This window comes from Streptomyces sp. NPDC001493 (assembly GCF_053597235.1).
The window spans coordinates 343,367-401,037 of sequence record NZ_JBSFHV010000004.1 but is presented as its reverse complement, the minus strand read 5'-3'; the positions used below and the strand labels follow the sequence as shown (position 1 = coordinate 401,037).

45 protein-coding genes (2 of these 45 running past the window's edge) are annotated in these 57,671 nt (G+C 72.1%); 26 read left to right on the top strand and 19 right to left on the bottom strand.

Translation table 11 applies throughout. The annotated features are described in order from the left end of the window. Window positions 1-1,148, top strand: the 3' portion of a protein-coding gene (locus ACWCWD_RS09405; RefSeq protein WP_450771446.1) for an AAA family ATPase. Its footprint begins 283 nt before the window's first position; 1,148 of the gene's 1,431 nt are visible here — the last part of the coding sequence; its start codon lies beyond the left edge, outside the window; it ends in the stop codon at window positions 1,146-1,148. Between the two features lie 5 nt (window positions 1,149-1,153). Further along, window positions 1,154-1,903 (top strand): HNH endonuclease, encoded by a 750-nt coding sequence (locus tag ACWCWD_RS09400; protein ID WP_450771445.1) that lies wholly within the window; start codon window positions 1,154-1,156, stop codon window positions 1,901-1,903. 22 nt (window positions 1,904-1,925) lie between these two features. Here ACWCWD_RS09400 and ACWCWD_RS09395 read toward each other — a convergent pair whose 3' ends face one another. Together ACWCWD_RS09395 and ACWCWD_RS09390 are read right to left on the bottom strand one after the other, a co-directional pair. Then, window positions 1,926-2,150, bottom strand: coding sequence for a DUF397 domain-containing protein (locus tag ACWCWD_RS09395; protein ID WP_450771444.1), 225 nt, complete (start codon window positions 2,148-2,150; stop codon window positions 1,926-1,928). Then, entirely contained in the window at window positions 2,137-2,961 is an 825-nt protein-coding gene (locus tag ACWCWD_RS09390; protein ID WP_450771443.1) for a helix-turn-helix domain-containing protein, read from the bottom strand. The genes ACWCWD_RS09395 and ACWCWD_RS09390 overlap by 14 nt, the downstream gene beginning before the upstream one ends. Before the next feature lie 146 nt (window positions 2,962-3,107). Here ACWCWD_RS09390 and ACWCWD_RS09385 point away from each other — a divergent pair, with 146 nt between their 5' ends. Further along, on the top strand, window positions 3,108-3,353 hold the full coding sequence (locus ACWCWD_RS09385; RefSeq protein WP_450771442.1) for a hypothetical protein: 246 nt from the start codon (window positions 3,108-3,110) through the stop codon (window positions 3,351-3,353). Beyond that, entirely contained in the window at window positions 3,350-3,736 is a 387-nt protein-coding gene (locus ACWCWD_RS09380) for a hypothetical protein (protein WP_450771440.1), read from the top strand. Before ACWCWD_RS09385 ends, ACWCWD_RS09380 begins: the two co-directional genes overlap by 4 nt. A gap of 84 nt (window positions 3,737-3,820) precedes the next feature. Here the strand turns inward: ACWCWD_RS09380 and ACWCWD_RS09375 are convergent, their stop codons facing one another. Together ACWCWD_RS09375 and ACWCWD_RS09370 are read right to left on the bottom strand one after the other, a co-directional pair. Next, window positions 3,821-4,510, bottom strand: a complete 690-nt coding sequence (locus tag ACWCWD_RS09375) for a hypothetical protein (protein WP_450771439.1) — start codon at window positions 4,508-4,510, stop codon at window positions 3,821-3,823. A gap of 209 nt (window positions 4,511-4,719) precedes the next feature. Beyond that, complete coding sequence (locus ACWCWD_RS09370) at window positions 4,720-5,112, bottom strand: DUF6281 family protein (RefSeq protein WP_450771437.1); 393 nt, start codon at window positions 5,110-5,112, stop codon at window positions 4,720-4,722. Between the two features lie 321 nt (window positions 5,113-5,433). Here ACWCWD_RS09370 and ACWCWD_RS09365 point away from each other — a divergent pair, with 321 nt between their 5' ends. Then, window positions 5,434-5,769: a hypothetical protein gene (locus ACWCWD_RS09365; protein ID WP_450771435.1), complete on the top strand. Its 336-nt coding sequence runs from the start codon at window positions 5,434-5,436 to the stop codon at window positions 5,767-5,769. Window positions 5,770-5,935: 166 nt separating this feature from the next. Here the strand turns inward: ACWCWD_RS09365 and ACWCWD_RS09360 are convergent, their stop codons facing one another. Next, window positions 5,936-6,289: a hypothetical protein gene (locus ACWCWD_RS09360; protein WP_450771434.1), complete on the bottom strand. Its 354-nt coding sequence runs from the start codon at window positions 6,287-6,289 to the stop codon at window positions 5,936-5,938. 241 nt (window positions 6,290-6,530) lie between these two features. Between ACWCWD_RS09360 and ACWCWD_RS09355 the strand changes: the two genes are divergently transcribed. After that, on the top strand, window positions 6,531-7,667 hold the full coding sequence (locus ACWCWD_RS09355; protein WP_450771432.1) for a PP2C family protein-serine/threonine phosphatase: 1,137 nt from the start codon (window positions 6,531-6,533) through the stop codon (window positions 7,665-7,667). A gap of 33 nt (window positions 7,668-7,700) precedes the next feature. Here the strand turns inward: ACWCWD_RS09355 and ACWCWD_RS09350 are convergent, their stop codons facing one another. Beyond that, on the bottom strand, window positions 7,701-8,603 hold the full coding sequence (locus tag ACWCWD_RS09350) for an MBL fold metallo-hydrolase (RefSeq protein ID WP_450771431.1): 903 nt from the start codon (window positions 8,601-8,603) through the stop codon (window positions 7,701-7,703). A 259-nt stretch (window positions 8,604-8,862) separates the two neighbouring features. On the opposite strand from ACWCWD_RS09350, the gene ACWCWD_RS09345 reads away from it, so the two are divergent. Beyond that, window positions 8,863-9,237, top strand: a complete 375-nt coding sequence (locus ACWCWD_RS09345; RefSeq protein WP_450771429.1) for a MarR family winged helix-turn-helix transcriptional regulator — start codon at window positions 8,863-8,865, stop codon at window positions 9,235-9,237. Between the two features lie 102 nt (window positions 9,238-9,339). Here ACWCWD_RS09345 and ACWCWD_RS09340 read toward each other — a convergent pair whose 3' ends face one another. Then, window positions 9,340-10,401 (bottom strand): acyl-CoA dehydrogenase family protein, encoded by a 1,062-nt coding sequence (locus tag ACWCWD_RS09340; RefSeq protein WP_450771428.1) that lies wholly within the window; start codon window positions 10,399-10,401, stop codon window positions 9,340-9,342. Window positions 10,402-10,498: 97 nt separating this feature from the next. Here ACWCWD_RS09340 and ACWCWD_RS09335 point away from each other — a divergent pair, with 97 nt between their 5' ends. From ACWCWD_RS09335 to ACWCWD_RS09320, 4 genes are all read left to right on the top strand, one after another. Continuing rightward, window positions 10,499-11,542 carry an AraC family transcriptional regulator gene (locus tag ACWCWD_RS09335; RefSeq protein ID WP_450771426.1) on the top strand — a complete coding sequence of 348 codons (1,044 nt, stop codon included), beginning with the start codon at window positions 10,499-10,501 and terminating at the stop codon, window positions 11,540-11,542. Between the two features lie 202 nt (window positions 11,543-11,744). After that, on the top strand, window positions 11,745-14,228 hold the full coding sequence (locus ACWCWD_RS09330) for a hypothetical protein (RefSeq protein ID WP_450771425.1): 2,484 nt from the start codon (window positions 11,745-11,747) through the stop codon (window positions 14,226-14,228). A gap of 116 nt (window positions 14,229-14,344) precedes the next feature. Then, complete coding sequence (gene recD2, locus ACWCWD_RS09325; RefSeq protein WP_450771423.1) at window positions 14,345-16,588, top strand: SF1B family DNA helicase RecD2; 2,244 nt, start codon at window positions 14,345-14,347, stop codon at window positions 16,586-16,588. A gap of 224 nt (window positions 16,589-16,812) precedes the next feature. Next, on the top strand, window positions 16,813-18,111 hold the full coding sequence (locus ACWCWD_RS09320; protein WP_450771421.1) for a citrate synthase: 1,299 nt from the start codon (window positions 16,813-16,815) through the stop codon (window positions 18,109-18,111). A 659-nt stretch (window positions 18,112-18,770) separates the two neighbouring features. Here ACWCWD_RS09320 and ACWCWD_RS09315 read toward each other — a convergent pair. The 4 genes from ACWCWD_RS09315 to ACWCWD_RS09300 form a co-directional block, all read right to left on the bottom strand. Further along, a complete protein-coding gene (locus ACWCWD_RS09315; RefSeq protein ID WP_450771420.1) occupies window positions 18,771-21,101 on the bottom strand; it encodes a heavy metal translocating P-type ATPase in 2,331 nt (776 codons plus the stop codon). Between the two features lie 218 nt (window positions 21,102-21,319). After that, window positions 21,320-21,625, bottom strand: coding sequence for a heavy-metal-associated domain-containing protein (locus ACWCWD_RS09310; RefSeq protein ID WP_450771418.1), 306 nt, complete (start codon window positions 21,623-21,625; stop codon window positions 21,320-21,322). Window positions 21,626-21,811: 186 nt separating this feature from the next. Continuing rightward, window positions 21,812-22,825: a PrsW family intramembrane metalloprotease gene (locus tag ACWCWD_RS09305; protein WP_450771417.1), complete on the bottom strand. Its 1,014-nt coding sequence runs from the start codon at window positions 22,823-22,825 to the stop codon at window positions 21,812-21,814. A gap of 446 nt (window positions 22,826-23,271) precedes the next feature. Further along, window positions 23,272-24,048 carry a TetR family transcriptional regulator gene (locus ACWCWD_RS09300; RefSeq protein ID WP_450771415.1) on the bottom strand — a complete coding sequence of 259 codons (777 nt, stop codon included), beginning with the start codon at window positions 24,046-24,048 and terminating at the stop codon, window positions 23,272-23,274. Window positions 24,049-24,206: 158 nt separating this feature from the next. On the opposite strand from ACWCWD_RS09300, the gene ACWCWD_RS09295 reads away from it, so the two are divergent. Both ACWCWD_RS09295 and ACWCWD_RS09290 read left to right on the top strand, forming a co-directional pair. Continuing rightward, entirely contained in the window at window positions 24,207-26,501 is a 2,295-nt protein-coding gene (locus tag ACWCWD_RS09295; RefSeq protein ID WP_450771414.1) for an MMPL family transporter, read from the top strand. A gap of 106 nt (window positions 26,502-26,607) precedes the next feature. Continuing rightward, window positions 26,608-27,678 carry a zinc-dependent alcohol dehydrogenase family protein gene (locus tag ACWCWD_RS09290; protein WP_450771413.1) on the top strand — a complete coding sequence of 357 codons (1,071 nt, stop codon included), beginning with the start codon at window positions 26,608-26,610 and terminating at the stop codon, window positions 27,676-27,678. A 33-nt stretch (window positions 27,679-27,711) separates the two neighbouring features. On the opposite strand, the gene ACWCWD_RS09285 is transcribed toward ACWCWD_RS09290, so the two are convergent. Further along, window positions 27,712-27,921 carry a MarR family transcriptional regulator gene (locus ACWCWD_RS09285; protein ID WP_327175888.1) on the bottom strand — a complete coding sequence of 70 codons (210 nt, stop codon included), beginning with the start codon at window positions 27,919-27,921 and terminating at the stop codon, window positions 27,712-27,714. 309 nt (window positions 27,922-28,230) lie between these two features. Further along, window positions 28,231-29,049: a TetR/AcrR family transcriptional regulator gene (locus ACWCWD_RS09280; protein ID WP_450771412.1), complete on the bottom strand. Its 819-nt coding sequence runs from the start codon at window positions 29,047-29,049 to the stop codon at window positions 28,231-28,233. A gap of 248 nt (window positions 29,050-29,297) precedes the next feature. Between ACWCWD_RS09280 and ACWCWD_RS09275 the strand changes: the two genes are divergently transcribed. Further along, complete coding sequence (locus ACWCWD_RS09275) at window positions 29,298-30,308, top strand: hypothetical protein (protein ID WP_450771411.1); 1,011 nt, start codon at window positions 29,298-29,300, stop codon at window positions 30,306-30,308. Window positions 30,309-30,407: 99 nt separating this feature from the next. Here ACWCWD_RS09275 and ACWCWD_RS09270 read toward each other — a convergent pair whose 3' ends face one another. Continuing rightward, window positions 30,408-31,334 carry a sugar phosphate isomerase/epimerase family protein gene (locus ACWCWD_RS09270; RefSeq protein ID WP_450771409.1) on the bottom strand — a complete coding sequence of 309 codons (927 nt, stop codon included), beginning with the start codon at window positions 31,332-31,334 and terminating at the stop codon, window positions 30,408-30,410. A 231-nt stretch (window positions 31,335-31,565) separates the two neighbouring features. Between ACWCWD_RS09270 and iolC the strand changes: the two genes are divergently transcribed. The 5 genes from iolC (at window position 31,566) to ACWCWD_RS09245 (ending at window position 38,174) form a co-directional block, all read left to right on the top strand. Then, window positions 31,566-32,714, top strand: coding sequence for a 5-dehydro-2-deoxygluconokinase (gene iolC / locus ACWCWD_RS09265; protein ID WP_450771408.1), 1,149 nt, complete (start codon window positions 31,566-31,568; stop codon window positions 32,712-32,714). Further along, the gene (locus ACWCWD_RS09260; RefSeq protein WP_450771406.1) at window positions 32,711-33,637 is read left to right on the top strand and encodes a Cgl0159 family (beta/alpha)8-fold protein; all 927 of its coding nucleotides are present in this window, start codon (window positions 32,711-32,713) and stop codon (window positions 33,635-33,637) included. Before iolC ends, ACWCWD_RS09260 begins: the two co-directional genes overlap by 4 nt. Continuing rightward, a complete protein-coding gene (gene iolB / locus ACWCWD_RS09255; protein WP_450771405.1) occupies window positions 33,634-34,533 on the top strand; it encodes a 5-deoxy-glucuronate isomerase in 900 nt (299 codons plus the stop codon). Before ACWCWD_RS09260 ends, iolB begins: the two co-directional genes overlap by 4 nt. After that, complete coding sequence (gene iolD, locus ACWCWD_RS09250; RefSeq protein WP_450771404.1) at window positions 34,482-36,578, top strand: 3D-(3,5/4)-trihydroxycyclohexane-1,2-dione acylhydrolase (decyclizing); 2,097 nt, start codon at window positions 34,482-34,484, stop codon at window positions 36,576-36,578. Before iolB ends, iolD begins: the two co-directional genes overlap by 52 nt. A 93-nt stretch (window positions 36,579-36,671) precedes the next feature. Then, window positions 36,672-38,174 (top strand): CoA-acylating methylmalonate-semialdehyde dehydrogenase, encoded by a 1,503-nt coding sequence (locus ACWCWD_RS09245; protein WP_450771402.1) that lies wholly within the window; start codon window positions 36,672-36,674, stop codon window positions 38,172-38,174. 274 nt (window positions 38,175-38,448) lie between these two features. Here ACWCWD_RS09245 and ACWCWD_RS09240 read toward each other — a convergent pair whose 3' ends face one another. After that, window positions 38,449-38,985 carry a lamin tail domain-containing protein gene (locus tag ACWCWD_RS09240; RefSeq protein ID WP_450771401.1) on the bottom strand — a complete coding sequence of 179 codons (537 nt, stop codon included), beginning with the start codon at window positions 38,983-38,985 and terminating at the stop codon, window positions 38,449-38,451. A gap of 437 nt (window positions 38,986-39,422) precedes the next feature. Here ACWCWD_RS09240 and ACWCWD_RS09235 point away from each other — a divergent pair, with 437 nt between their 5' ends. Both ACWCWD_RS09235 and ACWCWD_RS09230 read left to right on the top strand, forming a co-directional pair. Continuing rightward, complete coding sequence (locus ACWCWD_RS09235; protein ID WP_450771399.1) at window positions 39,423-39,806, top strand: hypothetical protein; 384 nt, start codon at window positions 39,423-39,425, stop codon at window positions 39,804-39,806. Between the two features lie 91 nt (window positions 39,807-39,897). After that, window positions 39,898-40,500: a DUF4291 domain-containing protein gene (locus ACWCWD_RS09230; protein ID WP_450771397.1), complete on the top strand. Its 603-nt coding sequence runs from the start codon at window positions 39,898-39,900 to the stop codon at window positions 40,498-40,500. A 69-nt stretch (window positions 40,501-40,569) separates the two neighbouring features. On the opposite strand, the gene ACWCWD_RS09225 is transcribed toward ACWCWD_RS09230, so the two are convergent. After that, on the bottom strand, window positions 40,570-42,198 hold the full coding sequence (locus ACWCWD_RS09225) for a sensor histidine kinase (RefSeq protein WP_450771396.1): 1,629 nt from the start codon (window positions 42,196-42,198) through the stop codon (window positions 40,570-40,572). 133 nt (window positions 42,199-42,331) lie between these two features. On the opposite strand from ACWCWD_RS09225, the gene ACWCWD_RS09220 reads away from it, so the two are divergent. The 4 genes from ACWCWD_RS09220 to ACWCWD_RS09205 all read left to right on the top strand — a co-directional run bounded on the left by ACWCWD_RS09220 (window position 42,332) and on the right by ACWCWD_RS09205 (window position 48,718). Then, on the top strand, window positions 42,332-43,162 hold the full coding sequence (locus tag ACWCWD_RS09220; RefSeq protein WP_450771395.1) for a response regulator: 831 nt from the start codon (window positions 42,332-42,334) through the stop codon (window positions 43,160-43,162). A 126-nt stretch (window positions 43,163-43,288) separates the two neighbouring features. Next, window positions 43,289-46,042, top strand: a complete 2,754-nt coding sequence (locus tag ACWCWD_RS09215; protein ID WP_450771393.1) for an alpha/beta fold hydrolase — start codon at window positions 43,289-43,291, stop codon at window positions 46,040-46,042. Continuing rightward, on the top strand, window positions 46,039-46,956 hold the full coding sequence (locus ACWCWD_RS09210) for an ABC transporter permease (protein ID WP_450771391.1): 918 nt from the start codon (window positions 46,039-46,041) through the stop codon (window positions 46,954-46,956). Before ACWCWD_RS09215 ends, ACWCWD_RS09210 begins: the two co-directional genes overlap by 4 nt. Before the next feature lie 184 nt (window positions 46,957-47,140). Then, window positions 47,141-48,718 (top strand): YfbK domain-containing protein, encoded by a 1,578-nt coding sequence (locus ACWCWD_RS09205; protein WP_450771389.1) that lies wholly within the window; start codon window positions 47,141-47,143, stop codon window positions 48,716-48,718. Window positions 48,719-48,793: 75 nt separating this feature from the next. Here ACWCWD_RS09205 and ACWCWD_RS09200 read toward each other — a convergent pair whose 3' ends face one another. The 3 genes from ACWCWD_RS09200 to ACWCWD_RS09190 all read right to left on the bottom strand — a co-directional run bounded on the left by ACWCWD_RS09200 (window position 48,794) and on the right by ACWCWD_RS09190 (window position 55,083). Continuing rightward, window positions 48,794-49,660, bottom strand: coding sequence for a peptidoglycan-binding protein (locus tag ACWCWD_RS09200; protein ID WP_450771387.1), 867 nt, complete (start codon window positions 49,658-49,660; stop codon window positions 48,794-48,796). A 225-nt stretch (window positions 49,661-49,885) separates the two neighbouring features. After that, window positions 49,886-52,528, bottom strand: a complete 2,643-nt coding sequence (locus tag ACWCWD_RS09195) for a glycoside hydrolase family 3 C-terminal domain-containing protein (protein ID WP_450771385.1) — start codon at window positions 52,526-52,528, stop codon at window positions 49,886-49,888. A gap of 215 nt (window positions 52,529-52,743) precedes the next feature. Continuing rightward, window positions 52,744-55,083 (bottom strand): glycoside hydrolase family 9 protein, encoded by a 2,340-nt coding sequence (locus ACWCWD_RS09190; RefSeq protein ID WP_450771384.1) that lies wholly within the window; start codon window positions 55,081-55,083, stop codon window positions 52,744-52,746. Window positions 55,084-55,709: 626 nt separating this feature from the next. Between ACWCWD_RS09190 and ACWCWD_RS09185 the strand changes: the two genes are divergently transcribed. Further along, window positions 55,710-57,671: the 5' portion of a cellulose binding domain-containing protein gene (locus ACWCWD_RS09185; protein WP_450771382.1), read on the top strand. 165 nt of this gene lie beyond the right edge of the window; 1,962 of the gene's 2,127 nt are visible here — the first part of the coding sequence; its start codon is at window positions 55,710-55,712; the stop codon falls past the right edge of the window.

The following is a 57,671-nucleotide window of genomic DNA, read 5'->3' as shown; positions in this document are numbered from 1 at the left end:
TCACCGCCTCGGGCCGCACCCAGAACAAGTTCGGTACCGGCCTGCGCTGGACGCCCCCCGGCGAATCGACGGCCGGGCGCAAGAGCGCGCAGCCCGCGCTGGGCGAGATCCGCAGCAACTCCCGTACCCAGAGCGCCAGTGCCGCACAGCGCGGACCGTGGGCCGACAACCCGGTGGGCTGGTTCTGCGCCGCGTACGGCCCGTTCCGGCGGATGGCCGGCGGCTCGGGCGACGTACAGCGCCTGATGCTGGCCTCGGGTCCGGTGGCCCGGCAGGCGAGCCTCTTCCACGAGGACGCCTCGCTGGCGGAGGGCGTCGCCTGGCTGATCGAACAGCATCTGCGCGCCCTCGAAGGCAGGGAGGGCGCACTCGCCCTCAAGGAGGCCGCCCTCTCCGTCCTCGGCGACGGGCTGCTGCCGGACGGCTACCGCATCAAGGACGTCGACTCCGAGGGCCTCTGGGTCACCAGGGGCGGACACCGCTTCCCGCTGCGGGAGATGAGCGACGGCTTCCGTACGGTCGCCGCCCTCGTCGTCGACCTGCTGAAGCAGATCCACGACGCCTTCGGGGACCACGCGCTGGGCCGGGGCGGCGAGGGCCCGAGCCCGCTCCAGGTCCCCGGGGTCGTGATCATCGACGAGATCGACGCCCACCTCCACGTCTCCTGGCAGCGCCGCATCGGCCCCTGGCTGACCACGCACTTCCCCAACATCCAGTTCATCGTCACCACCCACAGCCCCTACATCTGCCAGGCCGCCGACCCCGGCGGCCTGATCCGCCTGCCCGGCGTCGACGAGGACGCCGCCCCCGAGGTCGTCCCCTCCGACCTGTACGAACGCGTCGTCTACGGCAGCGGCGACGACGCCGTCCTCTCCGACCTCTTCGGCCTCGACACCCCGTACTCGGAGCGCGCCGAGTACGCCCGCGCCGAGTTCGTCGCCCTGGAGTCCAAGGTGTACGAGGGCGACACCTCGCCCGAGACCGTCGCCCGCTACAAGGAGCTGAAGAGCCTGCTGTCCAGCTCCCCGACCGCCCGCGCCCACGAGGTCTCCGCCCGGCTGTACCGGATCGCCGACCAGGTCCACGACATCACCGACGGGTACGAGGACGAGACCGACGGGAACCGAGAGGCCGGCGAGGCCAAGTGATCCGGATGACCCGCCCCGAACTGCCCCTGGACACCCAGGAACACTTAGCGACGTACACCCGGCAGATCGCCGACGCGGCGGCCTCCGACCGCAAGGCGACCGCCATCGGCCTCTGGGGCCGCTTCGCCGTACGCAGACGGGTACGCCCCGGCGTCCTCGCCGCCCTCACCGACATGGCCCCCGGCCACCAGCGCTGCATGTACTGCGGCGACAGCCAGGGCACCGACATCGACCACTTCGAGCCGAAGAGCCAGGCCCCGCTGCGCACCTTCGACTGGACCAACTACCTGCTGGCCTGCTCCTACTGCAACAGCAACCAGAAGCGCGACCTCTTCCCGCGCGACGCGAGCACCGGCCGCGCACTCCTCCTCGACCCCACCCTGGACGACCCCCTGAACCACCTGCGCCTGGTGCTGCCGCTCTGCACGTACCGGGGGCTCAGCGCCCAGGGCGACGCCTGCATAGACGTGTTCGGCCTCAACCGGCGCGGCGTCCTCGTCGCCGGGCGCCGCACCGCCTACGCCACGGCCAAGCAGTCCGTCGAGCTCTGGCGCATAGCCACCGACCGGGGCCAGCACACCAAGGCCGACGAGGTCGCCCGCGTCGCCTGGGACCGCCCGCTCGCCGACGTACTCGCCGCGATGTTCCACCAGTCCGCGCACCCGGCGGCCGACCTGCTCTTCGACGGCGAGGAGGAGACCCTGGCGCTGCTGCGGGACCCGGAGTTACGGGCGAGCTTTCTGGCGCGGGCGTGAGACGTACGGGTAACGGGCCGAGTCAGTCGACAAGTTCACCGCTCTTGACGGCGGCGACGAACGAGGACCAACCGGCGGGGGAGAAGACGAGCGCGGGGCCGTTGGCGGCCTTGCTGTCGCGGACGGGGACGGTGGGGTGGCCGGTTGCTACTTCGAGGCACTCGCCTTGGTCGCCGCCGCTGTAACTGGACTTGAACCAATTGGTGAGCGTAGACGCATCGGAGATTGCGGGCCTAGTGCTGACCATTTTCGTGTTCCTCCGCTGCTGCCCGCACGAGCGCCAGTGATTCCTGCTGCGACATCGCATCGCTCAGAGCAAGATGGTAGGCCGTCTGGCTGGACCTCACCAAGGACGGTTCGTCCATCAAGTTCCCAGTCAGGAAGCCTTCGACGTAGGCCACTGGCTCGGCCTCTTCGAAGCTCAGCATGGACAGCAAGCTCTGCTGAAGAGGATGCGCCCCAACGTCGAACGGCAGTACATGCAGGCGTAGTCGTCCGCTCTCCGCCATGTCGGCGACTTTGCGAAGCTGCTCGGCCATCACTTGCCGCCCGCCAACGCGGCGCCTGAGTACCGCCTCGTCGAGCATGGTCCACATCTCGGGGTTCAACGGGCCGTCGAGAATCTGGGCACGCCCGGTCCGGATGACAACCTCTCTGTCAAGGTCCTCCTGTCGGTGATTCGGCCGGTACGCCTGGAAGAGTGCGCGCGCGTAGCTGTCTGTCTGAAGCAGGCCAGGCACCAGAGAGAGCGCGAACTGCTGGATGTGTGTCGCCTGCTTCTCCAGCTCCGCCATGACCGCGAAGTGATCCGTGTACTTCGAGTCCAGATCCTGGAGCCAGCGCAGAAAGAACCCGTCCGTCTTCAACGCCAGATCGATCCGCCGTGCGTCATCCGGTTTCGGCAGGCGCCGCCCCGCCTCCCAGTGGCTGATCAGTGTCGGCGAGCAGACCACTTGTACGCCCAGTTCCTCTTGCGTGAGGTCGGCGGCCAACCGTCGGAGCCGTAGCTCCTCTCCGTACCTCTCCCGCAGCGTCCGAGGCTTTCGGCTCAGTGTCATGACAGCACCAACTCCCCTTTCCTGACAGGCGGGCTGTCAAGCCCAAACCCCTGGCAGCGTAGCCAGCCGCCGCCTCACTCTGTGATGGATTCACCACGGAACGCACCCGTTCGTGGGTGCCGTCAACAGAAGGAGAACGCGCAGAGATGAAGGACCTCGTCCGCCGGTTCACCGGCTCGCTGAGGCGGCTGGTGCGCCCCGTCCGGTCAGCCCGCCCCGCCCCGGACCCCCGACCGCATCCTTGCGGCCCCACCACCCGCCGTACCGGCGAACGCCCCCTGCGCGGCGAGGACACGCAGCTGATCCGGCCCTACCTCCTGGCGCACGAATGGCGTGCCGAGCCGATCGCGGCGCCCGCCCGCCTCGTCCCCGTGACGGAGGCCGCGGCATGATCGAGGAGCATCGCGCACACGGCACGTTCCGGCTGCTGCCGTGGACGGGGGACGGGGGCAAGCAGTGCTGGGTGATGGGGGACGGTACGGGTTACGTCTCGCGGATGGCGGACAACATCGAGAGCGTCCAGCTCGGTATGGCGGGTGACCTGCTCGACCACGCCGCCGCATTGCTGGATGACCGACGGGTCACGGGGGCGGAGTACCGGTTCCTCGCCAACCGGTTGAGCGAGGCGCTCCGGGACGTCAAACGCATCGCGGAGAGCCGGGGTGCGCGGCTGGGTGTCGAGGGTGAGGACGACGACCTCGACTACGGCGATGACGATGACGACATCCCTGACACTGCGGAGGTCGTCGAAGGCGTCGACGCCGGCTCCCGGTGAGCTCCCTGCGGTGCCTGCCGCGTTCACGGCTCATACCGGAACCCGCCCACACCGAGGCGTCGACACCCACGGCGTGGACCACCGTCACGACTGCTCCGGCGGCTCTTCCGTCGTGACGGTGAACGGTCCGTCGGCGCGGGCCACGCACTTGGTGACATTCGTTGCCTCGCCCGCCGCGAGACCCGACACGCAGAGCTGTCCGCCGCTCTCCCGCAGGTCGAGGTAGAAGCGGGTGGTCCTGCCGTCCTGTCTGAGGGCGTGGATGCGCGCGTCGACGTAGCCGAGGCGGTTCAAGGTCTCCCGGACCTTGGCGGGGGTGGGTTCCGTGATCGCGTACAGCGCCTGGTGGACTGCCTCTTCGTGGCGACCGGCCGTGCACCAGTCGCGGGCGGACAACTCCGCCTCGGGCCCCGTGGGGGCGCCGGGCTCGATCGCGTCGGTCGGGGGAGTCTCCCCAGGGGCGAGACTCGGCGCCGCCTTCGGAACGGGAAGCCTCTCGGCAGCGGGTACCAGCGGGGTCCCGTCGGCCGGAGGACACCCCTGCGCGTACGCGTCGATCATCGCCGCGAACGCCGCCTGCTCGACCGACGGTTGAGTGGGAGACGGCCGGGCGGGGACGGGCTCGGAGACGACGCTGCCGGCCGACTCGGCCTGCGCGGCGCTGCCACTCAGCTCGGTTCCGCAGCCTGTGAGTGCCAGGGCTGCGAGAGCGAACGCGGCAAGACCGCGCCGGCGAGGGGCGAACGCGCTGATGGAGGCGCGGGTGTGTGTCATGCGCCGAGTCTCCGGCCGCGCCCGCGCGCCCGGCTTGAGTACGTGTACTCACCCGTATGGGTGATCGACTTCAGCCGGTGGCCCCTTCCCTCCCCCGCCCCGACAGGCAAGCTGCGAAAGGTTGTTGCGCGTCTGTCCGGTCCGGTGGGGCCCGGTACGGCGTCGGCTTCCGAGCCGTACCGGGCCCCGCGTTCCGGATCATGTGCGGATCAGGAGCCGTCCACCAGCTTCTGCACCTCGGGCGGGAGCTCCGGCCCGGAACTCACGGCGAAGAACCTGCTCGTCTCCGGGGTGTCCCCGACGGCGATGGCGACCTCGGTGGAGATGCCGTCGACTTCATAGGCGTTCGTCCCCGTGTCGACCGGCTCCTCGCCCTTGCCCGGTCCGCCGGTGTCGTCGCAGGGTGTCGACGTGACGACGCCGAGCTTCTTCCCGACGGTGAACTCCACGTTCGCCACGTCCCGGTACGGACTGCCCCGGTAGGTGTACTCGGCGACGCACTGCGCCGCCCCGCCGCCACCACTCCCGCCCGCGCACGCGGCCACCGATGTCACCATGACCGCCGCCATCAGCAGGCCGGCTGACCGCTTGGTCCAACTCATGAGTTTCCCCCCTCAGTAAACGCGGCGGAGAGGAATGGCTCCCCCTCGCCGCGTGACCCCGCCGTCTGCCGGCACGGGAATGGGACCCGTACGGAGCGGCGAGGCCGTCGACTTCCGCGGTTCGACGTGGGCGACGTGGATCGGGTTCCGTTCTCGCGCCTTGTTTCTTCCCTGGATGTGATCCTGCGGCCCGGGGCGAACGGCAAGGATCAACTGGGGTGCGAAGATGGCTCGCTGTGCGCCGAGCCCGCGTGCGGGCGCATCCGCTGTACGGGGCGCCGGTCATCCGGCGGCTCGGCGCGGTCGACCGAAGGGAACGCGGTGGGTGTCGAGTTGGAACTGCACGCGACCAGACCTGCCCTGGGGTGGCGCCGGTCCAGGGAGACTCTGATCCGTGGGTCGTACGAGCACGGTGACAGCCTGGCCGAGGTGCTGCTCGGTCTCCGGGAGACCGACCTGGGCGACCTCGGGCGGGTGGATCCCTACGGCGACACGTTGTTCAACGAGCAACAGGCGCAGGCGGCACTGCGGTCGGTGCCTGACCTGCTGGAGCGGTGCTCGACACCGTCCCGGACGGCGGCCGTCCGCGACCTTGAGGGTCTGCTGCGGTCCTGCTCGGAGACCCCGGGCAGCTACCTGTGGTTCGTCGGCGACTGATCCTGGCTCGTTCCACAGAGCCTGAGGGCGAGCCCGTAGTGCTGTATGCCACCGCCACCGGAGCCGACGCCGCCACCGGAGCCGACGCCGACGTCGGTGCCCCGGACGGAGAGCGCGTCGGCACCGGCACTGGTCGCGGTCCGACGCGACCTCGGGCCGTCTCCGCTCACCACTTGTCGCCGACGCGCACCTTGTCCCACTTGCTCTTCGAGATGCACAGCTCGTGCGCGTCGTTGTCGAGCTCGATCTGGTAGCACTCCTTCTTGTGGTGCTCGACGCGCTTGGTGGCACCGGTCTTCACCTGGTGGCACGACTTCTTGGTCTTGCCGTTCTTCCTGGTCGTGGAGCATTCGCTGCGCGTGACCGCCTCGTTGGTGTACGTGGTGGTGCCGCGCTTGTACTCCTTCTCCGTGATCGTCCCGTGCACCGCGCCCCCGCCGCAGGCGGCCAGGAGAAGTGCGGCGACGGGCGCGACGGCCAGGGCGGCGATGCGGCGGCCGGACGGACGGAAAGCGGGCATGGCGGGTCCTCTGCGGCAAGGAGTGGTGCCGGGCCGTGCAGGGCGGACGGCGACGGCGCGGATACGTTCCGCAGCATAGTGACGCACCGGACGTACGTTCGGTTCTCGGGCGAGTGGGGGGATCGCGCCCGGCCCACTAGGGGCCGGTACGGCCGCCCGGGAAAAAGCCTCGCCCACAGGCCGTCGCCGCCCCCGCCCGTCCCTGCGTGCGAGCCGCGTGGGGGCGGTGTAGAGAGGAGTCATGTCACAGCGCCGCGAAGGACCTCATCGGGAGGGACGAGGCCGGTCGGCGCGCGGGAGCCGGGCCCGGCTCCTGCTCGCCATCCCGATCCTGTGGATCGTCGCGGTGGCGGTGATCGACTCCCTCGCGCCGTCCGACATCCACCTGGGGCCGCTGCTCGTCGCGGCCCCGGCGATCACGGCGTCGTTCGCCGGGCCCTGGACCGTGGGGCTGGTCGCCGCCCTGGCGGTCATCTCGCAGACGGTCATCGGGCTGGTGCGCGATCCCGACGAACTGCTCTCCGCCAACCACGAGGCCCAGGTCATCTCCCTGGTGCTGGTCGGTGTGCTGCTCGTGATCTTCTGCGTGCTGCGGGAGCGCCGGGCGAAGGAGCTGGCGCAGGTACGGTACGTCTCCGAGTCCGCGCAGCGCGTGGTCCTCCCGCCGCTGCCCAAGCGGCTCGGGCCCCTTCGCGTCGCCTCGCTCTACCTCGCCGCCGAGGCCGAGGCCCAGATCGGCGGGGACCTGTACGCGGTGGCGCGCACCCCCTCCGGGACCCGGCTGATCGTCGGAGACGTACGCGGCAAAGGGATGACCGCGGTGAACGACGCCTCCCTGCTGCTCGGCGCGTTCCGTGTCGCCGCCCACCGCCAGTCGAGCCTGGGCGAGCTGGTGAGCTACCTCGACCGGAGCGTGTGCTGGGACCTGACGGAGCCGGGCGAGGCGAACCGCTACGGAGAAACGTTCATCACCGCGACCGTCCTGGACATCCCCGACCAAGGCGGCCGGGTTGAGATGGTCGCCTGCGGGCATCCGCCGCCGGTCGTCCTGCGCGACGGCCGGCCGACGACGATGGACGTCCTCCACCCCGCGCCTCCGCTGGGCCTGGGGGAACTGGCGCACCCGAGGTACCACGTCGACAGCTTCCCGTTCGAGCCCGGAAGTCTCCTGCTGTTGTACACCGACGGCGTCACCGAGGCGCGCGACGCCACCGGCACCTTCTACCCGCTCGCCGAGCGCATCACCGGCTGGGCCGAGCGTGACGCGGACGCCTTCCTCGGTCGCCTCCGGCGCGATCTGATGGACTGGGTCGGCGGGCAGCTCGGGGACGACGCCGCCATGATCGTGCTCGAACGTCCCGCCGCGCCCCCGGCCTGAGTGTGCCGCCTTGCCGGTACCGGGGTGTGTCCGTCAGCCCAGTTCCGCCGCCTCCACGAGCTTCCAGGCGGGACCGCCGCCGTCCCGCGCGACCCGGCCGAAGACGACGTCGGCGAAGTGGATGCCGAAGCCGATCGTGCCGGGTTCGGCCAGCTCGTCCACGAGGCGGCGGCGGTGCTCGGCGGACCGGGCGGGATCGGAGTCGTACACACAGGACCACTCGGGGTGGTCCACCTGGACCGGTGAGTGCAGGGAGTCGCCGAAGGCGATCAGCCGGGTCCCGCCCCCGGTGATGACGAACTCCGTGTGCCCGGCGGTGTGGCCGGGGGCGAGCCGGACGCGTACGCCCGGGAAGATCTCCTGCCCGTCGGTCACCGTACGGACCCGCGGCGCGAGAGCGGCGATGTCCGCCGCGGAGGTGTGCCCCGCCCCGGGTGTCGCGTGCCCGGCCCACTCCGCCTCGGCCACCAGGTAATCGGCGCGGGTGAAGACGGGCCGGTCCTCGCCCGGGGCGATGTACGCGGCCCAGCCGAGGTGGTCGGGGTGCAGGTGGCTGAAGGCCACCGCTTCGATCTGCTCGGGCCCGCGGCCGAGTTCGGCCAGGCTGTCCAGCAGGGCGCCGCCGTACATGGTGCCGTTCGGTGTTCCCGGTTCGGCCGGCAGCGCGTACGGGCCTAGCCCCGCGTCGATCAGCAGCGCCCGGTCGCCGTGCTCCACCAGCAGGCCGCCGACGCTCGCCACCAGGTGGCCGGAGGCGTCCAGATACTCCGGGTGGGCCGCCCAGGTCTCGTCGGTGGAGTCCGGCAACCAGGCACCCGGCCGCCCCTGGATCGCCCCGTCGGGCACGTACGACACCGTCGTGTCGCCCAGCCGCAACGAGCGGATCCCCGCCGCGCGCCGCAAACGTTCGCCCTGATCGACCGCAGGGTTCGTCATGGTTCCCCTCCTCGTCCGGCATGTGGCATGCCGTAGGCCGTGCGCCGTGTCGGGGGGCCGCCGAGACCTCGTGGTGGCCGCCCGGCACCACGATAAGCATCAAGTTTGAATCATTCAAGCTGTAATTATTCTGGCTTGATGGAGTTGCTAGGGTGGGGCCATGACACCCTCGCCGGAAGTTCGAGCCGACCGAACGGACCGAACGGACCGAGCCGACCGAACGGACCGAGCCGTCGCCGAGCGGGAAGTGTGCGGCCTGGTGAACGGACTGGCCCACCAGATCGCCGACCACGTACGCCAACGCGCCGTCACCCTCGGGCTGACCGCGGCACAGGCGACCGCGCTGCGGGAGATGACCGGGCCGATGACCATGCGCGAGCTCGCCGAACGCATGAGCTGCGAGCCCTCCAACGCCACCTACGTCATCGACAAGCTCGAAGGGCAGGGCCTGGTCGAGCGCCGCCCCCACCCGACCGACCGCCGCGCCCGGCACCTCGTCCTCACCGCCGAGGGCGACGCCCTGCGTGAGCGGCTCCTCGAACTCCTCACCCAGGACTCACCCCTGGGCGCCCTCACCCCGGCGCAGCAGCGCGCCCTCCAGGAGCTGCTGGAGAAGACCGTCGTCCGGCCCTGAGGCGACTGCTCCCGGCCCGTCGCGGCCGGGGTGCGACGAAGCACGCGGACCGGGCCGGGGGCGCCGAGCGGACCCCCGCGCCGGGCCGCGTCCGCAGCCGCGTCAGGAGACCAGGGCGGTGCCCAGGTCTTCCGTCGCGAGGTAGGGGTTGAGCAGGGGGTGGCGGCTGCCGACCGAGACGTCCCGCCAGTAGCGCTGCAGGGCGTTCGTGGTGCGGAAGCCGCTGGCGCCGTGCAGGTCGAGCAGCCGGTCGACGGCTTCCCGGCAGTCCCTCGCGGCGCCCGTCAGGCTCATCTGAAGGCGTGCGCGGCCGACTTCGGTGAGGCCGTCCCGCGCGCTGTCACGGGCGACGGCCAGCATGGTCTGCTCGGCCCGGTCCACGAGCCGCGCGGACTCGGCGAGCCAGTGGCGTGCGCCGGGAGACTCGCCCATGCGGGCATAGCCGGTCATGTAGGGCTTGCGAGCGGACTCGAACATCTCCCGGACCACGTGCAGCGCGCCCTGCATCGCTCCGACCATCGGTGCCAGCACGCACACGGCGAAGAACAGCCGCTGCTGCGGCTGCGGCGGGGTGACGGGCGCGGTCCGGCCGGTCTCCACCAGGAGGCCGTCGGCGACAAGGCGCTGGCTCCCGGTGCCGCGCATCCCGGCCATCTGCCAGTTCCGCTCGACGGTCAGGTCCGCGACGGGGACCACCATGACGTGGTACACGCCGTCGATCATCAGCGCGAGCTGTGCCCAGTCGGCGTCCTCGCAGCCGGAGACGGAGTCCCACCGGCCGGTGACACGCACACCGCCCGCCTCGCGGACTCCCTGACCCGTGGGAGCACCGCTGCCGCAGGCGAGCGCGTCGGGATCGGCGAAGAACTCCTTGCGTACCGGTTCGTCGAAGCTCTGGGCGAAAAGGGTCTTGGCGGTCGCGCAGGTGCCGGCGATCCATGCGGCGGACGGACAGGCCCGGCCGATCTCCGTCAGCCGGACGGCGCTCGCCGACGCGTCGGCCCAGGCACCGCCGTACTCGACGGGCGTCCGCAGAGCCAGCGCTCCGCTCCTCCGCAGCGCCTCCACGCTCGCCGCCGCCAGGCGGTCCTGCCGCTCGGTCACCTCGGCATGGGCGAGCAGGACCTGCTCGTGTTCATCGTGGGCTGTCGCACGGGTCGTCATGCTGTCGAGTCAACCGGCCGCCCCGCCGGGCGGCCATGGCCGCATGAGGCGCAGGCATACGCGTCTGTGCGTCAGCCACTGTTGTTAGCGTTCATGGGTGGACATTCTCAGCGAGATGATCGGCAGTGTTCGGCTCGGACGTGCCCGCGCTCGCCGGTTCAGGGAATCAGGTTCCTGGGGCATGCGCTGGGACGCGTTCGTCGGCAGCGGCTTCCACGTCGTAGTGCGGGGCCGGGGCTGGCTCGTCACGGCGGACGATCCGCCCCGCGCCCTCGGCCCGGGGGACGTCGTCCTCGTCCCGTCCGGCGTGAGGCACGGTCTGAGCCCCGTCCCCTGCGCACTCGACGAGCTGCCTCTCGGCGACCTGACCGGGAAACCGCCGCCGGACGGTCCCGCCGACTTCGAGTTCCTGTGCGGGGCCTACCGCCTCGCACACGGGCAGGTGCACGCGTACCTGCTCTCGCTCCCCGACTTCATCGTGGCCTCGCCCGACGACGGAGACCCCGAACTGGCCTCGTTGGTCGGTCTGCTCGTCGCCGACCTGTCCCGGCCGGGTCCGGGCACGGAGGCGACCCGCGCGGCACTGCTGGATCTGCTGCTGGTGCACGTACTGCGCGCGTGGCTGGGCGATCACCCCGGCCGGGACTGGCCGCTCGTCGGAGATCCGGCCGTCGTCGAGGCCCTGCGGCACATCCACCGCGAGCCGCACAGGCCCTGGACGGTCACTCAGCTCAGCGCCGCCATAGGCATGTCACGCACCACGTTCACGCGCCGGTTCGCCGGGCACATGGGCAAACCGCCCCAGGTCTACCTGACCGGGGTGCGGCTGTCCCGGGGCGCCCGGCTGCTGCGCGAGACCGACGCGCCGCTGGCGGCCGTCGCCCGTCAGATCGGGTACTCGACGGAGTTCGCGTTCGGCGCCGCCTTCCGCCGGGAGTACGGCATCTCTCCCGGCCGCTTCCGGGACGCCGTGCACACCGATCCCGGGGTGATCGATCCCGTGGCCGTCGAGGGTGTGCGCACCGAGCCCGCCGTTGTCGATCCCGTGGCCGTCGAGCGCGGGCGCACCGAGCCCGTGGCCGTGGAGCCCGTGGTCCGGGACGACCGGCACGAGCATGCCGGTACGGCGCCCGGACCGTAGGGCGACGGGGGAGCCCCCTTCACGTCCCCCGTCGTTCGAGCACGGACGCGCGAACCGCTCACGGACGGGAGTGCAACGGTGTTAACAAATACGACATTCAGCTGATCAGAAGCGATGGTGATCTTCGTGTGTGCCGGCGATGAGCCGGAGCGGGCGCCCTCCTCCGGGGGTGGCGCCGACCACGCACGAGAGGAACCGCCGCATGTCCATACCCCGTTCCCGGCGCCCAGGACCGCGCCGGACGGCGGGCCCGGTGCAGGCCACCGTCGCCGCCCTCGCCCTCGCTCTGACCCTCCCCATGACCGGTACCGCCTTCGCCGACCCGGCGTCCTCGAAGGCGGACCCGGAACCGGCGGCCACCACCGCCACCGGGTCGGCCGCCGACCGCAGTTGGTCGGTCACGCGCTCGGCCGACGGCTACCACGTCACCCTGAAGCTCGACGAGCCCCTGCCCGTACGCGACGCGCTCCCCGAGATCGCCGTCGACGGCGCCTCCCTCGGATACGCCCGGCAGACCACCGACGGACACACCCTCTCCCTGGTCACCACCGACCTGCGCGCCGCCCACCCGGACGACGTCCGGGTCGCCTGGAACGGCGCCACCGACACGGTCACCAAGTCCCAGCACGCCCCCCGGGGCACCGGCCGCCACGGCAGGCCCACCGCCACCGCCGCCACGCTCACCGAGGCCGCCACCGCGAAGGGCCGCTACCACGTGGCCCGCGCCGACTACGACTTCGGCGACACCGCCGTCACCCTCGGCGGCCTGAGCGACCGCGCCGCCGAACTCCGCGCCGCCGTCTGGGTACCGACCGACGCCAAGGGCGAACGCCCCGTCGTGCTCTTCCTGCACGGCCGCCACTCCGCCTGCTGGAACGCCGACACCTCCAAGACCAACAACGCCGCCTGGCCCTGCCCCGATGGCTACCGGCCCATCCCCAGCTACCTCGGCTACAACGCCACCGCCGAGACCCTCGCCTCCCAGGGGTACGCGGTCGTCTCCGTCAGCGCGGACGGCATCAACGCCCAGGACGCCTCCTTCACCGACGACGCCGGAACCCTCGCCCGGGGACAGCTCGTCCTCGACCACCTCGACCTGCTCGCCCGCGCCGACAAGGGCACCGCACCCGGCATGAGCCGCCTGCTGAAGGGCCGTCTGGACCTCTCCAGCGTCGGCCTCATGGGCCACTCGCGCGGCGGCGAGGGCGTCGTCAAGGCCGCCCTGCTCAACGCGGGCCGCGCCCACCCGTACGGCATCGACGCCGTACTCCCGCTCGCCCCCATCGACTTCGGCCGCGAGACGCTCCCCGACGTGCCGATGGCCGTCGTCCTGCCGTACTGCGACGGGGACGTCTCCAACCAGCAGGGCCAGCACTTCTACGACGACAGCCGCTACACCGGCGCCGACGACGACGTCCTGCGCTCCTCGCTGATGGTGATGGGCGCGGACCACAACTTCTTCAACACCGAGTGGACCCCCGGCGTCGCCGTCGCCCCCGCGAGCGACGACTGGTCCGCCTCCACCGACGCGGTGTGCGGCGGAGCCTCGCCCACCACCACCCGGCTGACCGCCGCCGAGCAGTCGGAAGCCGGTACGGCCATCATGTCCGGGTTCTTCCAGCTCACCCTGGGCGGCCAGGACCGCTTCCTCCCCCTCTTCGACGGCAGCCTCGGCACCTCGACCACCGTCGGCGCGGCCACCGTGTACAGCGAGGCCCAGGCCCCCGGCCGCAGCCGCTCCGACATCGCCCCGCTGACCGGTCCGGCGTCCAACGTCACCGTCACCGGCGGCACCGGCACCTACTGCGCGGGCTTCACCGGCCGCCCCACCATCAGCGCCCTCGGCGCCTGCACCAGCTCCACCGGCACCTCCCGCTTCCCGTCCTGGACCCCCGCCAACTACGCGGGCAACGTCGAAGCCACCCCGCTGCTCCACCTCACCTGGCCGGACAGCCCGGCCAACACGGACACCCCCGCCAGGGCGGTCGTCGAGGTCCCCAAGGGCTCCCGTGACGTGCGGCGCTACGACAGCCTCGCCTTCCGGGCCGCCGTCGACGAGAACGGACCCGACACCGACCTGACCGTCCAGCTCACCGACGGACGCGGCCGCACCGCCGCCGTGGCCCTCTCCTCGCTCAGCGACGCGCTGAAGGCATACCCGTCCTCCGGCACCAGCACCCTGCTGCCCAAGACCTGGCTCCAGACGGTGAACTGGCCGCTGGCGAAGGTGCGCGGCGTGGACCTCTCGGACATCCGCCGCATCACCCTGACCGCCCCCGCGACCGCCGGCGGGGCCTACCTCTCCGACGTGGCCTTCCAGACCGTCGAAGCGGGGCACGGCGGCCCGAGCGACCTCCCGCAGGTCTCCGTCACCGGCGCCACCACCGCCGAGAACGCCGGTACCGTCCCCGTCACGGTCACCCTCTCCCGCCCCTCCCGCACCCCGGTGACCGTCAGCCTCCAGACCGTGGCCGGCACCGGCACGCAACTCACCACCGCCGCCCGGAAGATCACCTTCCCCGCGCGCAGCACCTCGGTCACGGTCCCGCTGCCCGTCGTGGACGACAGCGCGGCCCAGCCCGCCGCCGACACGGTCTACAAGATCTACGTCTCGGCGCCCGTCGGCGCGGTGATCGGACAGAACTACGCCCGGATCACCGTCCACGACGACGAGTCCGCCGCCTGACCCACCCCTGAAGGCGGACGACGACGGCCTGGCCGGGACACCCTCCCCGGCCGGGCCGTCGTCACGGCCCCCGCTCCCCGTACAGCGGTGTCGGCGCCACCCGATACCGTCGATCCATGCCCAACGCGCCCACCCCGCCCCCCAACCTGGCAGTCCTCGAAGGGGTCCTGGAGCGGATCACCTACGCCAACGAGGAGAACGGGTACACCGTCGCCCGCGTCGACACCGGGCGCGGCGGCGACCTCCTCACCGTGGTGGGCTCGCTGCTCGGCGCGCAGCCGGGGGAGTCGCTCCGGATGGAGGGCCGCTGGGCCTCCCACCCGCAGTACGGCAAGCAGTTCGTCGTGGAGAACTACACGACGGTGCTCCCCGCCACCATCCAGGGCATCCGCCGCTACCTCGGCTCCGGGCTGATCAAGGGCATCGGCCCGGTCATGGCCGACCGGATCACCACCCACTTCGGCACCGACACCCTCGACATCATCGAGAACGCGCCCAAGCGGCTCGTCGAGGTCCCCGGGCTCGGCCCGAAACGCACCAAGAAGATCGCCGACGCCTGGGAGGAGCAGAAGGCGATCAAGGAGGTCATGATCTTCCTCCAGTCGGTCGGGGTCTCGACCTCGATCGCGGTGCGGATCTACAAGAAGTACGAGGACGCCTCGATCTCCGTCGTGAAGAACCAGCCCTACCGGCTGGCCGCCGACGTCTGGGGCATCGGCTTCCTGACCGCCGACCGGATCGCGCAGGCGGTCGGCATCCCGCACGACAGCCCGGAACGCGTGCGCGCCGGACTCCAGTACGCCCTCTCCCAGTCCTCCGACCAGGGCCACTGCTACCTCCCCGAGGAACGGCTGATCGCGGACGGCGTGAAACTGCTCCAGGTCGACACCGGCCTTGTCATCGAGTGCCTCGCCGAACTCGCCGCCGACCCGGAGGGCGTCGTACGCGAGAAGGTGCCGTCCCCGGAGGGCGGGGAGCCGGTGACGGCGGTCTACCTCGTGCCCTTCCACCGCGCGGAGCTGTCCCTCGCCGGCCAGGTCCGCCGGCTGCTGCGGACCCCGGAGGACCGGATGCCCGCGTTCCAGGACGTGGACTGGGAGAAGGCGCTGGAGTGGCTGGCCCGGCGGACCGGCGCGACCCTCGCCCCCGAACAGGAGGCGGCGGTACGGCTCGCGTTGAGCCAGAAGGTGGCCGTGCTGACCGGCGGACCGGGGTGCGGGAAGTCGTTCACCGTACGGTCCGTGGTCGAGCTGGCCCGAGCGAAGAAGGCGAAGGTCGTACTGGCCGCCCCCACCGGCCGGGCCGCGAAGCGCCTCTCCGAACTGACCGGCGCCGAGGCGTCCACCGTGCACCGGCTCCTCGAACTGAAACCGGGCGGGGACGCCGCGTACGACAAGGACCGCCCGCTCGACGCCGATCTGGTGGTCGTGGACGAGGCGTCCATGCTCGATCTGCTGCTCGCCAACAAGCTCGTGAAGGCGGTGGCACCCGGTGCCCACCTCCTCCTCGTCGGCGACGTGGACCAGCTGCCGTCGGTCGGCGCGGGCGAGGTGCTGCGGGACCTGCTCGCCGAGGGCGGACCCGTCCCGGCCGTCCGGCTGACCCGGATCTTCCGCCAGGCCCAGCAGTCCGGCGTGGTCACCAACGCCCACCGCATCAACTCCGGACAGCCCCCGCTCACCCAGGGACTCGACGACTTCTTCCTCTTCGTGGAGGACGAGACGGAGGACGCCGGGGTGCTCGCCGTGGACGTGGCGGCCCGCCGCATCCCGAAGAAGTTCGGCCTCGACCCGCGCCGTGACATCCAGGTGCTCACCCCCATGCACCGGGGCCCGGCCGGCGCCGGGCACCTCAACGGCCTGCTCCAGCAGGTCATCACCCCGGGCCGCCCCGAGCTGCCGGAGAAGCGGTTCGGCGGCCGGGTCTTCCGGGTCGGCGACAAGGTCACCCAGATCCGCAACAACTACGAGAAGGGCGAGAACGGCGTCTTCAACGGCACCGTCGGCGTCGTGACCTCGCTCGACACCGACGAGCAGCGGCTGACCGTGCGCACCGACGAGGACGAGGAGATCGGCTACGACTTCGACGAGCTGGACGAGCTGGCCCACGCCTACGCCATGACGATCCACCGCTCCCAGGGCAGCGAGTACCCGGCGGTCGTCGTCCCCGTCACCACCAGCGCCTGGATGATGCTCCAGCGCAACCTCCTCTACACGGCCGTGACCCGGGCCAAGCGGCTCGTCGTCCTGGTCGGCTCCCGCAAGGCGATCGGGCAGGCCGTCCGCACGGTTTCCGCCGGGAGACGCTGTACGGCGCTGGATTTCCGGCTCAGGGGAGGGGCAGGGGGAGACTCACCGTAAAAAATGATCGATCAAATCGGTGGGAAACATCACGCGGGGCTTCCGGAACCAACGGGGAGGGGGCAGGATGACTAAGTTGGCGGCACTCAGTGCCGCCATTAGGTCCAATGGACGACCCCGAGTGCACTCTCCTGAGCCAAATGGGGGAGGGTGGAGACAGTCAGGGCACAGGGCACCTAGTCAGGGCACCTCGAAGAAGAGGCACTACGTCGGTGAGGGATGACGTGAGCGAGCACACCAACAACGCTGTAGTACTGCGGTACGGCGACGACGAGTACACCTACCCGGTGATCGACAGCACCGTCGGCGACAAGGGCTTCGACATCGGGAAGCTGCGGGCCAACACCGGCCTCGTGACGCTGGACAGCGGCTACGGCAACACCGCCGCCTATAAATCCGGCATCACCTACCTCGACGGTGAGCAGGGCATCCTCCGCTACCGCGGGTACCCGATCGAGCAGCTCGCCGAGAACTCGACCTTCCTTGAGGTCGCGTACACGCTGATCAACGGTGAGCTTCCGAAGGTCGACGAGCTGTCGACCTTCAAGAACGAGATCACCCAGCACACCCTGCTGCACGAGGACGTCAAGCGGTTCTTCGACGGCTTCCCGCGCGACGCCCACCCGATGGCCATGCTGTCCTCGGTCGTCAGCGCGCTGTCCACCTTCTACCAGGACAGCCACAACCCGTTCGACGAGGAGCAGCGTCACCTCTCGACGATCCGCCTGCTGGCGAAGCTCCCCACGATCGCGGCGTACGCGTACAAGAAGTCGATCGGTCACCCGTTCGTCTACCCGCGCAACGACCTCGGCTACGTCGAGAACTTCCTGCGCATGACCTTCTCGGTCCCCGCCCAGGAGTACGAGCTGGACCCGGTCGTCGTCTCGGCGCTGGACAAGCTGCTCATCCTGCACGCGGACCACGAGCAGAACTGTTCGACCTCCACCGTGCGTCTGGTCGGCTCCTCGCAGGCGAACATGTTCGCCTCGATCTCCGCCGGCATCTCCGCCCTGTGGGGCCCGCTGCACGGCGGCGCCAACCAGTCCGTGCTGGAGATGCTGGAAGGCATCCAGGCCAACGGCGGCGACGTCGACTCCTTCATCCGCAAGGTGAAGAACAAGGAGGACGGCGTCCGCCTGATGGGCTTCGGCCACCGGGTGTACAAGTCCTTCGACCCGCGCGCCAAGATCATCAAGTCGGCCGCGCACGACGTCCTGTCGGCCCTCGGCAAGTCCGACGAGCTGCTCGACATCGCGCTCAAGCTGGAGGAGCACGCGCTCTCCGACGAGTACTTCGTCTCGCGCAACCTCTACCCCAACGTGGACTTCTACACCGGTCTGATCTACCGGGCCATGGGCTTCCCGACCGAGATGTTCACCGTGCTCTTCGCGATCGGCCGCCTCCCCGGCTGGATCGCCCAGTGGCACGAGATGATCAAGGAGCCGGGATCCCGCATCGGCCGCCCGCGCCAGATCTACACGGGTGAGGTCCTCCGCGACTTCGTCCCGGTCGAGGGCCGCTGACGCACCCCGTCCGGCGCCTTCGGGCGCCCGGGTGGACCGGTACGGCGCGACGACCGCGTGAGCCGCGTGGCGCCGTACCCGTAGGGCCGCTCGCCGTAGTCGCTCCGTCGGCGTCGCCCGTAGGGCTCGTAGTACCTGCTGCCCCGCAGTGCCCGCACTGATCGAAGTACCCGCACCACCGCACCGCCCGGCCTCCTCGGCCGGCTGCCTTCGCCCCGCGTGCCGCGCTCGCCCAGAGCGCGGTGTCCGGGGCGATTCGGCGTTCCGGGGGGATTCGGTGCTCCGGGGCCGGGGCCGGGGCCTCGGGTGGGCCCCTCGAACTGGCCGGAAATAGCAGGAAGCGCCCCGCCGTCGATCCCCCCACGGGTCGACGAACAGGGCGCTTCCCATATCCCGGAGCGGATTCCCCCCACGGGATCCGGCCGGGCGTCCTCAGGGAGTCTGCACTCCCTTGTCCTGCTGCGGTCCGCCGGGGTACGTACGGGAGGGCCGCTCAAAGCTCCCCGATGCACGTGCCCCGGCCAACGCTTGCCATGAAGCGTCCCCCAAGACACTTCATCGGACGTCCCCCAAGACATCCTTGGCATCGCACTCTAAGACTCACGAACCCATTGAATGGTTACCCTCAAATCGATGTGATCTAAATCTCTTTGTGGAAATTACGTGAAGGAGCGCAGGCGCAGGCTGTTCGTCACGACGAACACGGAGGAGAACGCCATGGCGGCTCCCGCGATCATCGGGTTGAGCAGGCCGAACGCAGCAAGCGGCAGGGCCGCCACGTTGTACCCGAAGGCCCAGACGAGGTTGCCTCTGATGGTGGACAGCGTACGCCGCGAGAGGCGGATCGCGGCCCCCGTCACCTTGAGATCTCCACGTACCAATGTGAGATCGCTCGCCTCGATCGCCGCGTCCGTCCCCGTACCCATCGCCAGCCCCAGATCTGCGGTGGCGAGAGCGGCGGCGTCGTTCACGCCGTCACCGACCATCGCTACCGACCTGCCCTCCGCCTGCAGCCTTCGCACAACCTCCACCTTCTCCTGGGGCAGCACCTCGGCGTAGACCTCGTCGATCCCGACGGCACGCGCCACGGATTCGGCCACCGCCCGGTTGTCACCGGTCAGCAGCACCGGGCGCAGGCCGAGCCGGCGCAGCTCGGCGACCGCCTCGGCGCTGCTCTCCTTCACGGTGTCCCCGACCTCCAGGACCGCGCGGGCCTCCCCGTCCCAGCCGACCACCACGGCCGTGGTTCCGGTGGCCCCGGCGAGCGCCGACTCCAGCGCCGACGGCAGGGCGAACCCGGCCTCCGCCAGGAGCGCGGGCCGGCCGACGAGGACCGTACGGCCGTCCACCGTGCCGCGTACGCCGAGCCCGGGGGTGTTCCCGAAGCCGGTGACGGACGGCAGCGCCCCCAGGCGCTCCGCCGCCGCGGCGGCCACCGCGCGGGCGACCGGGTGCTCCGAGGCGTGCTCCAGCGCCCCGGCCAGCCGCAGCGCCTCGTCCTCGTCCGTCCCCGGCGCGGTGTGCACGGCCCGGAGCGCCATCCGGCCGGTGGTGACGGTACCGGTCTTGTCGAGCACGATCGTGTCGATGCGCCGGGTGGTCTCCAGGACCTCGGGACCCTTGATCAGGATGCCCAGCTGGGCGCCACGCCCCGTACCGACCATCAGAGCGGTGGGAGTGGCGAGCCCCAGGGCGCAGGGGCAGGCGATGATCAGTACGGCGACCGCGGCCGTGAACGCGGCCGTCACGTCGTCCGTCACCAGCAGCCAGGTGACCAGCGTGGCCACCGCGATCAGCAGCACCACCGGTACGAAGACCGCCGACACCCGGTCGGCGAGCCGCTGCACCTCCGCCTTGCCGTTCTGGGCGTCCTCCACGAGCCGGGCCATCCGGGCGAGCTGGGTGTCGGCCCCGACCCGGGTCGCCTCCACGACGAGCCGGCCCGAGACGTTCACCGTCGCCCCGGTGACCGCGGCCCCGGGACCCACGTCGACCGGCACGGACTCGCCGGTGAGCATCGAGGCGTCCACCGCGGACTCGCCCTCGGCCACCGTGCCGTCGGTGGCGATCTTCTCGCCGGGCCGCACCACGAACCGGTCGCCCACCGCGAGCCGGGCGACCGGGACGCGTACCTCCGTACCGTCGCTCCTCAGGACCGCCACGTCCCGCGCCCCGAGATGCATCAGCGCCCGCAGCGCCGAACCCGCCTTCCGCTTGGACCGGGCCTCCAGATAGCGGCCGAGCAGGATGAAGCTGACCACCCCGGCCGCGACCTCCAGATAGAGCGCGGAGGACGCGTCGGCCCGGGAGGCCACCAGATCGAAGCCGTGCCGCATGCCGGGCATCCCGGCGTCGCCGAAGAAGAGCGCCCACAGCGACCAGCCGAAGGCCGCCAGCGTGCCGACCGAGACCAGCGTGTCCATGGTGGCGGCGCCGTGCCGGAGATTGGTCCAGGCGGCGCGGTGGAACGGCAGCCCGCCCCAGACGACCACCGGAGCGGCGAGCGTCAGCGAGAGCCACTGCCAGTTGTCGAACTGGAGCGCCGGGACCATCGCGAGGAGGACCACCGGCACGGAGAGCAGCACCGACACGATCAGGCGCTGCCGGAGGGCGGCGAGGGGGCCGTCCTGCCCGTTCTCCGCGTCGGTGCCGGTGCCGGTGCCGGTGTCCTCGGCCTCCGCCCCGGCCGCCCCGCCGGGTATGGCGGCGGACCCCACGGGATCCGGTGCGGGCGGCGGTGGGGGTGGGGGCGGAGTGGCGGTGTAGCCGGTCCGCTCGACGGTCGCGACGAGATCCGCCAGATCCGTGTCGGGGCCGAAGGAGACGTGGGCCTTCTCGGTCGCGTAGTTGACCGTGGCGGTCACGCCGTCCATCCGGTTCAGCTTCTTCTCGACCCGCGCCGCGCAGGAGGCGCAGGTCATGCCGCCGATCATCAGCTCGGTCTCGGAGACTTCCGGGGCCGGGACCTCGGCTGTGGTGGTGCTGGCCATGTCCGAACTCCTGGGAGAAACACTTCAGGGCCGTACCCCACCAGTATCTGCTGGTGGCGTCCGGCCCGAAGGGTGGTGGGTGGTGGGTGCGGCGGCGGTCCGGGCGGCGTGCCCCGACGGGGTGCTCTCGGGGCCGTCGTCGGCCGGGCCGTGGTTGTTCGGGCCGCCGTCGGCCTGGCTGTTGTCGGCCGGGCCGTCGCCTTTCGGGCCGTTGCTGGTCAGGCCTTGCCGACGTACTCGTAGCCCGCCTCGTCGACGGCGGCGCGCACGGCTTCCTCGGTCAGCGGGGCACGGGAGGAGACGGTCACCTGGCCGCTCGCGGCGACGGCCTTCACCTCGGTCACCCCGTCGATGGCGGAGATCTCCTCGGAGACGGCGCCTTCGCAGTGACCGCAGGTCATGCCCTTGACCTCGTACACCGCGGTGACCGAGCCGATCGCCACCTCGGCGGGTGCGCCGTGGTCGGCCCCGGACGAGCAGCAGGAGCGGGCGGCGGCCTGAGGGATCTCGGTCTCGGCGGTCATGGTGTTCTCCTCTGATCGGATGCCGAAGGGCGTGGACCGCAGCACAGGCCGCAGGTCGAAAGCGCAACAAATCGGCATATTGAGCGTTGTATGAGGAGCTGGGGACATCCGGTGTGCACCCGGAGTGCACCCGGAGCGGTCCCTGGCCCCTTTGCCTCACTCCCCAGACTATACCCCTAGGGGGTATCAGGGCGAGCGCCTCGCTCCGGCCGTCGACGCCTCTCGCGCCCGCTCCTGCCGGGACCGCAGGACGAGGACGCGGAGCCACCAGACCCCGACCAGAGTGGTCGCCACCGTGCCGCCCACCGAGATCAGGGTGAAGAGGTGCTGCTGCTGGTCGGTCGGGTTTTCCAGGAACCCCCGGGCCGGAATCGAATCCACCTGCCCGTCGCCGGTGACCCGGGCGACCAGCCAGACCGCGATACCCCGCATCGAGTCCCACAGGGCATGCAGGACGGCGACCCCGAGGAAGGTTCCGACGACCGCCGGCGGAAAACGGAACCGGCCCTTCGCCTCCCGGTGGACCAGCAGGACCCCGCCGATGATCGCTGTCCACAGGCCGTGCCCGAAGGGGGAGAGCACCCCGCGCAGCACCTCGGTCTCCAGCAGCGCGCGCAGGTCGATGCCCTTCAGCGTGACCGCCGCGTTGAAGGCGTACCCGGCGCTCTCGAACGCCGCGAAACCGAACCCCACCGTGGCGCCCAGCACCAGCCCGGCCCTGCGGCCGCGGACGGAGTGGTGGCGGCGGAGTACGAACATCAGGGCGCCCACCTTCACCGCCTCCTCGATCAGCCCGACGCCGAGGAACAGCCAGACCGTGGTCTGGTGCAGCAGGTAGTACTCCAGGACCGAGGCGCCCAGCACCCCCAGGATTCCGCCCGTCAGGAACGAGCCCAGGATCAGCGACGGCCCGAGGTCCTCGCCGTGCCGCTCGTACGCCCACAGCACGAACACGGCCGGCACGAGAAAGCTGCCGAGCAGGATCAGCGTCGGCAGCAGCGTGGAGTTCTCGGTGAGGTACGTGGCCCCGGCGGCGAGGGCCCACGAGACGACCCCGCCCCAGAGGCAGCGCCGCCACAGGCCGGGCCGCGGCCGGGGCGCGCCCGGCGGGGCGGGCGGGGGACCGGGCGGCGACGGGGGCAGTGGTGGGGGTGGAGGCGGGGGCGGGGGTGGTGGGTCGTCGGAGGAGGACCAGTTCACGCCGGCTCCTGGTGGGGGCGCCTCCCGGCTCCCGGGAGGGGGATCAGGAGGGGGGCGATCGGGAGGGGGTTGGGGAAGTGGCGCGAGGGGGAGATCGCGCTGGATCGGTGAAAGTCGTGACGATCGGGGTGAACCGTGTGAGATCCGTACAGCCTATGGGCTGCGCCCGGGCGCGTCAGGGCCGGAACAAGAAGGGCGTGTCGTCGGCGCTCGGCGGTCGTTGGTGGGGCATGTCATCGCACTGTTTGGGATGTTCCGGGGCATATGCCAGTGAACGATGGCTCTGGTGCTCCCCGCGTCGCGCCCACCGCCGTGCCCCGCGTCGTGGCGTATGTGGTGCCGGGCGGTCGGACCGGGCCGTGCGGTCGGGGCGGGCAGGGCCGTCGGGGCGGTGGGGGCGGGCAGGGTGGTCGGGCCGGGCGGGGCGGTGGTGGCGGGCAAGGCGGTCAGGCGGAATCCGGGGTGCGGGAGAGCCGGTTCGCCTCGTCGAGCAGGGGATTCAGGTAGCGGAACATCACCGTCTTCAGCTCGCGGGCGTACGCCTCCCGCTCCTCGCCCTCGTGCGTCATGATCAGGTCGATTCCGGCCTTGAACAGCTGGAAGGACATGGTGCCGACGCGCTGTATCCGGGCGTCGGGAAGCTCCGGCAGGTATCCCGCGAGGAGGGCTTCGACGCGGGTGAGCATCGCGTCGTGCACGAGGTCGTGCTTCTCGGTGATGCGGCCGGGTACCTCGCCGCCGTGCATCAGGACGCAGAACGCCGGATTCTCCGTGTTGAAGGCGATCAGCGGATCGAGCACGGTGTCGAGCAGGCGGTCCAGCGCGAGCTCGGAGTGGCTCAGGGTGATGGCCTCGCCGTACGTCTCCTGCCAGCGGTGCAGCAGGCGATCGCCGAGTTCCACGGCGATCGCTTCCTTGTTGGGGAAGAACTGGTAGAGCGTGCCGGGCGAGACGCCGGCCTCGCGCGCGATGGCGTTGGTGCTGGCGGCGGTGTAGCCCTGCGTACGGAACACGTCGGCGGCGGCGGCGAGCAACTGGGCCATCCGGGCCTCGCCGCGCGCCTGGCGACGGCGGGGGGCCGGGGCGCTCGCGGCGCCGTCCGGGGCGGCGCCCGTACGTGCTCCGTCCCGCGCCCTCGGCTTCTGCGCCGCCGCATCCTCGGCGGTCGATTCCCTGGCGGCTGCTGCCGCTGCGGCGGCCCGCTCGGCTCCGGCCTCAGACATGGTTCATCCCCAGCCCTCGAGAGAGTGATTGACAAACACGAGCGAGCACTCGCATTCTTGAGAAACGCGAGCGACCACTCGTGTTTGCCAGTCTATGTGGCAATGGCCGGCCCGTGCTGCCCCGTGCAGCCCGGGCCTGGTGGAGGGGGCACCGCATCATGTCCGTAGTCGAGAGCCCGCGGCGGCTCGGTGGCTGGACCCGTTTCGTGACGGCGCGGCCTCGGCTCGCCCTGCTCGCGGCGCTCCTCTTCACCGCGCTCGCGGTGTTCGCGGGGAGCGGTGTCGGCGACCGGATGGGCAGCGGCGGCTGGAAGGCCCCGGACGCCGAATCGACCTGGACGACCCGGGCGCTGGAGAAGGAGTTCCCCGCCTCCCAGCCCAATCTCCTGCTGCTGATCGACAGCGGGCGGGCCTCGGTCGACGACCCGGCGGTGGTGGCCGAGGCATCGCGGCTCACCGCACGCCTGGCCGCCCAGGAAGGGGTCACCGGCGTCGGCTCGTACTGGCAGGGCTCCGCCCCCGCCCTGCGTGCCCGGGACGGACACGAAGCGCTGATCGCCGCCCACATCACCGGCGAGGAGAAGGGCTCCGGAGAGACGCTCGACCGGATCGCCCCGCTCTTCGAAGGGGAGCACGGGTCGGTGAAGGTCTCCGTCGGCGGACTGATCGCCGCACGGCACGAGATGCAGTCGATCATCCAGGAGGATCTGCTGAGGGCGGAGATGGTCGCCCTGCCGGTCACCCTCGTCCTGCTGGTGATGGTCTTCGGCAGCGCGGTGGCGGCCCTGCTCCCTCTCGGCGTGGGCATCGTGGCGATCCTGGGGACCAGCGCCGTGCTGCGCGGCATCACCGAGCTGACCGACGTCTCCGTCTTCGCCCAGAACCTCACGACCGCCCTCGGCCTCGGGCTCGCCGTCGACTACGCCCTGTTCATCGTGCGCCGCTTCCGTGAAGAGATGGCCGCCGGCGCCGACCCCCGCTCCGCGGTCGGCATCACCCTCCGCACGGCGGGCCGCACCGTGCTCTTCTCCGCGCTCACGGTCGCGGTCTCGCTCTCCGCGATGCTCGTCTTCCCCCAGTACTTCCTGCGCTCCTTCGCGTACGCCGGAATCGCCGTGGTGATCCTGGCGGCCGGGGCGGCCCTCATCGTCCTTCCGGCCGCGCTGGTGCTGCTCGGCCCCCGGGTCAACGCCCTGGACCTGCGGCGCGCGCTGGACCGCAGGAGAGGCGTCCGAGAGGTGCCGTCCGGGACGGCCGGCCGGGGGTGGGCCCGTCTCGCCGCGCTGGTGATGCGCCGCGCCCCGGTCTTCGCCCTGGTGACCGCGGCGGCGCTCGTCCTGCTCGGACTGCCCTTCCTGGGCGTGCGGTTCGGGATGGCCGACGACCGCCAGCTTCCCGCGGACTCCGCGTCCCGCATGGTGCAGGACCACATCCGCGAGGCCTTCCCCGGATCCCCGGGCGGCGACCTCACCCTGCTCGTCCGGGAGGCCGCCACCCCCGCCCAGTACGCGGCCCTCCGCGAGCGGATCGCCGCCACTGAAGGAGTGGCGCGGGTGGACGGGCCGCTGACGGCCGGCGATTCCGCCATCTACTCCGTGGTGCCCGAGGGCGAGGCGGCCGGGCCGGAGGCCCAGAAGCTCGTCCACGACCTCCGCGCGCTCGACGCACCCCTCCACGCCTCGGTGACCGGGACCGCCGCCGTACTCGTCGACTCGAAGGACGCCATCGCCGAACGGCTCCCCTGGGCGGTCGGCATCATCGCCGTGGTGACCCTGCTCCTGGTCTTCCTGCTCACCGGCAGCATCCTGATCCCCGTCCAGGCGGTCGTGCTCAACGCCCTCAGCCTGACCGCGATGTTCGGCGCGGTCGTCTGGGTCTTCCAGGAGGGCCACCTCTCCGGACTGCTCTCCTTCACCAGCACCGGCGACATCGAGACCACCCTGCCCGTGCTGATGTTCTGCGTCGCCTTCGGGCTCTCCATGGACTACGGCGTCTTCCTGCTCTCCCGCATCAAGGAGGAGTACGACCGCAGCGGCGACCACGAGGGCTCCATCGCCTTCGGACTGCGCCAGACCGGCGGACTCATCACCGCCGCCGCCGTGATCCTCGCCGTGGTGATGGTCGCCATAGGGACCTCGCGGGTGACCAACACCAAGATGCTCGGACTCGGCATCGCCCTGGCCGTGCTGATGGACGCCATGGTGGTGCGCAGCCTCTTGGTCCCGTCGGTCATGAAGGTGATGGGCCGCGCCACCTGGTGGGCGCCCGCCCCACTGCACGCCCTCCACCGGAGGTTCGGCCTCGACGAGGGAGCGGCCCCCGCCCCGTCCGCGCGGGCCGCGTGGCCCGCCGGGACCGTCGCACCCGTACCGGGCAGCCGGGGGGCGGACGGCGGGGGCGGCGGGACAGCACCGAAGGACCCGGGCCGGACCACGATCTCCAGCGGCAGTTGACGCCCCATCCGGTGGGACGCGACCGGGCGGCGCACCGTACCGTCCCCACCGGGGCGCATCACCGGGCGTTCCACCGGGACGCGAGACGTGACGGAAGGGCGGGGCCATGCGGGCAGTGGTGTTCGAGGAATTCGGTCAGGAGGCGCGGGTGCGTGAGGTGCCCGATCCGGTTCCCGCTCCCCAGGGGGTGGTGGTCCGGGTCGAGGCGACCGGGCTGTGTCGCAGCGACTGGCACGGCTGGATGGGGCACGACGACGGCATCACCCTCCCGCACGTACCGGGCCACGAACTCGCCGGAGTGGTCGAGGCCGTCGGATCCGGAGTCGTCGGCTGGCGCCCCGGCGACCGGGTCACCGTCCCGTTCGTCTGCGCCTGCGGGCGGTGCGCGGCCTGCGCCTCGGGGGCCCAGCAGGTGTGCGAGCACCAGACCCAGCCCGGCTTCACGCACTGGGGTTCGTTCGCCGAGTACGTCGCGCTGGAGCACGCCGACGTCAACCTGGTGGCCGTGCCCGAGGAGCTCTCCTTCGCCACGGCGGCGGGCCTGGGGTGCCGGTTCGCCACGGCGTTCCGCGCGGTCGTCGGTCAGGGCCGGGTCGCGCCGGGGGAGTGGGTCGCGGTGCACGGCTGCGGTGGGCTGGGGCTCTCCGCCGTGATGATCGCGGCGACCGCCGGGGCCCGGGTGGTGGCCGTGGACATCTCGGCCGCCGCTCTCGACCTGGCGAAGTCGTTCGGGGCGGCGGCGTGCGTGGACGCCTCGGCCCACCCGGAGGGCGCCGACGCCGTCGTCCGTGAACTCACCGGCGGAGGGGCGCATCTGTCGCTCGACGCCCTCGGCTCGCCGGTGACCTGCGCCGCCTCCGTACGCAGCCTGCGCCGGCGCGGACGCCATGTGCAGGTCGGGCTGCTGCCGACGGCGGCCGGGGACCCGGTCGTCCCGATGGCACGCGTGATCGCGCTGGAACTGGAGATCCTCGGCAGCCACGGAATGGCCGCCCACGACTACCCGCCGATGATGGACCTGGTCCGGGCGGGAACCCTGCGCCCCGACCGTCTGGTGACCTCCACCATCGGTCTCGCCGAAGCCCCCGCGGCGCTCGCCGCGATGGGCCGGGCCCCGGGAGCGGGGGTGACGATCATCGAACCGGGGCGTACCCGCCACGGGGCGCTCAGCGGGTGACCACTCAGCGGGTGGCCGCTCGGCGTGGGCCGCTCAGCCGGTGAGTGTGCGGACGCGGTTGCGGTTGCCGGGCCTGCGGGCGACCCAGTGGCGGACGGTGTCCGGGTACCAGTAGGGCCGGCCGTCCCGCACCTGGTCGGGGTCGGGAAGGAAGCCATGCTTGCGGTACGAGCGCACGGTGTCCGGCAGGACCCGGATGTGCGCGGCGATGTCCTTGTAGGACCAGAGCGTGCTGTCCGTCATCGAGTGTCGCCTCTCTGCGCGTTGCCGCACCGCAGCGGTGAGGAGGGACTGAAGGGGCTGCGGTGCACCGGCTGACGATCGGTCAGTGGTGTTCTGTCGAACGACCGGGAGCACCGACTGCGAGGTGTTGTCGCGCACCTGTGACGCATGCCGTACACAACCGGTACATGTCCCACGAAGACGGGCGGCCGTCGCCCGTGCCCCCCTGTGGGCGCACGGGCCCCGGGCCGCCGGGAAAGCACCTGGCGGCCGGGGAAGCCCGGGGAGGCAGGGGAAAGCCCGGGGCGGCCGGGGCGGCCCCTCGGCCGGTCAGGTGTCGGGCAGCCCCACGGCGTGCACGAATGCCTCGGCGAAGGCGTCGCACATCTCCTCGACGGAGGGGATCTGGAGACCGGGGACGAGTTCCAGGGCCGGTCGGAGCAGGAGGTGCATGAGCAGGGGGTTCGACATCTGGTGGATGAGCGCGATGAGCGGCAGGTCGCGGATGCGGCCCGCCTCGACCTCTGAGGCCAGCCACTCGCCGATGCTCGCGTAGAGGCGCGGGATCATGTGGCGTGCGAGGGCCTGCGTCGCGTCGTCCCCCGGGCGGGCCAGGACCTCGGCGAGGATCGCGGGGAGCACCCGGGGTTCGAGGCCGACGACGTGTGCGAGGTGCGCGTAGACCGCACGGACCGTGCCGCGCAGGTCCCCGGTGTGGGCGGCCAGGGCCGCCTCGATGTTCACGAACGGGCCGTACCGCTCGAAGATGGCCTGCATCATCCCGTCCCGGCCGCCGAACGCGGCGTAGAGGCTGTGCACCGAACACTCGGCCGCCGCCGCGACGCGTTCGAGGGAGAGCGCGGCCAGTCCGTCGCTGCTGATGAGTACGGCTCCCGCTTCGACGGCCCGCTCGCGCACCGGCCTCTGGCCGCCCGGATCGACTCCGGCGGCCCGGACCGCCTCGTCGAGGGCGTGCCGGGAGCCCCCGAGGCGGCGCAACAGGGTGCTGCGGGAGATGCCCGCTTCCTGGGCGATGGCTTGCACCGACACGTCGGCGACGGCCGTCTTGCGTGTCTGCGCTGCCCGGAGGGCTGCCTCGACCAGGTCGGACGGCACCTGGACCGCAGGCTGGAACTCTTCGTTTGACACACGCATCAATGTACCTTGTATTCTTGTATCAGTTTCTGTGGCGGGGGTGTCCGACCGTGCGAGCCGTCGCCCCGGCGCACTCTGCCCCGCTCTGCCGCCGAGCCTCGCGCGGAGCGCTACGTCCGGGGCCTGCGCCCCGCGCCGGTCCCTTCGTCCCTTCTCCTCCCGGCCCCGCGCTCCTCCCGGCCCCGCGCGTCACGACGGCCCGCCAGGCGTCCACCCACCGGCCCATCGCAAGGAGATCCGCCATGACCCAGCAAATCACCCCGCCCGCACCCGCCGGGCAGGCGCGCAAGCTCCTGGCCGTGGTCGTGGGCCTGGTCGCCGTCGTGATCCTCATGCTCTGCGCCTTCGCTCTGCCCTCGGTGAACAGCGGCCCCCACGGCCTCCCCGTCGGGGTCACCGGGTCCGCGCAGGCGGCCGGGGCCGTCTCCGGCGCGCTCTCCGACGAGGAATGGAACGTCACCACCTACGGCGACGAGGCCGCCCTGAAGGCCGCGATGGAGAACCGCGACATCATGGGCGGCATAGCGCTGACCCCCGGACACGTGACCGTCTACACGGCCACCGCCGGAGGCGCGCAGTCCGCCGCCGCGGTGACCGCCGTGGGGAACGGGATCGCGCACCAGCAGCAGGCCGAGGTGACCGTCACCGACCTCAAGCCGTTCACGGCCGACGACCCGAAGGGCGCGGGCTTCGCCGCCGCGGCGTTCCCCATGATCTTCGGCGGCATGATTCCCGCGGTGATCCTCACCCGTCTCTTCCCCGGACACACCGGACTCCGCCGCCGCCTCGCCGGAGGTGTCGCCTTCGCCCTGCTGGCCGGATTCGCGGTCACGGCCTTCCTTCAGTTCGGCACGGGCTCTCTCGACGGCGACTACGTGCTCAGCGGTCTCGGCCTGTCCCTGGGCATGGCCGCCCTGGTGATGACCCTGCTCGGGCTCGAAGCGCTGATGGGCATGGCCGGATTCGGCCTCGGTGCCGCCGTGGTCATGCTGCTCGGCAACCCGCTCTCCGGCCTGGCCAGTGGGGCCCACTGGCTGCCGAACGGCTGGGCCACGCTCGGACAGATCCTCCCGCCGGGTGCCTCCGGAAGCCTGCTGCGCGCCAACGCGTTCTTCGACGGCACCGGCGCCGGTGCGCCCGCCCTCGTGCTCGCCTGCTGGGCCGTGTTCGGCCTCGCCCTGATGCTGATCGCGGACCGGCGCGGCCACCGGGCCCCCGCCACCGCGCCGGAACCGCAGGCGCAACTCGCCTGACCCGACCTCACCGGTCGCCCATACGGGGAGGCGGGGGGGGTGGGGGTGGGCCACCACGTGACCCACCCCCACCCCGCCCCCATCCCCGCAGTCATGGAGTCAGGACGTCGGCGGTGGCGTGCCGCAGGAGCGGAGGTAGGCGCGGGTGCGGCGGGCGATCGGCAGCGGGGCGTCCGGGTCACAGGGGTACATGTCCTGCTCGACGATCGCGAAGAGGTCGGTGCCGAGCGCGCGCGCCGCTTCGAGTACCGGCTCCAGCGCCGGTACGCCGCGCGGCGGTTCGCACATCACGCCCCGGGCGACGGCGGGGCCGAAGGGCAGCTCCTCGGCGACCACCTTCGCCAGTACCTCGGGATCGACCTGCTTCAGGTGGAGGTAGCCGATCCGCTCCCCGTACGTCCGCAGCAGGGCGACGCTGTCGCCCCCGCAGTACGCGTAGTGCCCCGTGTCCAGGCAGAGGGAGACGAGATCGGGGTCGGTGGCGTCGAGGAACCGGTTGACGTTCTCCTCGCTGTCGATGTGGGTGTCGGCGTGCGGGTGGACGACGATCCGCAGCCCGTACCGGTCCCGTACCTCCCGGCCGAGCCGCTCGGTCTGGGTGGTGAGGTCGCGCCACTGCGCGGCGGTGAGGGTGCGGTCCTCCAGTACCTCGCCCGTCTTGTCGTCGCGCCAGAACGACGGGATGACGACGAGGTGTTCAGCGCCCATCGCCCGGGTCAGCCCGGCGATCCCGGCGACGTGCTCCCAGGTCCGTTCCCAGACCGCCGGCCCGTGGTGCAGCCCGGTGAACACGGTCCCGGCGGAGACCGAGAGCCCCCTGCGCCGGGTCTCGTCGGCGAGCCGGGCGGGATCGGTGGGCAGATAGCCGTACGGGCCCAGCTCGATCCACTCGTACCCCGCCGCCGCGACCTCGTCCAGGAAGCGCTGCCAGGGCACCTGCCGCGGATCGTCCGGGAACCAGACCCCCCAGGAGTCGGGTGCCGAGCCGATGCGGATACGCGAGGAGGCGGGTGCGGAACGGGTCATATCGGCCACACTCGGCCCCTGTCCCGGTGGAGTCAAGGGCGCGTCCGCATGTCCCGGCCAAATGTTGACGGTGTTTCGGGGTAGGGCTGTCCCGTGATCCGTGGCGGATGCCATGCGCGGCGGTCGGCATCCGTGGCGGACGGGATCCATGGCGGATGGGATCCGCGGTGGATGTGATCCGTGTGGATGTGGTCCGTGCCGGATCGGTGCGCGGCGTCGGAAAGGATGCGTATGCCTCAGCCGTACGACCTGATCACCATGGGCCGGATCGGGGTGGACCTCTACCCGTTGCGGACGGGGGTGTCCCTCGCCCAGGTCGACGCCTTCGGCAAGTTCCTCGGGGGCTCGCCCTCCAACGTGGCGGTGGCCGGTGCGCGGCTCGGACTCCGTACCGCCGTCGTCACCCGTACCGGGCGGGACCCCTTCGGCGCGTATCTGCGCGCGCAGTTGCGGGAGTTCGGAGTGGACGACCGGTGGGTGGGCGAGGTGGCCGCCTACCCGACACCGGTCACCTTCTGCGAGTTGTTCCCGCCCGACGACTTCCCGCTCTACTTCTACCGCCTGCCCAAGGCGCCCGATCTGGAGATCCGCGCGGACGAACTCGACCTGGACGCGGTGCGCGCCGCCCGGATCTTCTGGGTCACCGGCACCGGCCTGAGCGCCGAACCCAGCCGCGGTGCGACCCTCGCCGCCCTCGACGCCCGTACGGGCGGCCCCGGAACGGCCCCGGCGCCCGGCGCACCCGAGCGGCGGCCCGTCACCGTGTTCGACCTCGACTGGCGGCCGATGTTCTGGAAGGGCGGCGACGCCGACCCCGAAGCCCCGCGCCGCTACCGGGAAGCCCTCGCGTTCGCCACCGTCGCCGTCGGGAACCTGGCGGAGTGCGCCGTCGCCACCGGGGAGCACGAACCGTACGCCGCCGCCCGCGCGCTCCTCGACGCCGGAGTCGAACTGGCCGTCGTCAAACAGGGGCCCAAGGGGGTGCTCGCCGTCCACCGCGACGGTACGGTCGCCGAAGTGCCCCCGCTCCCCGTGCGCGTCGTCAACGGACTCGGCGCGGGCGACGCGTTCGGCGGGGCCCTCTGCCACGGGCTGCTCGCCGGATGGGAGACCGGACACGTGATGCGGTACGCCAACGCCGCCGGGGCCATCGTCGCCTCCCGGCTCGCCTGCTCGTCCGCGATGCCCTTCCCCGCCGAGGTGGAGGCCGCCCTCGCCCGCGGAGAGGTCACCCCGGACGGACCGGACGGACCGGACGGACCGGACGGACCGGACGCCCCGGACGGACGGGACGGACCGGGTGAACCAGATGAACCGGGTGAACCGGACGGCCCCGGCCCCGTAGCCCGACCCCCGCTCCCGGCCGGGGCGGACACGTGAGCCCGGCCGCCGCCTCCTCTCTCGCCGACCTCGTACGGCTGCGCGCCGAGCACCCGGAGGCCATCGTGGAGGCCGCCTCCCACAGGCGCCGCAGGCCCCTCGCGCGCCCCGGCGAACAGCTGCTCATCCTCGCCGCCGACCACCCGGCGCGCGGGGCACTCGCCGTCGGCGGCCGGGCCCTCGCCATGGCGCACCGCTACGAACTCCTCGAACGCCTCTGCCTCGCCCTCTCCCGCCCCGGTGTCGACGGAGTGCTCGCCACCGCGGACATCGTGGACGACCTGCTGCTCCTCGGTGCCCTGGAGGACAAGGTCGTCATGGGCTCGCTCAACCGGGGCGGCCTCGCGGGAGCCGCCTTCGAACTGGACGACCGCTTCACCGGCTTCCGCCCCCTGGACCTCGCCCGGCGCGGATTCGACGCGGGCAAGCTGCTGCTCCGCATCGACCACGAGGACCCCGGCTCCCTCGACACCCTCCACACCGCCGCCCGAACCGTCGACGCGATGGCCGCCCACCGGCTGCCCGTCTTCGTGGAGCCCTTCCTCTGCCACCGGGAGGACGGCCGGCTCCGTACGGACCTCAGCATCCCGGCCGTCACCACCGCCATCGCCGTCGCCTCCGGGCTCGCCGGCTCGTCCGCGTACACCTGGCTGAAGGTCCCCGTCACCGAGCGCCCCGAGGACATGGCCCGGGTGATGGAGACCTCAACGCTGCCCGCCGTGCTGCTCGGCGGCGAGGTCGGCGACGACCTGGAGGGGGCGTACGAGAAGTGGCGCGGCGCCCTGCGGCTGCCGACCGTGCGCGGCCTCGTGGTGGGCCGGGCGCTGCTCTACCCGCCGGACGGGGACGTCGCGCGGGCCGTCGACACGGCGGTCGGGCTGCTCCGGCCGCGCACCACCGGTGAGGGCAGGGAGACACCATGACGACGCACCACGGCACCGACGAGGCGCACCACCGCCCCCTGCATCTGAGGAGCGGCCCCGAAGACGCCCCGTACGCCCTGGACATCGGGCCGGAGCGGGCCGGATGGGAGCGGTCGAGCCTTCGGGTGCTCGATCTGCCGCCGGGCGGAGTTCACACACTCGTCACCGGGGAGAGCGAATGGATCGTTCTGCCGTTGACCGGCGGCTGTACGGTGCACACGGCAGGTGACATCTTTGAACTCACCGGCCGTGAGAGCGTGTTCAGCGGGGTGGCCGACTTCGCGTACCTACCGCGCGATGCCACCGCACAGATCTCCTCCGGCGCGGGAGGCCGCTTCGCCCTGGCAGGAGCGAAGTGCGAGCGACAGCTCCCCGCTCGCTACGGCCCCGCGTCGGAGGTACCCGTCGAACTGCGCGGCTCCGGCATCTGCGCCCGGCAGGTCAACAACTTCGCCGCCGCCGACACCTTCCGCTGCGACCGGCTCATCGCCGTCGAAGTCCTCACCCCGGCGGGCAACTGGTCCTCCTACCCGCCGCACAAGCACGACGAGGCCGAACCCGGCGTGGAGTCGGTGCTGGAGGAGATCTACTACTTCGAACTGGAGCGCGGAGGCCCCGGCTACCACCGCGTCTCACCGTCCCGCCCCGGCGGCTCGGACGTGCTCGCCGAGGTACGCGGCGGCGACGCCGTCCTCGTCCCCGACGGCTGGCACGGTCCCTCCGTCGCACCCCCGGAGGGCGCCCTCTACTACCTCAACGTGATGGCCGGGCCGGACGAGGAACGCGCCTGGCTGATCCGCGACCACCCCGACCACGCCTGGATCAGGGAGACCTGGGACACCCAATGGGCCGACCCCCGGCTCCCGCTGTACGCCGCCCCGGAGGACCGCAGGTGACCGTCCGTCTGACCACCGCGCAAGCCCTGATCGCCTTCCTCGCCCGGCAGTACACCGAGCGCGACGGACAGCGGCAACGGCTGATCGGCGCCACCTGGGGCATCTTCGGCCACGGCAACGTCGCCGGCATCGGCCAGGCACTCCTGGAGTACGGCGACATCAAGACCTTCCAGGGCCCGGGCTTCAAAAACACCAAGACCGCCCAGGGCCCGGGCCTCAAGGACACCAACACCGCCCAGGACACCAAGACCGCTCAGGACGCCCAGGACGTCCAGGACATGCAGTGCTCCGGTTCCTCCGGGATGCCCTTCCTCCAGGGCCGCAGCGAACAGGCCATGGTCCACGCGGCCGTCGGCTACGCCCGGCAGTCCGGGCGGCTCTCCGCCCACGCCGTCACCACCTCCATCGGCCCCGGCGCCACCAACCTCGTCACCGGCGCCGCCCTCGCCACCGTCAACCACCTGCCCGTCCTCCTCCTCCCGGGCGACACCTTCGCCACCCGCCCCGCCGACCCCGTGCTCCAGCAGCTCGAAGTCCCGTACGCGGGAGACGTGTCGGTCAACGACTGCCTGCGGCCGGTCTCCCGGTACTTCGACCGGATCACCCGCCCCGAGGCGCTGATCCCCGCCGCGCTCCAGGCCGTACGCACCCTCACCGACCCGGTCTCCACCGGCGCGGTCACCCTCGCGCTCCCGCAGGACGTGCAGGCGGAGGCGTACGACTGGCCCGAGGAGTTCCTCGCCGAGCGGGTCTGGCACGTACGCCGCCCCGCCCCCGACCCGTACGAGCTGGACCGGGCCGTCCGGGCGGTGCGGGCCGCCCGCCGGCCGGTGCTCGTCGCGGGCGGCGGGGTGCGGCACAGCGCCGCCGAGGAGACCCTCGCCGCGTTCGCCCGGGCCACCGGCATCCCCGTCGCCACCACCCAGGCGGGCAAGGGCACGCTGCGCCACGACCACCCGCAGGACGTCGGCGGCATCGGCCACACCGGTACCGCCACCGCCGACGAACTGGCCCGCGAGGCCGACCTGGTGATCGGTGTCGGCACCCGCTGGACCGACTTCTCCACCGCCTCCGCCACTCTCTTCCCCGACCCGGCGACCCGGTTCGTCAACCTCAACGTCACCGGGTTCGACGCCCACAAGCAGGCCGCCCTCCCGCTCGTCGCGGACGCCCGTACCGGCCTCGAAGCGCTCGCCGCCGCCCTCGGCGCCCTCGGCCACCGGGTCGAACCCGGCTACGAGCGCGCGTACACGGCGGCCAAGGCGCGCTGGGAGGCCCGGGTGGACACCGCGTTCGCCGCCCCCGATCCCGGTGCCGCACCCACCCAGACCCAGGTCCTCGGCCTGCTGGACGCCCTCGTCACCGAGGACGACGTCCTGATCAACGCCGCCGGCTCGCTCCCCGGCGACCTGCACCAGCTGTGGCGGGCACGTTCGCCCCGGCAGTACCACGTCGAGTACGGCTACTCCTGCATGGGCTACGAGATCCCGGCGGCCATCGGCGTCCAGCTCGCCGCCCCCGGCCGCCCGGTCTGGGCGCTCGTCGGCGACGGTACGTACCTGATGAACCCGACCGAGATCGTCACCGCCGTCCAGGAGCGGCTGCCGGTCAAGCTCGTGGTGCTCGACAACCACGGGTACGCCTCCATCGGCGGGCTCTCGGCGGCCGTCGGCGGCGAACGCTTCGGCACCGACTACCGCCACCGGGACCCCGACGGCGCGTTCACCGGCGACCCGCTCCCGGTCGACCTCGCCGCCAACGCGGCCTCCCTCGGCATGCGGTCCCTGCGCGCCCGCACCGTGGGCGAACTCCGCGCCGCCCTCGCCGAGGCACGGGCCGCCGACCACCCCGTCTGCGTCCACGTCACCCTGGCCCCGCCGCCGTCCGCCCACCCCCAAGGCCCCGCCCCCGACCGTGTTCCGGGCCCCCCTCCGGCGCAGGCGTGGTGGGATGTGCCCGTGGCCGAGACGGCCACCCGCCCGGCGGCGGTGGAGGCCCGCGAGGTGTACGACCGCCGACGGGCGACCCGGTACCGCCGCCTCTGAAGCCGGGGAGGCCCAGCTCCGACACCGGGAAGTTCTGACGTTCCGAGAAGCCTGCGAAGTCTCTGAAGTCTCTGAAGTCCGAAGGAGATCGTCATGACCAGGACCGTCCACCACTGGATCGGTGGCAAGACCGTCGAGGGCACGTCGGGCGCGTACGGCCCGGTCACCGACCCCGCGACCGGCGCCGCCACCACCCGCGTCGCCTTCGCCTCCGTCGAGGAGGTGGACGCCGCCGTCACCGCCGCCAAGGCCGCCCACGCGACCTGGGGCCTCTCCTCCCTCGCGGCCCGCACCGCCGTCCTCTTCCGCTACCGCGCCCTGCTCGACGCCCGCCGCGACGAGATCGCCGCGCTGATCACCGCCGAGCACGGCAAGGTGCACTCCGACGCGCTGGGCGAGGTGGCCCGGGGTCTGGAGATCGTCGAGCTGGCCTGCGGCATCACCACCCAGCTCAAGGGCGAGCTCTCCACCCAGGTGTCCGGCGGGGTGGACGTCTCCTCGATCCGCCAGCCGCTGGGCGTCGTCGCGGGGATCACCCCGTTCAACTTCCCGGCCATGGTGCCGCTGTGGATGTTCCCGCTCGCCATCGCCTGCGGCAACACCTTCGTCCTCAAGCCCAGTGAGAAGGACCCGTCCGCCGCGGTGCTCCTCGCCGAACTGGCCGCCGAGGCCGGGCTGCCGGACGGGGTGCTGAACGTCGTGCACGGCGACAGGACCGCGGTCGACGCGCTGCTCACCCACCCCGACGTGGCCGCCGTCTCCTTCGTCGGTTCCACCCCGATCGCCCGCTACATCCACGCCACGGCCTCCGCGAACGGCAAGCGCGTCCAGGCGCTCGGCGGCGCGAAGAACCACATGCTGGTGCTGCCCGACGCCGACCTGGACGCCGCCGCCGACGCGGCGGTCTCGGCCGCGTACGGCTCCGCCGGCGAGCGGTGCATGGCGATCTCGGCGGTCGTCGCGGTCGGCGCGATCGGTGACGAACTGGTCGCCCGCATCAAGGACCGCGCGGAGAAGATCAAGATCGGCCCCGGCACCGACCCCTCCTCCGAGATGGGCCCGCTGATCACGGCCGCCCACCGCGACAAGGTCGCCTCCTACGTCACCGGGGCCGCCGCGCAGGGCGCCGAGGTCGTCCTCGACGGCACCGGCCACACCGTGGAGGGCTTCGAGGACGGCCACTGGATCGGCATCTCGCTGCTGGACCGCGTCTCCACCGACTCCGACGCCTACCGCGACGAGATCTTCGGCCCCGTCCTCTGCGTGCTGCGCGCCGAGACGTACGAGGAGGGCGTCGCCCTCATGAACGCCTCCCCGTACGGCAACGGCACCGCGATCTTCACCCGCGACGGCGGCGCCGCCCGCCGCTTCCAGCTGGAGATCCAGGCCGGCATGGTCGGCGTGAACGTGCCGATCCCGGTCCCGGTCGGCTACCACTCCTTCGGTGGCTGGAAGGACTCCCTCTTCGGCGACCACCACGTCTACGGCAACGACGGGGTGCACTTCTACACGCGCGGCAAGGTCGTCACCACCCGCTGGCCGGACCCGGCCGACGCCCCGTCCGGCGTCGACCTGGGCTTCCCGCGCAACCACTGAACCCGGCGCCCCGGGCCGCCCCGCGCCGCCGCCCCGCACCGCCGCCCCGGGACCCGCCGACGAACGACGCGGCGCCCCGCGGCCGGATTGCCGCGGGGCGCCGTCGATTCGTTTCCGCTCAGCCGATCGGTACGTCCCAGCCGATCGGTACTTCCCTGCCGATCGGTACCGCTCAGCCGATCGTTTCTTCCCGGCCGTGCCCGGTCAGCGCGCGCCTGCCCGGGCCGTGCCGTACCGCCTCGTCACCCGGTGGGGCCTGGCCCCTCCGGTGCGCTCAGCGGTGGTTGCCGCGACCGGGGCCGCGGTTGTCGTCACGGCCGTCACGACCGCGGTTGTCGTCGCGGCCGTGACGGCCCCACGACTTCTCGTCGATCTTCCGGCCGCGCGAGTCGCGCAGCGTGGCGGTGTCGCTGTTGTCCCAGACGTAGTTGTTGCGGTCCTGGTAGACGTCCGTGCGGCTGTCACGGCCCACACCGGTGTGGACGCGCACCGACGAACGGCCCTCGAGACGCAGGTCGAAGCGGTAGGTGCGGCGGCTCTCGTCGGTGAGCGTCCAGCCGCGCAGGTTGACGGCCTGACGGGACGTGTTGGTGACGGTCACCCACTCGTCGTTCAGCGAACGGTTGGAGCGGTTGTCGCGGCCCGGGCTGTCGTACTGGACCTTGCCCAGGACGACGGAGGAGCGCGGGGCGGGCTGGACGCGGTCGTGCCCGCGGTCGTGGCCGTCCGCGGAGGCCGGCAGAGCGGCGACCGCCAGCAGCGCGCCGGACGCGAGGACAGTAGCGGTGATCCGTCGTGCGGTACGGGACATGGGACCCCTCGGTACAGGCCCGGACGGGGAGGTCCGGGCGGTTCTCGGCCCCGGCGTTCGCTGCCGGGAGCACAGACTCTGTCCGGATTCACCGATGGCCGGAAGTCGCTCCGGAGCGCGGTTACACAGTGCAGACATTTCCGTTATGAACGGATGTAGCTGGCACTCGCCACAATCGTCGGGACCCTGTCAAATGGTGCGCAATGCACCCACCCTTGTGCCGCAAGGGTGGCGTCGGCTCCGGATGTTTCGCGCTCCGCCCGACGCCACCTTGTGTGCGCCCTGTGAAGAAGGTGGAGGAACGTAACGGCAGTTATCGGTCAAATCGAATGGGAGTCTGCATGTTTCCGACTGACTCGCCGAACCGTTCGAGGGGAGGCGGTTGTGCGGCGGCTGAACATCCGGAACGCGCCGGTCCGGGCGCCTATGCTCGCGGGATGGAGCAGAGGGAAGTCCTGAAGCGAGTGATCGGCATCCTCACCGAAGCCGGCGAGATCCAGCGGCTGCTCGAAGAGAACGTGGAGCGCGACGACGTCGACATGGAGGGCAGCGTCGTCACCGCCCTGCTGAACGAGACGATGCCGCGCATCGCGATCCCCGGGGACGCCACCGTCGAGGAGATGGCCGCTCTGATCGGCCGCGAGGTGGGCGGCGCGGTCGAGCAGCTGGTGGGGGCCTTCACGCTCGCCTACACGATGCTGGCGCGGGTGCACGACTCCGGCCAGACCGACGTCTCCTCCACCGACGTGCTCCGCGACCTCGCGCTGCAGGCCGAGAGCGGCCCCTCGGGCGACCCCGGGGACGACGCCACCGAGCGCTGACGGGCCCGCCCACCGGTCCGCCGCACCAGGGAAGAGCCGGTCCGCCGCACTGGGGAAAAGCCGGTGCGGCGGACAGGCGGGCCCGCGCACCATGGTCGGCATGACCGCACCCCAGTACGAGATCCGGGCCCGGCACACCGACACCACGGTCACCGTCCACCAGGCGTACGCACCGCACATCGGCCTGCCCGCCGCCCGCGACGGCCGCTTCCCGCCGGCCTGGAAGCGCGACCGGATGACCTGGATCAAGCCGAGCTTCCTCTGGATGATGTACCGCTGCGGCTGGGCCACCAAGGAGGGACAGGAGACGGTCCTCGCCGTCGAGATCACCCGCGAGGGGTTCGAGTGGGCCCTGGAGAACGCCGAACTCTCCCACTACGTACGCGGACTCCACCCCGACCGCGCCGCCTGGAGCCGCAGCCTCCGCCGCGCCCCCGCCCGCGTCCAGTGGGACCCCGAGCGCGACCTGCGGCTGAACCCGCTCCCGTACCGCTCGCTCCAGCTCGGCCTGTCCGGCGAGGCGGCGGCGCGGTACGCGGACGAGTGGACCGTCTCCGTCACCGACGTCACCCCGCTCGCCCGGGAGATCCACCAGCTGGTCCGCGCCGGAGACCTCGACGCGGCGACCGCCCTGCTGCCGGAGGAGAGGCCGTACGCGGGGGGAGCCGGGGCGCCCCGCCCGCGGTCAGGATGAGGGCTCAGCCGTGGGCCGTGCGGTGGGAGTCCCGCCTGTCGGGCGACGCCCGGCACGTCCCGGCGGTGATCAGTGGGGAGCCGTGATTTCCGCCCCCTCGTCCTCGTCCACCACGCCCGGCAGGGTGAAGACGAAGCGGGTGCCCGAGGTGTAGGAGGTGTCCACGGCGATCGACCCGCCGTGGTGCTCGACGATCTTCTTGCAGAGCGCCAGGCCGATGCCGTTGCCCTCGTAGCTCTCGCGGGTGTGCAGCCGCTGGAAGATGACGAAGACCCGCTCCGCGTACTCGGGCGCGATGCCGATGCCGTTGTCGGTCACCGAGATCTCCCAGAACGGGCGCTTGCTCTCCGCGCTCCCCTCACGGCCCGGATTCGGTACCGGGCGGGCGGCGACGTGGACGGCGGGCGCGGTGCCGGGCGTGCGGAACTTGATCGCGTTGGAGATCAGGTTCTGCAGCACCAGGCCGAGTTGTGTCGGCTGCCCGTGGACCACCGGCAGCTCGTCATGGGTGACGGTGGCGCCGGTCTGCTGGACGGCCACGTCCAGATCGCCGACCGTCCGCCGCACCAGGCCCGCCAGGTCGACCTGCTGGTCGTCGGTGTGGAGGCGGCCGACGCGCGAGAAGGTCAGCAGGTCGTTGATGAGGAGCTGCATGCGGTTGGCGCCGTCGACGGCGAAGGAGATGTACTGCCTGGCCCGGTCGTCGAGCTGCTCGGCGTACCGCCGTTCCAGCAGCTGGCAGAAACTGGCCACCTTGCGCAGGGGTTCCTGGAGGTCGTGCGAGGCGACGTACGCGAACTGCTCCAGCTCCTCGTTGGAGCGGCGCAGTTCGACGGTCTGGGCGTCGAGCGCCGCCCGGGCCCGGTCCTTGAGTTCGAGGTCCTCCGAGAGCCGGCGCCGCATGGCGTCCACGTCGGCGGCGAGGACCTGGATGTCGGCCGGGCCGGTGGGGATCAGCGCGTGCGCGTAGTCCCCGGAGGCGACCTTGCGGACGTCGGCCCGCAGCCGGTCCAGCGGCCGCTGCACCCCCAGCCGCAGCCCCGCGAAGGACAGGGCCATCACCGCCAGCACCACGGCGGCGATCACGATGAAGACCGTGTTGCGCATGGTGCGCACGGAGGCCAGATCACTGAGGGCCCGGTCGCGCTCCGCGGAGATGTGCTCCTGCTGGACCCTGAGCGCGGCGCGCACCGCGTCGAACTGGGACCGCCCGCTCTCCGCGCGCTGCTGGGCCAGAGCCGTCGGGTCCGCGGCGGCGGCGATGGGCCGGGCGACGGAAGCGTGCCACTTCTCCGCGAGCTCGTCCACCCGCGCGAGATCGGCCGAGGCACGTGCGTCCCCGGCCGTGAGGTTCTCCAGCTCAGCCATGGCGGTCTTCTGCTGGGCCAGACCGGCGCGGTAGGGGTCGAGGAACTCCGCGTCCCCGGCCAGGCCGTAACCGCGGATGCCCGTCTCCTGGTTGACCAGTGCCGCCTCCATGCGCACCGAGGAGATCAGTGCGGGGGACCAGCGGCCGATGAGCCGCTGATTGACCGCCGTGGACCGGACCAGGGCCCAGGTACCGCAGCTGCCGAGCACGAGCAGCACCACCAGGGCCACGGTGGTGCCCGTGACGAGCCAGCGGCTGGTGCTCCAGCCGGGCCGGTCCCGCTCCGGCCGGAGCTCGGCCGGCCGGGAACCCTCTTCGGCGCTCTGCACGGTGGTTTGCCTCTCGCTCGGCTGGGAAACGGTGGGTGGATCACGGGCTCCAGTACCCACCGGAGCGCGGGTCACCCTACCCCGACGACAACGCAGGTTGTCGGGGGCCTTCCCCTCCGGCTACGGTGCGGCCATGACAGTGGAGACCTCGGCGCGTCCCGGGACCGACGAGCTCGCCGACCGCGCGCGCCGCGCGGTCGCGGACCTGGCGCAGCGCCTGGCGCTGGAGCCGGACGCCGTCCCGTACGGGGAGGACCGCGACGCCAGCGGCACCCCGGCGGACGAGAACTGGACCGACCCGCTGGCCGCCCTGCGTGCGCTGGCCCTCCTCAGCCGCGCGGTGGACGAGTGCGCCGCCCGGGCGGCCCGCGCCGCCGTCGACGAGGGGGCGGGCTACCCGCAGCTGGGCAGCGCCTGGGGCGTCAGCCGGCAGGGAGCCCGCAAACGCTGGCCCGGCCTGGTCTTCACCCAACGACCCCCCTCCCGACCCCTGCCCAACGATCACCGGAGCCCCCACATGAACGGCCTTGCACCCCGGCGCACCTACACCGTCCTGCTCGTGGAGGACGACGTGGCCGACGCCATGCTCATCGAGGAGGCCCTGATCGAGCGCGGGATGGCGCGGGGCATCAACCGGGTCGACGACGGGGTGTCCGCCCTGGAGTACCTGCGCGACCCCGCGAAGGACCGCCCGGACCTGATCGTGCTCGACCTCAACATGCCCCGCATGAACGGCCGCGAGCTGCTCGGCGTGCTCAAGAACGACGAGCAGCTCTCCAGCATCCCGATCGTGGTCCTCACCACCTCGGCCGCGCCCGACGACGTCCAGGACGCCTACACGCAGCACGCCAACGCCTACGTGACCAAGCCGGTCAACCTGGACGACTTCGTCCACACCGTCCAGAGCATCGACAGCTTCTTCCTGGAGACCGCCGTCCCGCCCCAGCACCGCCTGGACGGCTGAGAACACCGGCCCCGGGGCGCGTACCGCGTCCGCAGTACGCGCCCCGGGGCCGTACCTCTCAAGGAGGCCGGGCGGTTCCGCCCTCCGGCCCGGGGAACGCCCGCCGCCCGGCTTTAGGGTCGTGACATGGAGACCTCTACCGCACGACGGCTCCGGTGGCCCCGCGCGCGCGGCCGATGGGCGGCGGCCGTCGCCGCACTCGTCGTGCTCGCCGGCGCCGGCACCTGGACCGCCGTGGCCGACGACGGCACACCCGTCGTGCACCACCAGGACCGGACGATCCGCGACGGCGGAGTGCCCCTGGACACCACGTACTTCACCGCCGGCGGCGGCGGGCGGCGCCCCGCCGTACTGCTCGGCCACGGCTTCGGCGGCAGCAAGGACGACGTGCGCGCCGAGGCCGAGAAGCTCGCGACGGACGGGTACGCGGTCCTCACCTGGTCGGCGCGCGGGTTCGGCAGGTCCGGCGGAAAGATCGGCCTCAACGACCCCGGTGCCGAGGTCGCGGACGTCTCCCGCCTCATCGACTGGCTCGCCGCCCGCCCCGAGGTCGAGCTCGACGGCAAGGGCGACCCGCGCGTCGGCGTCACCGGCGCCTCGTACGGCGGCGCGGTCTCCCTCCTCGCCGCCGGGTACGACGACCGGGTGGACGCCATCGCGCCCGTCATCACCTACTGGAACCTCGCCGACGCGCTCTTCCCGGACGGGGTGTTCAAGAAGCTCTGGGCCGGGATCTTCGTCAGCAGCGGCGGTGGCTGCGAGAAGTTCGAGCCCCGGCTCTGCGCGATGTACGAACGTGTCGCGGCGAGCGGCGTACCGGACGCCGAGGCTCGCGCCCTGCTGACGGAACGTTCGCCCTCCGCCGTCGCCGACCGTATCGACGTGCCCGCCCTCATCGTGCAGGGCCAGACCGACTCGCTCTTCCCCCTCGGCCAGGCCGACGCCATGGCGAAGGCCGTCTCCGGCAACGGCGCACCGGTCTCCGTCGACTGGATCGCCGGCGGCCACGACGGCGGCGACACCGAGGACGCCCGCGTCCAGAACCGGATCGGCTCCTGGTTCGACCGCTACCTCAAGGGCGACAAGGGTGCCGACACCGGCCCCGCCTTCCGCGTCACCCGCACCGGCGGCGTCGACTCCACCGACGGGGCCGCCCTCACCAGGGGCGCGAGCGCCGACACCTACCCCGGACTGCGCGGCGGCGCCCAGGAGTTCGCCCTCGAGGCGACCGGCTCCGGCCCGGACACCCCGACGGCCGGCAGCACCCCGGCCGACGGAAGCACCGCGAGCGCCGGAAGCACCCCGGCCGACGGCAGCCCCCCGGCCGCCCCGAACACCGTGACCGTCCGGAACCCGGCCGGGGGCAGCCCGCCCGCGATCTCCGCCGTCCCCGGACTCGGCGCCGGACTCTCCCAGCTCTCCTCCCTCGGCGTCGGCCTCTCCCTGGACTTCCCCGGCCAGCACGCCACCTTCGACAGCGCCCCGCTGACCTCCTCGGTCCGCGCCACCGGCACCCCCACGGTGAAGGTCACCGTCAAGGCCCGCACCGGCGACGCCGTCCTCTTCGGCAAGGTGTACGACGTCGCGCCGGACGGCAAGCGCCAGGAGCTGCCCGCCCAGCTCGTCGCCCCCTTCCGGATCACCCCCGACCAGCAGGGCAGGCCCGTCGAGCTGACCCTGCCCGCCGTCGACCACGCCTTCGACGCCGGACACCGCCTCCGCCTGGTGCTCTCCGCGACCGACCTCGGCTACGCGTCACCGGCCGAGCCGAACACGTACACCGTGACCGTCGACGGCCCGCTCTCCGTACCCACCGACGCCGGACTGACCGCGGCGGCCGCCGGACTCCCCTGGTGGACCTGGGGACTTCCGGCCGCCGCCCTCCTGATCGCCGCCGTCCTGCTGCTCACCGCGCGCCGCCGCACCGCGACGCCCGCCCCGGACCCGGCGCTCGCGGGCGTACCGCTCCAGATCTCCGGGCTCGCGAAGAAGTACGCGGGCGCGGCGGACCGTTACGCCGTCAAGGACCTGGGCTTCCGTGTCGAACAGGGGCAGGTGCTCGGACTCCTCGGCCCCAACGGCGCCGGGAAGACCACCACCCTGCGGATGCTGATGGGCCTCATCACCCCCGACGCGGGCGAGATCCGCGTCTTCGGCCAGGCCATCCGGCCCGGCGCCCCGGTACTCTCCCGCGTCGGCGCGCTCGTCGAAGGCGCCGGTTTCCTGCCGCACCTGAGCGGCCGCGCCAACCTGGAGCTGTACTGGCAGGCCACCGGCCGCCCCGCCGAGGACTCCCGCATCGACGAAGCGCTGGAGATCGCGGGCCTCGGCGACGCGCTCGCCCGGGCCGTACGCACCTACTCCCAGGGCATGCGCCAGCGCCTCGCCATCGCCCAGGCCATGCTCGGCATGCCCGACCTCCTCATCCTCGACGAGCCGACCAACGGCCTCGACCCGCCGCAGATCCGCGAGATGCGGGACGTGATGATCCGTTACGCGGCCGGCGGCCGGACCGTCATCGTCTCCAGCCACCTCCTCTCCGAGGTCGAACAGTCCTGCACCCACCTCGTGGTCATGGACCGGGGGCGGCTCGTCCAGGCCGGTCCCGTCGCCGAGATCACCGGCTCCGGCGACATGCTGCTCGTCACCACCGCCGAGGAGGTCACCGAACCGGTGCTCCGCAAGATCGAGGCGCTCGCGGGCGTCGCCTCCGCGGTCCCCACCGAGGACGGGCGGGGGCTCCTCGTACGGCTCGACGGCGCCACCACCGCCTCGCTGATCGCCGAACTCGTCCGGCTCGACGTGCCGCTCACCGGTGCCGGACCGCACCGCCGCCTGGAGGACGCGTTCCTCACCCTGATCTCCGGAGGCTCCGCATGAGCGACGTCCTCACCGGCCCCGGTACCTCCCCCGGCTCCGGCCCCGCCGGAACCACGGAGGCACCCGGCGCACCCGGCTACCACCCCCGGCGCACCCTCCCGCTCCGCGTCGAGGCGATGCGGCAACTGCGCCGCCGCCGCACCCTGCTCATGGGCGGGGTGCTCGCGGCCCTCCCCTTCATCCTGATCGTCGCCTTCGCCATCGGCGGCACCCCCGGCTCCCGGGGAGGCTCCGGGGCCGACCGGATCAACCTGATGGACACCGCCACCGCCTCGGCGGCCAACTTCGCCGCCGTCAACCTGTTCGTCTCGGCGGGCTTCCTGCTGGTGGTGCCGGTGGCGCTGTTCTGCGGGGACACCGTGGCCTCCGAGGCGAGCTGGTCCTCACTGCGCTACCTCCTCGCCGCCCCCGTCCCGCGCACCCGGCTGCTGTGGAGCAAGCTCGTCGTCGCCCTCGGCTTCAGCCTGGCCGCGATGGTGCTGCTCCCGCTGGTGGCCCTCGCGGCCGGAGGGGCGGCCTACGGCTGGGGACCGCTCCAGCTGCCGACCGGCGGCGAACTCGCCCAGTCCGCCGCGCTGCCCCGGCTCGCGCTGGTCGTCGCCTTCGTCTTCGTCTCCCAACTCGTCACCGCGGGACTGGCGTTCTGGCTGTCGACGCGGACGGACGCACCGCTGGGCGCGGTGGGCGGCGCGGTCGGCCTGACCATCGTCGGCAACGTCCTGGACGCGGTCACCGCACTCGGCCACTGGCGCGACTTCCTGCCCGCGCACTGGCAGTTCGCCTGGGCCGACGCCCTCCAGCCCGAACTGGAGTGGGGCGGCATGATCAAGGGCTCGGCCGTGTCGGTGACGTACGCGCTGATCCTCTTCGCCCTGGCCTTCCGGGGATTCAGCCGCAAGGACATCGTGTCGTAGGCCCCGGGCCGGTCCGGACACCGCTCCGTGAGGAGCCCGTGTCCGGACCCTGATGTTCCGCGTCCCGGACGCCCCTCGGCGGCGTTCCGTCACCGCATCGAGATTCATCCGCAACCGGTTCGACGGCTCCCGGCGGCCCCCTCGCGCGTCACATTCACAGACGTCGACGACATGGGGGCCAGAGATGAACCACGGCACATCGAGACGCCCGGCGGGCCGGGCACGGGCGGGCGCGGCACTCGCCGCCCTGCTGGTGAGCGCCGCACTCCTCGCCGGATGCTCGGCGAGCGGCTCGGGCAACCATGCGTCCGAAGGCTTCGCCGCGGACAAGCGCGGCGGCCCGGTACCCGCGGCCACCGCGCCGGGCGACGCGGGCGAGCAGGCGAAGGGGGACGAGGCCGCGCCCGACTACCTCTCCACCTTCGCGCTCGACGTGGACACCGCGAGCTACGGATACGCGCGCCGCGTCCTCGGCGACGGGCAGCTCCCGAAGCCGGAGACCGTGCGGCCCGAGGAGTTCGTCAACAGCTTCAAGCAGGGGTACGAACGCCCCAGCGGCAACGGCTTCTCCGTCAGCGTCGACGGAGCCCGCGCCGGGGGAGGGGCGGACGGCTGGTCCCTGCTGCGGGTCGGCCTGGCGACCAAGGCCGCCGACGACACCTCGCCGAGACCGCCCGCCGCCCTCACCTTCGTCGTCGACATCTCCGGCTCCATGGCCGAGACCGGCCGCCTGGACCTGGTGCGATCCTCGCTCGCGTACCTCACCGAGCAACTGCGCGACGACGACTCGGTGGCCCTGGTCACCTTCAGCGACGAGGCCGAGACCGTCATCCCGATGACCCCGCTGAGCGGCCACCGCACGAAGATCCGGGAGGCCGTCGAGTCGCTCCGCACGGACAGCGCCACCAATGTCGCCGCCGGGGTGGAACGCGGCTACGACGAAGCCGTCGAGGGCCGCCGAAAGGGCGCGACCAACCGGGTCGTCCTCCTCTCCGACGCCCTCGCCAACACCGGCGAGACGGACGCCGACGCGATCCTGGAGCGGATCGACAGCTCACGGCGCGAGTACGGCATCACCCTCTTCGGCGTCGGCGTCGGCAGCGACTACGGCGACGCCCTGATGGAACGCCTCGCCGACAAGGGCGACGGCAACACCACCTACGTCTCCGACGAGGCCCAGGCCCGCAAGGTCTTCGTCGACCAGCTCCCGGCCCACGTCCAGCTGCGCGCCCGCGACGCCAAGGCGCAGGTGGCGTTCGACCGCGAGACGGTCCAGCAGTTCAAGCTCATCGGGTACGAGGACCGGGCCGTCGCCGACGAGGACTTCCGCGACGACAACGTGGACGGCGGCGAGGTCGGCCCCGGGCACACGGTGACCGCGCTCTACGCCGTACGCCTGCGCGAGAAGGCCTCCGGCCACGTCGCCACCGCCACCGTGCGCTGGCTCGACCCGGCGACCCGCAAGGCGCGGGAGGCGACCGGTTCGGTGGAGACCGGCGCCATCGACGGAGCGCTCTGGGGCGGCTCCGACGAGCGCCTCCAAGTGACCGCGGTGGCCGCCTACTTCGCCGACATCCTGCGCGGGGGATCCCTTCCCGGCGCCCCGGGGCTCGGTGAACTCACGTCCCGTGCGCGGAAACTGGCCGCCGAGACCGAGGACGGCTCGGTGGCCAAGCTGGCCGACGCCATCAGCCAGGCTGCCGCACTCACGGGCGGGACGGGCGGGATGCCGAGCGCACCGGCAGAGGGCGAGATGGGCTGAGGGGCGGTCCGGACGGAACCGGCGGGGCGGGGCGGCCGAACCCATGGGCCGCCCCGGCTCCGCCGCTTCCCCTTCTCACACGTTCGGGACCTTGAGCTTCGCCCAGCTGTCCTCGCCCGGGACACCGTCGGCCGCGTCGCCGACGTACCCGAGCTTGCGCTGCCAGGCGGCGTACGACGCACGGTCGGACGCCGACCAGGTGGGCCCGGGCCCGACCGCGTACAGGTCGCAGCCCTCCGCCACGAGCCGCTTGCCCATGGCGGTGATGATCGGACTGTTGCGTCCGATGGTGAAGAACCCGGCCCCGGGGAACGGCTCGTACGGCTCCGGGATCGGCCCGTCCGGGCCCGCGCCGAGCCGGACCCCGACCCGGTCGCGCATCGCGGACATCGGGAAGCCGCGCGGGTCGACCTTCCCCGGCTGCCACTCCAGGTGCCCGATCACCGAACGCTCGGACCACTTGTGGGCGCGGCAGAGCGCCGCCGACGCCCGCTCGATCGCCAGCAGTTGGGCGACCGGCCAGGGGTCCTGGCCGTCGCCGAGGTTGATGCACTCGAAGCCGTAGAAGTGGGTGTTGCCGTCCGTGTTGGCCTCGTTGTCGGCGGGCAGATCCGCCGCCTCGGCGACCACCGCGCGCAGCACGTCGTCGTCGCCGAGCCCGGCGTGGTTGGCACGGCCGTTGCCCACCAGGTGGACCGTGCCCTCCTTGTCGATGACCCCGTGGCAGAGCGGCCCGGGGAGGTCGGAGCGTCCGGAGTAGCAGAGCTCCACGGAGCTCGCGACGCCGGAAGTGACGGTGTGATGGATCATCACGCCGTTGACCGGGCCCCAGGGGCCCTTGTGGTCACGGTTGTTCGTGCGCCAGCTCTTGTACTCCACCACCTTCAGCCCCTCATCGCGGAGGGCCTTGAGCAGGGTGTCGGCGGACAAGGGGGTTGCCATGGTGGTGCTCCCTCGGTGCTTCGTCTGCGCGGTCGTGCGGAATGCGGTCGTGCGGAACGCGGTCGTACGAAAACGGTCATACGGCCGTGGTCGTACGGAACGCGGTCGTACGGGGATCTTGTGCCCCTCCGTGACCCGCTCCCAACCATCGGTCACCGGGACGAGGGGGCGCGCAGCGTATCGCGGCACGCCCCGCCCCCGTGGCCGAAGAGCCCGATCCCCGCCCTACCGGGTGACCCGCACCCGCGTACGCAGCGGCAACTCCGCGGACGAGCGCCCCACCGCGAACTCGTACGACCCCGGCAGCAGCGTCCAGCCGTCCTCCACGGACCGCCACACCGCCAGCGCCTCCCGGGGCACGTCCAGGGTGACGACGGCCGAACGGCCCGGCTCCACCGTCACCTTGGCGAACGCCTTGAGCTGCGACGGGGGTTCGCCCGCCGCCGCCGGGAAGGTGACGTACAGCTGCACGACCTCGCTGCCCGCGCGGGACCCGGTGTTGCGGACCCGCACGGTCGCCCGGTGACCGGAACCGGCCCGTTGGACCTTCAGCTCGGAGAGGGCGAAGGTGGTGTACGACAGGCCGTGGCCGAACGGGAAGAGCGGCTGCTCGCCCGACTGCGTGTACCAGCGGTACCCGACGGCCAGCCCCTCGTCGTAGTAGACCTGCTTGCCGTCGCCGGGGAACTCCACCGGCCGCTTGGCCGGCCCCTGCGTCTCCGTCGCCGGGAAGGTCTCGGGGAGCCGGCCGCCGGGCTCCGCGTCGCCGAAGAGCATCGCGCCCACCGCGTTGCCCTGCTCCTGGCCCCCGTACCAGTTGGCGATCACCGCCGGAACCTCCGGCAGCCACGGCATCAGCACGGCCCCCGAGGTGTTGAGCACCACGACGGTACGGGGGTTGGCCGCGGCGACCGCGGCGATCAGCTCGTCCTGGTCGGCGGCGAGGGACAGGGTGGAGCGGTCCATGCTCTCGGCCGTCACGTCCACCACGACCACCACCGCCACCTCGGCCGCGGCTGCGGTGGCGGCCGCTTCGGCGATCAGCCGGTCCTGCCCCGGCTGGTGGCCCACCCGCAGGCTCGCGGTGCCGGAGGTGTGGCGGTAGGTGACCTCGATGGAGTGCGGGCCCTCGGTGAGGGTCACGAAGCCGTTCTGCACCACCTCGGCCCCGGTCGCGTAATCCGCCACGACCGTCCCGTCGATGGTGAGCACCACCGCCCCGCCGCCGCTCAGCGAGAACCGGTACCGGCCGGTGACGGACGCCGTGTACGTACCGCTGTACCGCGCCGACCAGGCACCGGTCCGGCCGCTCACCGGGGGCGGCGCGGCCGTCCAGTCGAGGCGGTCGGTGACCGTGGTGGCGAGGACCGTGCCGGTGAGGTCGGCCGAGGCGTAGTAGACCGCCCGCAGCCCCGTCCCCAGGGCGGACGCGGGTACGGCGGGCAGGGCGCCGACCCCGAGGGTGCCGCGCGCGTACGTCACCGGGACGCTCACCGGGGCGCTCGCGGCGCGGGCCGTGATCCCGGCGAGCGGGGTCACCACCCCGCCGTACGGGTTCACGCTCCCCGAACCGCCGCCGTGCGACCGGTACCCCGCACCGGCCGCGTCCCCGATCACCGCCACGGACCGGGGGGCGGCGAACGGCAGCACCCCGCCCGCGTTCTTCAGCAGCACACTGCCCTGGACCCCGATCCGACGGGCCAGCAGCCGGTTCTCCTCGGTGGAGACGACCGTGTCCAGCAGCGTCAGCGGGTCGGGGAGCGGGTGGTCGAACAGCCCGACCCGGTACATCGCCGTCAGCACCTGCACGGCCATCGTGTCGAGCGTCTCCCCGGTGACCGAGCCCCGCGCGACCGCCGAGGCGAGCGCCGTACCGAGGTACGTGGACCCGGGCATCTCGGTGGTGGACCCCGCCTCGGCGGTCCGCACCGTGCTGTGGGTGCCGCCCCAGTCCGACATCACCATGCCGTCGAAGCCCCAGCCGTCCCGCAGCACGTCCTGGACCAGGGTGCGGTTCTCGTGCGTCCAGACCCCGTTGACCTTGTTGTACGCGGTCATCACCGCGCCCACACCGCCCTGTTGGACGGCGGCGCGGAACGCCGGGAAGTAGATCTCGTGCAGCGCGCGCGAGGACACCACCACGTCGATCGAGTGCCGCAGCGTCTCCTGGTTGTTGGCCGCGAAGTGCTTCACCGTCGCGATGACGTGCTGCGACTGGATGCCCCGTACGACGGGCGCCGCCAGCGCCGCGTTGAGGTGCGGGTCCTCCGTGAACGTCTCGAACGACCGGCCCCACCGGGGCGTCCGCAGGATGTTGACGCACGGCCCCAGCGCCACGTTGTGCCCCTTGGCCGCCTGCTCACCCCCGTACGCCCGCCCGTACGTCTCCGCCGCGGCCGGGTCCCAGGTCGCCGCCAGCGCCTTCGAGCAGGGCCACTGGGTCACCCCCGTCGACCCGTTCCCCACTCCGCTCGGCCCGTCCGCCAGGATCGTCGCGGGGATGCCGAGCCGCTCGTTGCCCGGCACCTTGCCGATGTACCCGGGCCTGGCGACGACCTCCTTGACGTTCACCCCGTGCAGCAGGGCGATCTTCTCGTCCGTCGTCATCCGCCCGACCAGCTCGACCGCCTTCGCCCGGGCCGCCGCCGACCCGGGCTGCGTCACGGGACCCACGGACACGGGTGCGGCTCCTTCGACGGCCGGGGCTTGGACGGCCGGGGCTTCGACGCCCTTGGCGCCGTTGCCGCCTCTGCTGCTCGCGCCCGAGTCCTTGTCCGAGGCGGCGGCCCCCGGTCCCACGACGGCGAGGCCGGCGGCGACCGTACCGGCACCCCCCAGTCTCAGCAGCGAACGACGACTGACCCGCATGGCCTCTCCCGGTGTTGGATGCCAGGAACGTAACGGCCGGTGGCACGCGGGCCCGGGAGGCACCAGCGATGATCACGGTTCCGGTACACCGATGCAGCCACGCGCGACCGGGGTCCCGCCCGCCGCCCCCACCTGGCGGGCGGGACCGGGGTGGGCCGTCGCGTCCACGGCCGCACGGCGCCGCCGATGCCGACGCCGTGCAACCGATCGCCTTCTCAGGTGCAGGGAACGCCGTTCAGGGCGAAGCCCGTCGGGGCGGCGCCGGGCACGCCGGATCCCTGGAATCCGAAGGACACCGAACCGCCCGGCGAAATCGCCTTGTTGTGACCGGCGTCGGTGGCCGTCACGGCCGCGCCGGTCTGGGTGGCGGTCGCGTTCCACGCGCTGGTGACCTTCTCCGCGCCGGCGAAACTCCAGACGAGGCGCCAGCCGTCCACCGCGGTGGTGCCGGTGTTGCGGATGGTGACGTCGGCGGTGAAGCCGCTGCCCCAGGAGGAGCCGACCTTGTAGGAGACGGCGCAGCCGGCGCCCGGAGCGGGCGTCTGGGTGGGAGTCGGCGTGGGCGTCGGGGTCGGGGTCGGCGTCGGGGTCGGGGTCGGCGTGGGAGTGGGTGTGGGCGTCGGGGTGGGGGTCGGGGTGGGGGTGGGGGTCGGGCCGGATCCGTCCGGCAGCGCTCCCCACTGGGATACGCCCCCGTCCAGCAGCACCAGGTTCGGCGCGTCCGCCGGGGTGGCGCCCGGTGTGGTGGGCAGGCCCTGGAGGGACCAGTCGTTCGACGGGTCCCAGGCGCCCGAGGAACTGATGCGGAACTGGACCTCCTTGCGGTACGCCGACTGCCCGGCCGGCGCGATCACCGTGTTCGAACAGTCCACGCTCACGTAGTACACGTTGCCCGCGTACAGCGTGGGGCCGCTCGCGGTACCGCACTGGTTGTAGTTGGTGGTGACCGTGATGGCCGTCGGCGAGACTCCCGGTTCCAGCGTGAAGTAGTACCGCAGGGACGCCTTCGTCAGCGATCGGGCGGGCCAGGCCGACTTGTTCACCAGGTACGCCTTGATCTCGGTGAAGTTGCTCCCGGAAGCGTTCACCGAAGCCTGCGCCAGCACCTGCGGCCCGTCCGGCTGCTCGGCCGGCGGGAAGGCGGCGAGCGGGGCGCCGCCGTACTCGGCGTAGAGGCGCGCGAGGGCTCCGGTGAACGCCGCGTTGTAGTCGGTGGCCACCTCGTTGTTGGTGTAGTTCTGCCGGTCGTCGGTGTAGGCGTCGTCGGCTGCGCTCGGACCGCCGACGAGGGCGCCGTACAGGACGTGGCGGCTTTCGACGGGGCTGGTGATCTGGTCGGTCCACGAGCCGTGCGAGGTGCGGTGGTGCGGTTTGGTGGGAGGAGTGTTGCCGAACCCGACGACGTAGCTCGCCCCGCGCGGGTTGTCGCCGAGCGCGTAGTCGATCTGGCGCACCGCGAAGTCGTGGTAACGCGCCTTGCGAGTCGCGTCGCCCGTCAGCCAGTCGCTGTAGGAGAGCGCGGCGAAGGCGGTGTTGGCCGCGTACCGCAGGGAGCCCCACGAGTCCAGCACGGCCTCGCCGCCGGGTGAGTAGCGGACCTTCGCGCCGTCCACCCCGGACGTCCACCAGTCCAGCCACCGGTTGGTGTCGTCGATGTACTTCTGCTTCCCGGTGATCTTGGCGAGCAGCACGTAGGAGCCGTAGGAGGTGTCGTCCCAGGAGAGGGTCCACCGGTAGGAACGGGTGGTGGTCTGCGGCTCGGTGGAGAGGCCGTCGTAGTACTGCTCGGCCTTGGCGAGATAGGCGGCGTCACCGGTGGCCCGGTAGAGCCAGACGGCACCCCACACCAGCTCGTCCTGGTACCCGCTCCACGAGTTGTAGTACGACTTAGCGTCCGTGATGCAGTCGCTGTACTTGCCCCGGTAGGTGTCGGCGAACGCGTACAGCTGCTTCGCGTGGGTGACCAGCTTCGCCGCGTAGGCCGGGTCGTCGTCGGCGAACAGCATTGAGGAGGAGGCCATCGCGGCGGCCGTCTGCCCGGCGAGGTCCGTACCGGGGCAGGAGGCGTCGATCCGGTAGGCGGGCCGGGTCATCGGCATCACCTCGGCCGGGCCCCACCACTTGTGGTCGTCGGCGCCGTTTCCCACCTGGCCGTACAGCACGTTCGGAGACGGGTGCGCCTTGACGAAGTAGTCGTTGACGAAACGCAGACTGTCCTTGAGGTACTTCAGCTGCCCCGACGCGGCGTACGCGGCCTTCTGCTCGACGCCGCCCCAGGCCAGGACGGTGGCGCTGTACGCCATGGGCAGACCGAACTTGACGTGGTCGCCGGCGTCGTACCAGCCGCCGGTCAGGTCGAGACCGGCGTCCTTGCCGTCGTCCAGACCCGAGTCGCCGCGCCAGGAGACCCGGTTGTCGTCGGGCAGACGGCCGGAGCGCTGGGCCTCGTAGAAGAAGAGCGACTTCTGCAGCGCCTCGCCGTAGGCGAACTTGGGGGCGGCCACGGCAGGGGTCGCGGCGAGCGGCGTGAGGGCGGCGGCGAGCAGGGCGGTCACGGCGGCGAGAGCGACGCCCCAGCGGGATCGAGTCCCCGACGTGGGACGTGAACGCGGCAGCAGCCCGCGAAGCGGACGCCCGATCCGCTGCTTTACATGTGCCTGACAAATCATCGATGTCTTCTTTCCGTGGGGAGTGTCGGCCATGGGCAGCGGCGGCGAGGCGTGATGGGAGCGCTCCCGCGCCTCAGACTGCCGCGCTGTGAAACGAAGCGGCAATGTGTGAACACGCCACTTCCGCGCCGTGTGGCCGAAACTGTGCGCTCCCCGAGCAGGCCTCCCGCCCCGGCCGCCCGCCTTGGTGGCCGGGGTGCGCTGACCGGGGTCGGTCACGGGGGTCGCGCCCCGTCCTCGTAAGACATCCGACGTCACGTTGGTGTACGGCCGTTGACAGGACGTCACCCCGCTCCCAATATGGGAGCGCTCCCATCGGCGGGACCGGTCCGCCGACCCGCACGTGCCCGACCGCACCGCGCACACGTCTCGCCTTTCGCGCCGCCCGCGCGGAACGTTCCGCTGCCCGGACGACGCTTTCGCCTGCCACGCCGGCCGTACGCCTGCTCAGCCGGCACGGCCCGATATCCACTGACCCGCTCGTGACGACGGACCACCCAGTGAGGACTCCCATGCCAGCACCGCACGGACCCGGCCGCCCGGCCGCCACCGGCTTACGCCCCCTCGCACGCGGCGCGGCCGTTCTGGCCGTGGCCTCAGCCCTGCTGACGTCGCTGGTCGGCGTCGCGCCCGCCGCGTCGTCGGCGACCGACCCCGCGGACGTGGACGTCCAGGTCAACGCCCAGGCGGCGCTGGGCCGGCTGTCGGACACCGCCCGCGGCGTCAACGCGGCCGTGTGGGACTCGCACATGAACGATCCCGAAGTGGCCGAGCTGATGAAGGCGGCCGACGTGGGGGCGATGCGCTACCCCGGCGGTTCGTACTCGGACATCTACCACTGGGAGACGCACACAGCGCCTGGTGGCTACGTCGCCCCGGGCACCGGTTTCGACGCCTTCATGGGTACCGTCGCCGCCACCGGCGCACAGCCCATCCTGATCGCCAACTACGGTTCGGGCACGCCCGAGGAGGCGGCCGGCTGGGTCAGGTACGCGAACATCACGAAGAAGTACGGCGCGAAGTACTGGGAGATCGGCAACGAGATCTACGGCAACGGCCACTACGGCAGCGGCTGGGAGCACGACGACCACCAGGACAAGAGCCCTGCCGAGTACGCCCGCCAGGTCCGCGCCTACGCCGCGGCCATGAAGGCCGTCGACCCGACCGTCAAGATCGGCGCAGTCCTCACCGCTCCGGGCGAATGGCCGGACGGTGTGACCGGCGACGGGGACTCCGGTGACTGGAACAACACCGTGCTGCCCGAAGTGGCCGACGTCATCGACTTTGTGAGCGTCCACTGGTACGCCGGAGGATCCGACACCACCGCCGCGGACGCCTCGGCCAAGCTGGCCAGGCTGCCCGGTGAACTGCGAGAGGTACGCAACCAGCTCGACCGTTACGCGGGCGCCGACTCACCGGGCATCGGCATCGCGCTCACCGAGATCAACACCAACACCGGTGGCGCCCGGCTCACCGCCCGTTCCAACGGACTCTTCGCCGCGGACGCGTTCATGACGGCTCTGGAGAACGGCGTCTTCAACGTCGACTGGTGGAACACCCACAACGGCGTCGGCGAGATCACCACCGTCGACGGCGAGACCGACTACGGCGACATGGGGATGCTCTCCAGCGGTGCCTGCAACGGCGACGTGTGCGAACCGGCGCCGAACACGCCGTTCCACCCCTACTACGGCATGAAGATGACCAGCCGACTGGGCACCGCGGGCGACACCATGGTCGCCGCCGCGTCCTCCGCGCAGGACGTCTCGGCACACGCGGTTCTCCGTCGCGACGGGCGGCTGAGCGTCCTGCTCGTCAACAAGAACCCGGACGCCGCCCGGACCGTGGACCTCGACTACGCGGGCTTCACTCCGGCCGCCACCGCGCCCGAAGGCAGCCGCTACGCACCGGGCGACACCGACATCACCGCGCTCGCAGCCGGGGAGACGTCCGCCTCCCGGGTCACCGTGCCGGCGTACGGACTGCTCTCCCTCACCCTCGAACCGCAGGCCGGCACCGGGCCGGGAGCCTCGGCCGCCGGAGCCCCGGGCACCCCGAAGCTGGAGGGGGTGACCGACACCACCGCGAGCCTGTCCTGGGGGAGCGCGACGGGCGCCGCCCGCTACCTCGTCCAGGAGCGCGACGGCGCGCACACCCACCTGATCGGTGAGTCCACCGGCACGTCCGTGACCCTGCGGAACCTGCCCCCGGGCAGCACCCACACGGTCAACGTGCTGGCAGCCGACGCCTCGGGACGGCTCTCCGCCGCGTCCTCCCCGCTGACCTTCACCACCGGCGTCCCGTCGAACGCGTCCTGCTCGGTGACCTACCACCGTGACTCGAGCTGGGGCAACGGCTTCGTGTCCACCGTCACCGTCCGCAACCTCTCCGACGCGCCGATCACCGGCTGGACCGTCGACTGGGACTGGCCGACCGGGACCCAGACGGTAGGTTCCGGCTGGAACGCCACGTTC

Bases quoted from the DNA above. Each gene is read 5' to 3' on its own strand.
- ACWCWD_RS09400 (WP_450771445.1), top strand. From the start codon at position 1,154: ATGACCCGCCCCGAACTGCCCCTGGACACCCAGGAACACTTAGCGACG.
- ACWCWD_RS09395 (WP_450771444.1), bottom strand. From the start codon at position 2,150: ATGGTCAGCACTAGGCCCGCAATCTCCGATGCGTCTACGCTCACCAAT.
- ACWCWD_RS09390 (WP_450771443.1), bottom strand. From the start codon at position 2,961: ATGACACTGAGCCGAAAGCCTCGGACGCTGCGGGAGAGGTACGGAGAG.
- ACWCWD_RS09385 (WP_450771442.1), top strand. From the start codon at position 3,108: ATGAAGGACCTCGTCCGCCGGTTCACCGGCTCGCTGAGGCGGCTGGTG.
- ACWCWD_RS09380 (WP_450771440.1), top strand. From the start codon at position 3,350: ATGATCGAGGAGCATCGCGCACACGGCACGTTCCGGCTGCTGCCGTGG.
- ACWCWD_RS09375 (WP_450771439.1), bottom strand. From the start codon at position 4,510: ATGACACACACCCGCGCCTCCATCAGCGCGTTCGCCCCTCGCCGGCGC.
- ACWCWD_RS09370 (WP_450771437.1), bottom strand. From the start codon at position 5,112: ATGAGTTGGACCAAGCGGTCAGCCGGCCTGCTGATGGCGGCGGTCATG.
- ACWCWD_RS09360 (WP_450771434.1), bottom strand. From the start codon at position 6,289: ATGCCCGCTTTCCGTCCGTCCGGCCGCCGCATCGCCGCCCTGGCCGTC.
- ACWCWD_RS09355 (WP_450771432.1), top strand. From the start codon at position 6,531: ATGTCACAGCGCCGCGAAGGACCTCATCGGGAGGGACGAGGCCGGTCG.
- ACWCWD_RS09350 (WP_450771431.1), bottom strand. From the start codon at position 8,603: ATGACGAACCCTGCGGTCGATCAGGGCGAACGTTTGCGGCGCGCGGCG.
- ACWCWD_RS09340 (WP_450771428.1), bottom strand. From the start codon at position 10,401: ATGACGACCCGTGCGACAGCCCACGATGAACACGAGCAGGTCCTGCTC.
- ACWCWD_RS09330 (WP_450771425.1), top strand. From the start codon at position 11,745: ATGTCCATACCCCGTTCCCGGCGCCCAGGACCGCGCCGGACGGCGGGC.
- recD2 (WP_450771423.1), top strand. From the start codon at position 14,345: ATGCCCAACGCGCCCACCCCGCCCCCCAACCTGGCAGTCCTCGAAGGG.
- ACWCWD_RS09315 (WP_450771420.1), bottom strand. From the start codon at position 21,101: ATGGCCAGCACCACCACAGCCGAGGTCCCGGCCCCGGAAGTCTCCGAG.
- ACWCWD_RS09310 (WP_450771418.1), bottom strand. From the start codon at position 21,625: ATGACCGCCGAGACCGAGATCCCTCAGGCCGCCGCCCGCTCCTGCTGC.
- ACWCWD_RS09300 (WP_450771415.1), bottom strand. From the start codon at position 24,048: ATGTCTGAGGCCGGAGCCGAGCGGGCCGCCGCAGCGGCAGCAGCCGCC.
- ACWCWD_RS09295 (WP_450771414.1), top strand. From the start codon at position 24,207: ATGTCCGTAGTCGAGAGCCCGCGGCGGCTCGGTGGCTGGACCCGTTTC.
- ACWCWD_RS09290 (WP_450771413.1), top strand. From the start codon at position 26,608: ATGCGGGCAGTGGTGTTCGAGGAATTCGGTCAGGAGGCGCGGGTGCGT.
- ACWCWD_RS09285 (WP_327175888.1), bottom strand. From the start codon at position 27,921: ATGACGGACAGCACGCTCTGGTCCTACAAGGACATCGCCGCGCACATC.
- ACWCWD_RS09275 (WP_450771411.1), top strand. From the start codon at position 29,298: ATGACCCAGCAAATCACCCCGCCCGCACCCGCCGGGCAGGCGCGCAAG.
- ACWCWD_RS09270 (WP_450771409.1), bottom strand. From the start codon at position 31,334: ATGACCCGTTCCGCACCCGCCTCCTCGCGTATCCGCATCGGCTCGGCA.
- iolC (WP_450771408.1), top strand. From the start codon at position 31,566: ATGCCTCAGCCGTACGACCTGATCACCATGGGCCGGATCGGGGTGGAC.
- iolB (WP_450771405.1), top strand. From the start codon at position 33,634: ATGACGACGCACCACGGCACCGACGAGGCGCACCACCGCCCCCTGCAT.
- iolD (WP_450771404.1), top strand. From the start codon at position 34,482: ATGGGCCGACCCCCGGCTCCCGCTGTACGCCGCCCCGGAGGACCGCAG.
- ACWCWD_RS09245 (WP_450771402.1), top strand. From the start codon at position 36,672: ATGACCAGGACCGTCCACCACTGGATCGGTGGCAAGACCGTCGAGGGC.
- ACWCWD_RS09240 (WP_450771401.1), bottom strand. From the start codon at position 38,985: ATGTCCCGTACCGCACGACGGATCACCGCTACTGTCCTCGCGTCCGGC.
- ACWCWD_RS09235 (WP_450771399.1), top strand. From the start codon at position 39,423: ATGGAGCAGAGGGAAGTCCTGAAGCGAGTGATCGGCATCCTCACCGAA.
- ACWCWD_RS09230 (WP_450771397.1), top strand. From the start codon at position 39,898: ATGGTCGGCATGACCGCACCCCAGTACGAGATCCGGGCCCGGCACACC.
- ACWCWD_RS09220 (WP_450771395.1), top strand. From the start codon at position 42,332: ATGACAGTGGAGACCTCGGCGCGTCCCGGGACCGACGAGCTCGCCGAC.
- ACWCWD_RS09215 (WP_450771393.1), top strand. From the start codon at position 43,289: ATGGAGACCTCTACCGCACGACGGCTCCGGTGGCCCCGCGCGCGCGGC.
- ACWCWD_RS09210 (WP_450771391.1), top strand. From the start codon at position 46,039: ATGAGCGACGTCCTCACCGGCCCCGGTACCTCCCCCGGCTCCGGCCCC.
- ACWCWD_RS09205 (WP_450771389.1), top strand. From the start codon at position 47,141: ATGAACCACGGCACATCGAGACGCCCGGCGGGCCGGGCACGGGCGGGC.
- ACWCWD_RS09200 (WP_450771387.1), bottom strand. From the start codon at position 49,660: ATGGCAACCCCCTTGTCCGCCGACACCCTGCTCAAGGCCCTCCGCGAT.
- ACWCWD_RS09195 (WP_450771385.1), bottom strand. From the start codon at position 52,528: ATGCGGGTCAGTCGTCGTTCGCTGCTGAGACTGGGGGGTGCCGGTACG.